This is a genomic window from Caballeronia arationis (assembly GCF_001544975.2).
GTDB classification, from domain to species: domain Bacteria; phylum Pseudomonadota; class Gammaproteobacteria; order Burkholderiales; family Burkholderiaceae; genus Caballeronia; species Caballeronia arationis.
Genome location: NZ_FCOG02000022.1, coordinates 56,353 through 113,740 on the forward strand (window position 1 = coordinate 56,353; position 57,388 = coordinate 113,740).

Consider the following 57,388-nt stretch of genomic DNA (forward strand, 5'->3'; position numbering starts at 1 on the left):
TGATCAAATTGAGGTTTTGGTTTTTGAAGCGACCGGCGAGTCAGTTTTTATTGACGTTAGTTCGCCGGCCGCGACGAGGTTTAGGACGATTCAGCGTCCGGGTGGAAATTCACCGGACGGGCAGGCACGACCGTGGAAATGGCGTGCTTGTAGACCATCTGGGTGACCGTATTGCGGAGCAACACGACGTACTGGTCGAACGATTCGATGTTCCCTTGAAGCTTGATGCCGTTGACCAAATAGATCGACACCGGCACGTGCTCTTTACGCAGTGCGTTCAAAAACGGGTCTTGTAACAATTGCCCTTTGTTGCTCATAGCAAACTCCGTGTTTTTTTGCAGGTTGAACGTAATTGTGTGCGAAGAAAAAGAGATCCGCCAACAATCGCTACACTATAGCCGATTTTCTTTTCCGCACCAGCGCCGCCAGGAGCGGCCAAACGCATGGTGCGCGCGGGACTCAGCCCTTGTCCGCGTAAGGGTTTCGGCTTGAACGAAACTCTATGCGCAATGGAGTCCCGGCCAGCCCGAAAGTTTCGCGGAAGCGCCCTTCGAGGTAGCGCTTATACGTATCCGTGATCGCGTCGAGCGCGTTGCCGTGCACGACGATGATCGGCGGATTCTGTCCGCCCTGGTGCGCATAGCGCAGTTTCGGACGCACCGGCCCGCGACGCCGCGGCTGCTGGAATTCCACCGCGTCGATCAGCGCGCGCGTCAACTTCGGCGTCGGCAGTTTTGCCATCGCGGCGGCGTACGCATCGTCGACCGACTTCATCAACTGGCTAATGCCCGTCTTCTCCAGCGCCGAGACGTAGTGGAACTTCGCGAAGTCCAGAAACTTGAGCTTGCGCGTGAGATCCGCTTTGGTCCGCTCGCGCACGTGCGAATCGAGCCCGTCCCACTTGTTCACGCCGACCACCAGCGCCCGGCCCTGCTCGACCACGAAGCCCGCGATATGCGCGTCCTGCTCGGAAATATCCTGCTGGGCGTCGAGCAGGAGGATCACGACATTCGCGTCCGAAATCGACTGCAAGGTCTTCACGACCGAAAACTTCTCGATCGCCTCGAAGACCTTGCCGCGACGTCGCAGGCCCGCCGTATCGATCAGGGTGTATTTGCGGCCTTGTCGCTCGAAATCAACATAGATCGAATCGCGCGTCGTGCCCGGCATGTCGAACGCGATCACGCGCTCCTCGCCGATCAGCGCATTCACGAGTGTCGACTTGCCGACGTTCGGCCGCCCGACGATCGCGATCTTCACGCCGTGCTGCGCCTTTTCGTCGTCGTCCTCTTCCGGCTGGCCGGCGTAGGCAATTTCGAGCGCGTCGCCGATCATTTCGGTGACGCCGTCGCCGTGCGCCGCCGAGATCGCGCGCGGGTCGCCGAGGCCGAGTTCGTAGAAGTCCGCGGCGACCGCGCTGTACTTCATGCCCTCCGCCTTGTTGACGACCAGAAAGAGCGGCCGCCCCGTCTTGCGCAGATAATCCGCGATCGCCTTGTCCTGCGGCGCAAGCCCGTTGCGCCCGTCGACGATGAACACGACGACATCCGCCTCTTCCACCGCCTGGCGCGTCTGCCGCGCCATCTCGTGCAGGATGCCGTCCTTCGCGACGGGCTCGAAGCCGCCCGTGTCGACGACCAGATACGGACGATCGCCCACGCGGCCTTCACCGTAGTGGCGATCGCGCGTGAGTCCGGGCAGGTCGGCGACGAGCGCGTCGCGCGAGCGCGTCAGCCGGTTGAAAAGGGTCGACTTCCCCACATTGGGGCGCCCCACGAGGGCAATTACGGGTTTCATCAGATCGTGTTCACAGTTGAACGCAAGGCGGGCGAGACCGGCGCGTGAAACGCCAAGGCCACGGAAACGCCGCGGAAAAGCCTGCGTTTGTCGAAAATTAGCATGGATTCGGCATGCGGCGCCCTTGGGCGCGTCGGATGCGCGGAGTTGGCTCGAAGCCTGGCGCCGGTTGGCGCTCTTTTGCGGCTGCCGCGTCGCCGTTTCGACGCTCGCCGCGTGCTGACGCCGCGCGTTGTTCGTACGAGTGTGCGCTCATGCCTGGCGCCTCGCTTCTACTTCTGTTTCTATCGAACGCGCTACGTACGCGGCGCGTGGGCGACTTCTTTGCCGCGCGACGCGCCATCATGCGAACGACACGCCGATAAAGAAGCACGCAAGCCGGCAGCGCCGGCTCGCAGGTTATTTCACTACGAAAACTCAGCGCGGGCGGAAGCCGAAGAGACCGCCGTCCTTTGTCTGAACGACGAGCGTGTCGCCCGCGAGCACGGGCGCGGCGGAGATCCCGCTGCCGTCCGTCTTCGCGCGTCCGACCAGTTCGCCCTTCGACGTTTCGAGGAAATGCACATAGCCTTCGAAATCGCCGACGACGACCGCCCGGCCCAGGATATAAGGCACGCTGACCTGACGGTTCTTCAGCTTGTCGCTCTTCCAGAGCAGCGCACCGTCATTTGCGCGGTACGCGTTGACGACCGACCAGTCGTCCCCGGCGGCAACGACCTGATCGTCCGCTGCAAGACCGCTATCGCTCGAAAATGCCTTTTCCCAGACGGGACGGCCCGAATTCGCATCGAAGCAGCCGATGCGGCCCTGGAACGTCACCGCGCAGGTTTGCGCGCCGACGAGCGACGGCGCGCCGGTCACGTCGTTGATGCGCTCGACTTCGGTGACGCCCTTCGGGAACGACACCGGCGTTTGCCAGAAGGCGTCGCCCGTCTGCAGGTTGATCGCGGCGAACGTGCCACCCGGGAAACCCGCGAGCGCCGCCTGATTGCCGGCGAACGTCATGCCTGCCGCGACGCGCAGGTTCAACGGCACCGCGCGGACCTGGAACACCCACTTCTGCTCGCCGGTCTGTGCATTGAACGCGACGACCTTGCCGTCGATCGTGCGCACGATCACGAGATCATTGCCGACGAGCGGCGGCGACACGATCTCGCCCGGTGCCAAAGCCGTCCACAGTTGCTTGCCGTCCGGTCCGAGCACGTAGACGGAACCCTTGAGGCCGCCTACCGCCGTCAGGTTGCCGTCGCTGCCGACGCCCGCGGACAGATCGTCCTTGAGCTTCGTGCGCCACACGTCCTGACCGGTCTTCGCATCGATCTTGGCGACCGTGCCGTTCGCGCCCGCGGCGAACACCATGTCGCCGAACGCTACCGGCGTGAACAGATAGCGGCCGGCCTTGCCGACGCTCGACTTCCACGCCTGTTCGACGGTCAGGACCGGCTTGATTTCCACGAGCGGCGTCGGCACGCGGCGTTCGTCCTTGGTGGCTGAGCAGGCCGCGAGCAAGGCGGTCATCACACAGGCGAGCGGGAGAGCGTAGCGTTTCAGAAAAGTCATCGGTGGACGCAACATTGATATAGGAGATTCGATTGATCGGCGTGTGCCGCGAGCGCCGCCGGCGTGCTTCCCGGCGCTTGCCCGTCGGCTTACGGAGCGGCGATGGTTCGGGTGCGGTGGATGTCGGCCGCCCGCCTCAGCCGCCGAGCGCATCCAGCTTGAACTGGACCAGCTGGCGCGCGGACGTGTCGCTCGACGGGAGCGCGTCGAGCGCCAGCTTGTAGGCGGCGCGCGCATCGTCGCGCTTGCCCTGTGCCGCGAGCAGGTCGCCGCGTCGATCCGACACGACGCCCTTGAACGCGTCGAGCGGCGCATCGGCCAGCACCTTCAGGCCGGCGTCGTAGGCTTTTTCGTCGAGGAGCACGAGCGAAAGACGCAGCTTCGCGATCTGCTTGTACTCGTCGTCCTTGGCGTGATCGATGGCCCATTGCAACTGGGCCTTCGCGGCGGCGGCATCGCCCGCCGTGTAGAGCGCCTTGCCTGCGGCGAGCGCGGTCATCTGCGCATACGCGGTGCGGCCGAACTTGTCTTCCATGTCGGAGGCGACGCGCACGATCTTCGCCTTGTCGTTCGCGTTGACCGCCTGCTGCACCTGGTCGTACAGTACGGCGGCCTCGGCCGCCTGGCGACGCTGCCAGAAATTCCAGCCGTTGTAGCCCGCGGCCACGATCAGCACGGCAAGGACGATCCACGTAGTCGCATTGCCCCACTTGATCCACCAGTGCTTCAGATTTTCCAGCGATTCTTGTTCGTCGTGATAGCTCATTGCCCAACTATTCCTTCTGCGCCTTGGTTTTGGCGCGCACCACGCGCGATCCTCTCGATCGCGCACTGCGCGCACGGTCGCTGCCTAAAAATTAATCAGCGCCGTCGTCGGCGGATGCAACCATCGCATTGATTAGAAATTCGGTCAAGTTTTCCAGCGGAACGTTCGACTGCTCGTTCTTCTGACCGTCGCCCTCGACCGCGCGCAGCGGCTTGATGCCGACCGTGCCCTGAGCGAGCTCGTCCTCGCCGAGAATCACGGCGAACGCCGCACCGCTCGCGTCGGCTTTCTTCATCTGCGACTTGAAGCTCGCCGATGCGCCTTCCGGGCTGCAATGCAGGATCACGTCGAGACCCGTGTCGCGCAGCCGCTCGGCGATGATGAACGCCTGCTCGGCCGCCGCCTCGCCCTGGTGAACGACGTACACATCGGTGCCTTCGGCTTCCGGCACGAGTTGCTCTTCCTTCAGCAGTTCGAGAATCCGCTCGACGCCCAATGCCCAGCCACACGCCTTGGTCGGCTTGCCGCCAAGCTGCTCGATCAGCGGGTCATAACGCCCGCCGCCCGCCACCGTGCCCTGCGCGCCGAGCTTGTCGGTGACCCATTCGAACACGGTGAGGTTGTAGTAATCGAGGCCGCGCACGAGCCGCGGATTGATCTTGAACGGAATGTTGTTCGCCTTCAAAAGACGCTGAACGCCTTCGAAATGAGCACGCGATTCCTCACCGAGGAAATCGACCAGCTTCGGCGCGTTCTGCGCGATTTCCTGCATCGCCGGATTCTTCGTGTCGAGCACGCGCAACGGGTTCGTGTAGAGACGCCGCTTCGCTTCCTCGTCGAGCAGGTCGGCGTGCTTTTCGAGATACGCGATCAGTTCCTTGCGGTGCGCGGCGCGCTCATCGGCCTGGCCGAGCGAATTGAGCTCGAGGCGAATGCCGGTGAGACCTAGGTCGTCCCAGAGACGCTGGCACATCATGATGATTTCGGCGTCGGTATCGGGGCCTGCGAAGCCGAGCGCTTCCACGCCGACCTGATGAAACTGACGATACCGCCCGCGCTGCGGACGCTCATGACGGAACATCGGGCCGATGTACCACAGGCGCTTCGGGCCGTCGTAGAGCAGGTTGTGCTCGATCGTCGCGCGCACAACAGCCGCCGTGTTCTCGGGACGCATCGTCAGATGCTCGCCGTTGAGCGAGTCGACGAAGCTGTACATTTCCTTCTCGACGATATCCGTCACTTCGCCGATCCCGCGCGTGAAAAGCTGCGTATGTTCGATGATCGGCGTGCGAATGTTCTGATAGCCGTAGGCGCGCAGCATCGACTTGACCGTCGATTCGAAGAAATCCCACAACGCGGCATCCTGCGGGAGGATGTCGTTCATGCCCTTCACGCCGCTCAGTTTTTCGAGCCGTTTCTTCTGTTCTGTCATCTGTCTTTAGAGTGATGCCGCGGCCGTTTCTTCGCGCTTGCCGTAGGTGCGCGCGACGTAGTCGCTCACGATTTGCTGGAATTCCTGGGCGATGTGCTCGCCGCGCAGCGTCTTGACCTTCAAGCCGTCGATGAACACGGGCGCCGCCGGATTCTCGCCCGAACCCGGCAGGCTGATGCCGATATTCGCGTGCTTCGATTCGCCCGGCCCGTTGACGATGCAGCCCATCACTGCGACGTGCATCTTCTCGACGCCCGGGTATTGGTCACGCCAGACCGGCATTTCGTTGCGCAGATAAGTCTGAATCTGCGAGGCGAGTTCCTGGAACAGCGTGCTTGTCGTGCGCCCACAGCCCGGGCACGCGATCACCATCGGGGTGAAGGAACGCAGGCCCATGGTCTGCAAAATTTCCTGGCCCACGACCACTTCGCCCGTGCGCGCGCCGCCCGGCTCGGGCGTGAGCGAGATGCGGATCGTGTCGCCGATGCCTTCCTGCAGCAGCACTGAAAGCGCCGCCGTCGACGCGACGATGCCCTTCGAGCCCATGCCCGCCTCGGTCAGGCCGAGGTGCAGAGCGAAGCTGCATCGCTTCGCGAGTTCGCGGTACACCGCGATCAAGTCCTGCACACCGCTCACCTTGCACGACAGGATGATGCGGTCACGTCCGAGCCCGAGTTCGACGGCGCGTTCCGCCGAGCCGACCGCCGACTGGATCAGCGCTTCGTACATCACGCTTTGTGCGTCCCACGGCGTGGCCCGCGTTGCGTTCTCGTCCATCATGCGCGCGAGCAGGTCCTGATCCAGGCTGCCCCAGTTCACGCCGATGCGCACCACCTTGTCATAACGCGCGGCTGCTTCGATCATCTGCGCGAACTGCGTGTCACGCTTCGCGCCCTGCCCGACGTTGCCCGGATTGATCCGGTACTTCGACAGCGCCTCGGCGCACGCCGGATAGTCGCGCAGCAGCAGATGGCCGTTGTAGTGAAAATCGCCGACGAGCGGCACCATCACGCCCATGCGGTCCAACTGGTCGCGCACGTGAGGCACGGCGGCCGCCGCTTCCGGCGTGTTGACCGTGATGCGCACGAGTTCGGAGCCGGCCTGCGCCAGTTCCTTGATCTGGATTGCCGTGCCGATCGCGTCCGCCGTGTCCGTGTTGGTCATCGACTGGACGCGCACCGGCGCATCGCCGCCGATCGTCACGAGCTGACCGCCCCAGCGGACGTCGACCGCGTGCGACGCGCGGCGCCTGAGCGGACCGCCGAACACCGGTTCGACCGAACAAATTGTGCTGCTGATCAGGGATTGAGCTTCGGATTGCATCGAAAAACCCTCTTGCGTCGCCGGCTGCCATGCGGCGGCGTATGTGGAACCCTCAAACCGACGCCGCCGGCGGGGCCGGCGGCGCTCTCGATACGTTGCTTGCGTGCGTCGCGGTACGCGCCGGACGGCGCGCCTCAGGGCACCGAAAAGCGCGCGACGTTGCCTTTTGCCGCGGCGTATTTGGCGGGATCGACTGGTTCGTCGTCGAACATGAGCGACTCCATGCCCGCGCGATTGCCGATCGTCACCTTGAACGGCGCCTCGCCTTCCACGCGCTGGACGTTGCCGCCGTGCACGAGACCAGAGAATACTTCCTTGCCGTCTTTCTGGCGCACGCTGAGCCAGCTGTCCTGCTTCACTTTCAGTTCCAGCGCATTCGACCCCGTGCCCGCGACGGCCGATGCCGAAGCCAGGGCGTCCGTTGCCGCCGGCGCCGGCGGTGCGACTGCAGGCGCTGCGGGTGTCGCGACGGCACCGCTTGCGCCCTGCACCGCCGCGATCGTCGACGACGAATTCGGCAGCGCGTTGGTGCCGAGCGGATGCGGCATCGGCTGCGTTCCGGCCGCGCCAGCTTCCGCCGACGACGCTTCGCCGGTATTGGCGGCGGCCAGTTCGTCGGGCGTCGCGACGGCCGAAGCCGCGCCCGTTCCGCTGTTTCCGTTCGAACCGGCGAGCGACGAGGTGCCGTTCGCACTCACCTTCAGGCGGGCGAGCCACGCGGCGGAGTCACCGCCGGTGTGCCACATCGCGAGCGCGATCACCGCGACGATCACCGCAGCGACGCCCCACAACCACGAGCGACGCCGCCCCGTGCTATTGAGAGGCACGGACACGCGTGCACGCGGCAAACCGCCGCCCGCCGCGGCCGGCAGCGACAGATTCTGCTCGACCGGACCATTCACACGGCGTAGCACCTGCGTAAACGGCGCCGGATCGGCACCCAGCATCTTCGCGTAGCTGCGCACGATTCCCGCCGCGAAGGTGCGATCTGGCAGATGACTCAGGTCGCCCGCTTCGAGCGAACGCACCTTTTGCGGCGACACCTTCAGCCGCGCCGAAACATCGTCGATCGACCAGCCCTTGGCCGTGCGAAGCTGCGCGAGGCGCGCTCCGACCGCCGCGATCGATTCCAAGCTCCCCGCCTGATTCCCGCTCGACGCCGCCTGGCCGGCCAAAGCCTCGCCATCCGGCTCGTGGCCGGAGGGATTGCCGGTTCGACTGCCGAAAGGCGTCGGGTGCTGCGGTTCACTCATGCCAAATTCCTCGCATCGATTCTTTTGTTTGACGCTTCAAAGCGTTGGGGTGCCAGCGCCATGCGCACAATACAACCCGCTGCTTCTTGCAGACCGCTTTATAACAAAATGTGCGGATTTTTGTACCGCATCCGATCGCTTGCTTCGTTTTTCTTTCTTTTTTGCGCTGAAAACGCGCCTGTTCGGTTCGCGCACCCGTGGGATCGGTCGCGAACAAGGGGTCACACGGCCCGGACTTCGATCACCTTCGACTGCCGGCCCATGCGCTCGGCGAGCCGTGTTCGGTCCTGCACCGCGCCCGCGAGTTGCCCACAGGCGGCGTCGATGTCGTCGCCGCGGGTCTTGCGCACGGTCGTCACGATGCCGGCGTCGATCAGCACCTGCGCGAAACGCTTGATCTGCTCATTGCGCGAGCGCACGAGGCCGGACTCCGGGAACGGATTGAACGGAATCAGGTTGAATTTGCACGGCACGTCGCGCGTCACGGCCAGCAATTCCCGCGCGTGCGCTTCGGTGTCGTTCACCCCGTCGAGCATGCAGTATTCGAACGTGATGAAATCGCGCGGCGCGACCTTCAGATAGCGCTGGCAGGCCGCCATCAGCTCGCGCAACGGGTACTTCTTGTTCAGCGGCACCAGCATGTCGCGCAGCGGATCGTTCGGCGCGTGCAGCGACACCGCGAGCGCCACCGGCAGATCGGCGGCGAGACGGTCCATCATCGGCACGACGCCCGAGGTGGAGAGCGTTACGCGCCGGCGCGACAGGCCGTAGGCGTTATCGTCGAGCATCAGGCGCATGGCGGGGACCACTGCGTCGTAATTCAGCATCGGTTCGCCCATGCCCATCATCACGACGTTAGTCACGACGCGCTCGCCCTTGCCCGGTCCGCCGACTTCGCGTCCAAGCGACTTGCGCAGCGCGAATTCGGCCATGCGCAATTGACCGATGATTTCACCGGTCGTCAGGTTGCGCGAAAAACCCTGTTTGCCCGTCGAGCAAAAGCGGCAATTCACGGCGCAGCCCGCCTGCGACGAAACGCACAGCGTGCCGCGATTTTCTTCGGGGATGAAAACGGTCTCGACCGCGTTGCTGTTGCCGACGTCGATCAGCCACTTGCGTGTGCCGTCGGTGGATACGTGATCGCTGACGATTCCGGGCATCGCCATGTTGGCGCGGCCCTTCAATTTTTCGCGCAGGGATTTTGCCAGGTCGGTCATGCCGTCGAAGTCGTCGACGCCGTACTGGTGGATCCAGCGCTGCAACTGCTTGGCGCGAAACGGCTTTTCCCCCAGGCTGTCGCAGTAGGCCACGAGCCCGGCGGCGTCGAGATCGAGAAGGTTGACGGTTGAGCTGCTCGTCATGTCGAATTCTGCCATTTCTGTCTTGAGCGAGGCCCGGGCTAGCCGCCCGGGCCGTTCGCGCCAAACGAGAGGCGCCGCCGCGAGGCAGCAGCGCCATCATCTGTAGATTAGCGCGAGTAGACGTTCACTTCCGGGAAAAAGAACGCGATTTCCTGACGTGCGGTTTCCGCCGCGTCCGAACCGTGCACTGCGTTCGCGTCGATGCTGTCGGCGAAATCCGCGCGGATCGTGCCCTTGTCGGCCTTCTTCGGGTCGGTCGCGCCCATCAGGTCGCGGTTCTTGGCGATTGCGTTCTCACCTTCGAGCGCCTGGATCATCACCGGGCCCGAAATCATGAATTCGACGAGGTCCTTGAAGAACGGACGCGCAGCGTGGACAGCGTAGAACTTCTCTGCGTCGGCGCGCGACAGATGGACCATGCGCGACGCAATGATCTTGAGGCCAGCATTTTCGAAACGGCTGTAGATTTGGCCGATAACGTTCTTTGCCACTGCGTCCGGCTTGATAATCGACAGGGTGCGCTCGATCGCCATGAAAAACTCCAAAAAATGAACGGGTTACGAATTTAAATGAATCGACAATTGTAGCACGAAGACATGTATGATTGCGATTGAAACCTTACGGTACCGTAAGGATCAAACAAAGCGTCACAGATGGCTCCGGAGGGCGCGCGCTTCGGTGCAGCGCTATTGAATTCGGTGCAAGATAGACCCATATGTGCGGCGTGCGACCGGCGGACGCGGCGCCGATGCGTCAAAACCACCGCTTTACGGATGTCTTGTTCGACACACTCAAGGCAAAGGCAAGGAGAAACCATGAACGAATCACCCTACAGTTTTGGCCGCAACGGCACGGTCACGTCGGTCGAAACGCGCAATCGCGTGCTACGCAACACCTACTGGCTGCTGGCGCTCTCGATGGTGCCGACGGTGCTCGGCGCCTGGGTCGGCGTCGCGACGGGCTTCTCGCTCTTCGCGGCCACCAGCCCGACGATGAGCTTCATCGCGTTCCTCGCCATCGCGTTCGGCTTCATGTTCGCGATCGAGAAGACGAAAGACAGCAGCATCGGCGTTCTCGTGCTGCTCGGCTTCACGTTCTTCATGGGGCTGATGCTCTCGCGCCTCCTGAGCTTCATCCTCGGGTTCTCGAACGGGCCGCAGCTCATCATGATGGCGTTCGGTGGCACGGGTGTGATCTTTGCCGCCATGGCGACCATCGCGACGGTCAGCAAGCGTGATTTCTCGGGCCTCGGCAAATGGCTCTTCATGGGCGTGCTCGTGATCCTGCTCGCGGCGTTCGCGAACATCTTCCTGCAGCTGCCGGCGCTCATGCTGACGGTCTCCGTGCTCGCGATCGTGATCTTCTCGGCGTACATGCTGTTCGACGTGCAGCGCGTCGTGAACGGCGGCGAGACGAACTACATCAGCGCGACGCTCGCGATCTACCTGGATCTGTACAACGTGTTCACGAACCTGCTGGCGCTGCTCGGCATCTTCGGCGGCAACCGCAACTGATCCGGCGCCTGCCCAACGAAAAACCGGCCCTCGGGCCGGTTTTTTTACGTCCGCGCGCCGCGAGCGCGGCTCAATCCCGCTCGAACAGCGCAATCGATTCGACGTGCGACGTGTGCGGAAACATGTTCACGACGCCCGCACCCTTCATCCGGTAGCCGGCTTCGTGCACGAGCAATCCGGCGTCGCGGGCGAGCGTCGCGGGGCTGCACGACACGTAGACGATCCGCTTTGGCAGCGCTCCGTCGCCGCTCTGCGCGATCTCCGCCAGCGCCTTTACGATCGCCAGCGCGCCCTCGCGCGGCGGATCGATCAGGAACTTGTCGAAGGCGCCGAACGCGCGCAGGTCGTCGGCGGTGACTTCGAACAGGTTGCGGCACGCGAACGACGTGTGCGCATCGACGCCATTTGCCTTCGCGTTTTCCAGCGCGCGCGTCGTGAGCACCTCGCTGCCCTCGATGCCCACAACCTCGCGCGACACCCGCGCCAGCGGCAGCGTGAAATTGCCAATGCCGCAAAAAAGGTCGAGAACGCGATCGGTCTTCGACGGCGCAAGCAGGCTGAGCGCACGACTGACCAGCACTCGGTTGATCTGGTGATTCACCTGCGTGAAATCGGTCGGCTTGAACGGCATGCGGATAGCGAACTCCGGCAGCGTGTAAGCCAGTTCCTTGTCCAGCGGATAGAACGGATAGACGGTGTCCGGCCCTTTCGGCTGCAGCCAGAACTGCACGCCGTGCTCGTCGGCGAAAGTGCGCAGGAGCGCCTCGTCGGCTTCGGTGAGCGGCTCCAGGATGCGCAGCACGAGCGCCGTCACGTCCGATCCGACCGCGAGTTCGATCTGCGGCATGCGATCGCGGATCGACAGCCCCGCCACCAGATGCCGCAGCGGCACAAGCATCGCGGAAACGTGCGGCGGCAGGACTTCGCAGCTCGTCATGTCGGCGACGTAGCTGCTCTTCCTTTCGTGGAAGCCGACCAGCACACCGCCCTTCTTTTCGACATACCGCACGGTCAGCCTTGCGCGATAACGATAGCCCCACGACGGACCGTGGATCGGCCGGAACATGGTTTCCGCGCGCAGCTTGCTCAGGTGCTGGAGGTTGTCCTCGAGCACGCGCTGTTTCACGGCAATTTGTGCGCGCACGTCGAGATGCTGCATCGAGCAGCCGCCGCACGTGCCGAAAAACGGACACTTCGGCTTGGTGCGGATCACGCTTTCGCGCAGCACGTCGACGACCTGCGCCTGCTCGAAACTCGCTTTCTTGCGATAGCTGGAATACGTGACGCGCTCGCCGGGCAGTGCGCCTTCGACAAAAATCACCTTGCCCGGCTCGCCGTCCTCGTTGACGGTGCGGCCAACGCCGCGCGCGTCCATGTCGAGCGAATCGATTTCGATGGCGGGCGCGACGAACGAAGGATCGGCGACGACGTTTCGGGCCGGCGCGGCGCGGCGGCGATGCGGTTTTCGAGCGGCTTCAGACACCTGCGTACTTCCTGACTGACATGGCAAAGGCGAGATTGTAGACGAACGTCAGAGCGCGGCAGGCGGAAACGCCAGCGCGTCAGGGGCCGAACGCGGCCAGATATTCGGCCCAGTGCGGCGCCGGTTCGAGCGCGAGCGCGTTCTTCACGAAATTGATCTCGTCGCCGTACTCGTCGGGCGAAAAGCCGCCGCGCATCAGCTGGAACCGGCAATACATCAGGTACGTATTGACGACGTCCGTCTCGCAATAGGCGCGGATTTCGTCGATGCGGCCTTCGCGGTACGCGTCCCAGACCTTGCCGCCGTCCATCCCGAGCTTGCCCGGAAAGTCGCAGAGCTTCGCAAGCGCATCGAGCGGGGCATTCGCGCGCGCCTGGTACATCGCGAGGACGTCCATCAGGTCGGTGTGGCGCGTGTGGTAACGGCTCAGATAGTTGTTGAACTTGAACTCGCGGTCGTCCTGACCAGCGTCCCAATAGCGCGAAGCCGTAACGCCGTGCACCAGTGCACGGTAATGGAGCACGGGCAGGTCGAACCCGCCGCCGTTCCACGAGACCAGTTGCGGCGTGTACTTCTCGATCACGCGAAAGAACGACTGGATCAGCGACGCTTCCGGATCCTGCGGCGTGCCGAGCGAGCGCACCCGAAAGCCGGTGTTGTCGCGGAACACGCAGGAAATCGCCGCGATGCGCTGCAGGTGGTGCGGCAGAAAGTCGTTGCCGACGCGCTCGCGGCGCGCGGCAAAGGCAAATTCGGCGACTTCAGCGTCGGTGAGGTCGGCGGGCAGATCTTCGAGACGGCGAATACCGTCGACATCGGGAATCGTCTCGATGTCGAAAACGAGGATTGGAGTCATCGAATGCTAGAGCACGGCGTCCTTGCGCACGCCGTTGGAAGCGAAAAAGCGCTTGAGCCGCACGAGCGCCTCTTGCTGAATCTGGCGCACACGCTCGCGCGTGAGACCCATTTCGTCGGCGAGCTCTTCGAGCGTCGCAGGCTCGATATGGTTCAGGCCGAAACGGCGCTCGATCACATGCCGGTGCTTGTCCGACAGACGCGACAGCCACAGCCGCGTGAGCGTCTCCAGTTCGCGATGCTGCACTTCGGCGTCGGGCGACTGGCTCTGGTCGTCGGACAGCAGGTCGAGCAGGCTCGAACCCGGATCGAGATCAAGCGGTGCGTCGAGAGATGCGGTGTGTTCGTTCAGCGCGAGGATGTCGGTGACTTCCTCGGGCGTCTTGCCGGTCAGATAGGCGATGTCATCAATGCTCGCGTCGCGGCGGTCCGGCGCAATCGCCGTGTTCGAATTCGCGGAATTTTTTTCCAGATGACGCTTCGCGCGCAGCACCTGGTTCAGCTCACGGATCACATGCACCGGCAGCCGCACCGTGCGCGCCTGATTCATGATCGCGCGCTCGATGCTCTGGCGAATCCACCAGGTGGCGTAGGTCGAAAAGCGGAAACCGCGCGTCGGATCGAATTTCTCGATCGCGTGCATGAGGCCGAGATTGCCCTCCTCGATCAAATCGAGCAGCGGCACGCCGCGATTCAAATACCCCTTCGCGATACTCACGACGAGCCGCAGGTTGCGTTCGATCATCACCTGGCGCGCCTCGAATTCGCCCGCCTTCGCGAGCCGCGAATAACGCTGCTCTTCCTCGACCGTCAAAAGCGGCTTGACGCTGATCCGATTCAGATAATGCTGGATGGTGTCGGCCGTGAGTTCCGCCTGCAAAATCGAGCGGAAATCGTCGGCGTCGGGCGCGGAATCGTTTGCGGCGTCGCCCGTGTCGTCGATTGTGTCCTTGGTGCGTATTCCGGATTCGTCGTCGGCGGAATCGATTTCGACGTCGACGGTTTCGGTGTCTTCGTCGTCATGGCTCGAAGCACCGTCTTCCACCGACACTTGCATAGGTCGGCTGATCGACTCAGTCTCGGCTTGAGGGACGCGGCGCTTCGTTTTAGGCATGATGGTTTCGCTTTTTATTGCGGCGGCAAATACTTCAGCGGGTCGACAGGTTTGCCCTGCCGGCGGACTTCGAAATGCAACATCACGCGATCCGAATCGCTGTTACCCATCTCAGCGATTTTCTGCCCTTTTGTCACCGCGTCACCCTCTTTTACCATCAAAGCGCGGTTATGTGCATATGCCGTGAGAAAAGTCGCGTCGTGCTTGATGATAATGAGATTGCCGTAGCCGCGCAGCCCATTTCCGGAGTAAACCACGCGTCCATCTGCCGACGCATTGACCGGCTCGCCCGGCGCGCCGCCAATGTTCAAGCCTTTGTTCCTTGCATCGTCGAACGTGCCGATAATCGGGCCTCGCACCGGCCAGATGAACGCCGGCTGCGCCGCCGGCGCGGTCGCCGCACCATTGTCGACACCGGCCATGCCCGCCGCGGCTCCCGCGCCGACGCCCGGTGCCATGCCCGGCGCAGTTCCCGGCGCCGTCCCCATCCCCGAGGCCGAACCATACACCGGCGGCGCCGCGGTTGTTCCGGTCGTCACGCCCGGCTGCGGCGTGCCGTACATCGAATTGCTGAGCGGCTGCGCCTGCACGCCGCCGCCCGCGATCGGCGCCGTCGACACGCCCGGCGTCGTCGCGGCGAGATTCGCACCCGGCGGCGCCACCCGAACCAGCTGACCGACTTCGATCTGGTTCGGATTCGTCATGTTGTTCCATGCCGCGATGTCACGATAATTCTGACCGTTTTCCAGTGCGATCCGATATAGGGTGTCGCCCGGTTTCACACGAACATAACCGGGCGGCGGCGGCCCGTTCTGCGCCGCCTGGGCCGCTTCGGTGGAAAGCGGCGCGCCGGTCCGGTCGACGACCGGCGCCTGATCCATCCGCGTCGCACAGGCTGCCAGCATGGACAGCGCGAGGATGCACACACCGCGCTCGACCGCCGTCCGACGGACCTTCACGCTCCTTTCTCGCACAACACGCAACATACTCATCGGTGTCAAATCACTCCGGATTTTAAGGGTACAAAGAAAACACGATCGAGTTGCGACTTCCGCCACTGCGTCGGCGATACGCGCTCGACGAGCGTCAGCACCTGCGACTGCGCGTCCTGCGAGCCGACTGGCGCGACGAGCCTGCCGCCGACCGCCAGTTGCTCGAGCAACGCCTGCGGCACGTCGAGCCCCGCGCACGCGATGACGATCGCATCGAATGGCGCCGCCGCCGGGAGGCCGAGGCGGCCGTCGCCGTAATGCAGGCGGATGTTCGGCACGCGCAGCGGGCGCAGATTGAGCTTCGCGCGCTCCGACAGCGGGCGCACCCGCTCGATCGAATAAACCTCCGTTGCGACCTGCGACAGCACCGCCGCCTGATAGCCGCAGCCGGTGCCGATCTCGAGCACCTTCGCGAGCGTGCGGCCCGCCGCGACGAGCTCGATCATGCGCGCGACCACCGATGGCTTCGAGATGGTCTGATGATGGCCGATTGGCAGCGCCGCGTCTTCATAGGCCTGCGCGGCTAGTCCGGGATCGACGAACATATGGCGTGGGACGACTGACATCGCGTTGAGCACCCGTGCATCGGCGATGCCGTTCCCGCGCAGCCTTTCGACCATGCGCTCGCGAACCCGTTCCGAGGTCAGCGCGTGCGCCGTGTTCAGCGCGACGTTCGGCGCGCCCCGCTTCACGCTCGTCACGCTCGCGAGCGTTTCGCGATGCTCGTTCTGGCGCGGCGCCGCGCGCAGCACGCCCGGCAACTGGTGCGCGACGGCGCTGGACGCCCTGGGGCTGGACGGCGCCGATGGCGCGACGGTGCGCAGCGTCATTCTGACCGAGGCGGCGGGTGCAGGAGTCGCCGCCCTCGGCACAGCCGGCTTGGCCGGTTTGACCGCGGCCTGAACGGCGACGACCGGCTTGCCGGCCTTGCCTTTTTGAGTCGCGGAATTCGCCGCGCCAACGCCCGGCACCGATCGCAGCGCACCACTCGCGGCCGTAGTGGCCTTTGCGCGCGCATCGTTCGGCCGGGCGCCCGGCTTCTTCGGCTCGCGGACGAGATCGGCGAGCGCGAGCGGAAAGCGCTTCGCGCGCTCGTCGGTCATGAGCGATGGCTCCCGGCGCGCGCCCATTCGCGCGTGTCCGAGAGCAGCTTCGTATGTGTGAGGTCGAGCTGCAGCGGTGTGATCGAGACATGGCCGTTGGCGACGGCGTGAAAATCTGTGCCTTCGCTGGCATCGAGCGCGTCGCCCGACGGGCCGATCCAGTAGATCGGATTGCCGCGCGGATCCGTCTGGCGGATTACCGGCTGTGACGGATGGCGCTTGCCGAGCCGAGTCACCTGCCATTCGCCCAACTGCTCGTAAGGCAGGCTCGGGATGTTCACGTTCAGGAGCGGATGGCCGGGCATCGGATGCTCGAGAAAATGCGCGACGATTTCCGCTGCGACGCGCGCGGCGGCATCGAGATGCAGCCAGTCGCGCCCGACGAGCGAAAACGCGATCGCCGGAATGCCGAACATGAAGCCTTCAGTGGCTGCGGCGACGGTACCCGAATAAAGCGTGTCCTCGCCGACGTTCTGACCGTTGTTGATTCCCGACACGACGAGGTCCGGCTTGTTTTCGAGCATGCCGGTGAGCGCGATGTGAACGGAGTCGGTGGGCGTGCCGTTCACGTAGTAAAAGCCGTTCGTCGCCTGATGGATGCTGAGCGGCCGCGAGAGCGTGAGCGAGTTCGACGCGCCGCTGCAGTTCTGCTCCGGCGCCATCACGGTGACTTCGCCGAGCGGACACAGGACTTCGTGCAGCACGTTGATGCCGCGCGCCAGATAACCGTCGTCGTTGCTGAGTAGGATTCGCATCCGACGATTGTAACCGAGGAAAGATGGCACGCGGACGACGGCCAGGACCATGCTCTACACTGATGCGCGACGCCTTGAACCCCAATCAGGAGACGACATGCGCGCCATTCGCTGCAACCAGTACGGACCGCCCGAAACGCTTTCCCTCGAGACCTTGCCGGACCTGCATCCGGGCGCGGGGGAAGTCGTCATCGACGTGAAAGCCGCGAGCGTGAACTTCCCCGACGTTCTCATCATCGAGAACAAGTACCAGTTCAAGCCGCCGCTGCCGTTCACGCCGGGCGCCGAGCTCGCGGGCATCGTGCGCGAAGTCGGTGCGGGCGTGACGCAGTTCGCGCCCGGCATGCGCGTCGCCGCCTACACCGCGCACGGCGCGTTCGCCGAGCAGGCGCTCGCAAGCGCGTCGTCATGCGTGCCGCTGCCCGACGACGTCGATCTCGCGCAAGCGGCTGCGTTCACCCTCGCCTACGGCACGTCGTATCACGCGGTCGTCGACCGGGCAGCGCTCAAGGCCGGCGAGACCATGCTCGTGCTGGGCGCGGCGGGCGGCGTCGGCCTCGCGGCGGTGCAGATCGGGAAAGCGCTCGGCGCGCGGGTGATCGCGGCGGCATCGAGCGCCGAGAAGCTCGCGCTGTGCACGCAATATGGCGCGGACGCGATCATCGACTATGCGCACGAGGACCTGCGCGAACGCATCAAGGCGCTGACGGACGGCCGCGGCCCCGACGTGATCTTCGATCCGGTCGGCGGCAGCTACGCGGAGCCGGCGTTTCGCAGCATCGCGTGGCGCGGACGCTATCTCGTGATCGGCTTCGCGAATGGCGAAATTCCGAAGCTGCCGTTCAACCTGCCGCTTTTGAAAGGCGCGAGCATCGTCGGCGTGTTCTGGGGCGAGCACATGAAGCGCGAAGCCGATCTCGGCGCGGCGGCGTTCGAGCACATGATCGGCTGGATCAGGGAAGGCAAGCTGCTGCCGCACGTCTCGAAACGCTATTCGCTCGACGAGACACCGCAGGCCCTCGACGACATGGCGAACCGGCGGGTGACCGGGAAAGTGGTCATCGTGCCGTGAGTAGCCCACGCTGACTCGCTGCGTAATCTGCAAGCAGGCTCGACGCAAACGAACCGCGCGACGGCACGCGCGCAAATAAAAAGCGCACCGGGTAATCCGGCGCGCTTTTTTCATCGCAAATGAGAGCGGTTCACAGCTTCTCGGTTTCTCCGGTCTTCGGCTGCCATTTCATCAGCCGACGCTCGACCAGCGCGACGATACCGTCGAGCACCAGCGCGAACGCCGTCAGCACGAGAATCCCGGCGAAGACGGTGTTGATGTCGAAGGTGCCTTCGGCCTGCAGGATCAGATAGCCGACGCCGCGCGCCGAGCCGAGATACTCGCCAACCACCGAGCCGACGAACGCCAGCCCGACCGACGTATGCAGGCTCGAAAACACCCAGCTCGTCGCGCTCGGCAGATAGACGTGCTGCAGCAGTTGCTTGCGGTTAGCGCCGAGCATTCGCGCGTTCGCCAGCACGACCGGGCTCACTTCCTTCACGCCCTGGTAGACGTTGAAGAACACGATGAAGAACACCAGCGTGACGCCCAGCGCGACCTTCGACCAGATGCCGAGCCCGAACCAGACCGCGAAAATCGGCGCGAGGATCACGCGCGGCATCGAGTTGGCGGCCTTGATGTACGGATCGAGAAGCGCGCTCATCATCGGCGCGAGCGCGAGCCACAACCCGACGCCGAGTCCCATCACCGTGCCGATCACGAACGCGAGTACGGTTTCGATCAGCGTCACCCACAGGTGGACGTAGATTTCACCGGTCGTGAACCATTCCCAGATGCGCAGCAGCACCTTCTGCGGCTCACCGAAGAAGAACGCGGCCTTGTTGTTGTCGTCGAAATAGAAAGCGGGGAGCAGCGTCGGGCTCGTGAGCACGTACCAGAGCACGAAGCACAACACGAGCAGGAGCCACTGCCATACCACCAGATTTGCGCGATTCGGGCGCAATTTGTTCCACATGATCTTGATTCGGCCTTCGCGGAGTTTGGTTAGACGGCGGTGAGCTGCTGCTGATAGCCCTTCAACACCTCTTCGCGCAGCACGCCCCAGATTTGCGCATGCAGTTCGACGAAGCGTGGATGCGAGCGGATTTCGGCGACGTCACGCGGACGCGGCAGGTCGATCGCGAATTCACCGATCGGATGCGTGCCCGGCCCCGCCGACAGCACGACGACGCGATCGGACATCGAGATCGCTTCATCCAGGTCGTGCGTGATGAAGAGCACGGCCTTGCGCTTGGCGGCCCAGAGATCGAGCAACTCGTTTTCCATCAGTTGGCGCGTCTGGATGTCGAGGGCGGAGAACGGCTCGTCCATCAGGATGATGTCCGGATCGAGGATCAGCGTCTGCGCCATGCCGACGCGCTTTCGCATGCCGCCCGAGAGCTGGTGCGGATAACGGTCGCCGAAGCCGCCGAGACCCACTCGCTTTAGCCACTCCTCGCCGCGTTCGCGCGCCTCGTTTTTGGTCACGCCACGAAACGACAGGCCGGCTGTCACGTTGTCGAGCGCCGAGCGCCACGGCATCAGCGCTTCGGCCTGGAACATGTAGCCGGCGCGCTTGTTGATGCCGTCGAGCTTTTCGCCGAACACGGTCACCGCGCCCGAAGACGGCTGCAACAACCCCGCGCCGACATTGAGCAGCGTGGACTTGCCGCAGCCCGTCGGCCCGACGACCGACACGAATTCGCCCGGCGCGATGCGCAGCGTCGTGTCCTTCACGGCGGTGTAGCGCGCCGCCTGGTTCTCGCGCGACGCGAACGTGCAGGTGATGTTCTCCAGCGCGAGCGCGTAATCCTTGGGAGAGGCTTGCATCGGCATCACGCCTTGACCGTCGAAAGCGCCTTCTTCACGAAGTCGTTGGTCCACGTCTTCGACAGGTCGATCGGCTTGCCCTTCACTGACTGGTCGAACGCCTGGAGCGTCTTGAGCGACGTCGCGGGACCGTCGGCGGGCATCAGGCCGTCCGGCGACATCGCTTCCTTCACGTGCTGCCAGGCATCGAGGTAGAGCGCGCGGTCGCCGAGCAGGAAGCCTTCGGGCACCGTGGCGATGAGTTCCGAGCCGGAGGCCGTCTGCAGCCACTTCAGGGCGCGGACCATCGCGTTGGTGAGCGCCTGCGTGGTGTTCGGATTCTTCGTGATGAAGCTTTGCGATGCGTACAGGCATCCCGCCGGCATGTTGCCGCCGAAGACGTTCTTCGTGTCGGCGAGCGTGCGCGTATCGGAGACGATGCGGATGTCGCCCGCGCGTTCGAGCTTGGTCATCACCGGATCGAGGTTCGCGATCGCATCGATCTGGCCCGACTGCAGCGCGGCGATCGCGCCCGCGCCCGCACCGACGCCGATGAACGAGACATCGCTCGCGGTGAGCCCGGCCTTCGCGAGCACGTAGCTCGCCATGATCGACGTCGACGAACCGGGCGCCGTCACGCCGATCTTCTTGCCCTTCAGGTCAGCGACGGTCTTGAAGTTCGGCATCGCCTTCTTCGATACCGCGAGCACGATCTGCGGCGCGCGTCCCTGCAGCACGAATTCGCGGAAATACTGGTTCTTCGCCTGCAAGAGCAGCGTGTGCTCGAACGCGCCGGAGACGACATCGGCGCTGCCGCCGACCGCCGCCTGCAACGCCTTCGCGCCTCCGGCGAAGTCGGCGATCTCGACTTCGAGCCCCTCATCCTTGAAGTAGTTGCGGCGCTCCGCGATGGTGAGCGGCAGGTAATAGAACAGGTTCTTGCCGCCGACCGCGACCGATACCTTCGACTGCTCGGGCTTCGCCTGCGCAAAGGCGAGCGGCGCGCCCGACAATGCCCCACCTGCGAGCACGACACCGCTCGCCACGAACGTTCTGCGTTTCATCGACTTCCATCTCCGGTCTTTGTGTTCTTTTCAGCGGCCGCGTTTTCCAGCAAGGTGCCTAGATCACCTTCGCGGCCCGCAGCCTCGCGATATCGTCAGGATCATACCCGAGCGACTGAAGTACTTCATCCGTGTGTTCACCGAGTTGCGGCCCGAGCCAGCGCGTCTCGCCGGGCGTCTCCGAGAGTTTCGGCGTCACGTTCGGCAGCGTGATCTCGCGGCCGTCCTGCCACGGAAAACGCTGCAGCATCTGGCGCGCGATGTACTGCGGATCGGTGAACATGTCGGCGACGCTGAAGATGCGGCCGGCCGGCACGTCGACGGCGTTGAGCACCGCGAGCGCCTCGTCGATGCTGCGCGTCGCGAGCCACGCGGCGATCGCGTCGTCGATTTCCTGCGTGCGCGGCACGCGGCCGTCGTTCGAGGCGAGTGCGGGATCGTTCGCGAGATCGTCGCGTTCGATGGCGTTCATCAGGCGCTTGAAGATCGGATCGCTGTTGCCGCCGATCACGATGCTGCCGTCGCGGCACGGATAGGTATTCGACGGCACGATGCCCGGCAGCGACGCGCCCGTGCGCTCGCGCACGAGGCCGTACACGCCGTACTCCGGCACGACGCTCTCCATCATGTTGAAGACGGCCTCATACAGTGCGACGTCGACCACCTGTCCCTTGCCGCCGTTCGCCTTCTTGTGGTGCAACGCCATCAGCGCGCCGATCACGCCGTGCAGCGCCGCGATCGAATCGCCGATGGAGATGCCAATGCGCGGCGGCGGCAGATCCGGATAGCCCGTGATGTGCCGCAAGCCGCCCATCGATTCCGCGATCGCGCCGAAGCCTGGCCGGTCGCGATAGGGGCCGGTCTGCCCGTAGCCCGAGAGGCGCACCATCACGAGCCCGGGATTTTCCGCCGATAACACCTCATAGCCGAGCCCGAGCTTTTCGAGCAGGCCGGGCCGGAAGTTCTCGACGACGATATCCGCTTCCTTCGCGAGCCGGCGGACGATTTCCTTGCCCTCCTCGGCCTTGAGGTTCACGGTCACGGACTTTTTGTTGCGCGCCTGGACGGCCCACCAGAGCGACGTCCCGCCGACTTCCGGATAAAGCTTGCGCCACTTGCGCAGCGGATCGCCGCCGTTCGGGTCTTCGATCTTGATGACGTCCGCGCCGAATTCGCCCATGAAGCGCGCGGCAAAGGGGCCTGCGATCAGCGTGCCGAGTTCCAGCACCTTGACGCCGGCGAGCGGCCCGGTTGATGTGGTCATTGTGTCTCCGATGTCGACCAGAGTCGGCGCAGTCGATTAGAGTTGGCGCTTGGCGCTTACTCTAGTCCCATGCGCCTCCCCTGCTCCCATGCAAGATATTTGCTTTTGTTGTCTTGACGGCGGGCTTCTAACGCTACAGCGGAATGTCGAGCGCCTGAAAGCGTGGCGTGCCGTCCGCGAGCGTGCCGTTGAACATCTCCGCCGGCCGCACCCACAGGCCGCGCTCATGTGGCCACAGGTGTTCGTAGACGATCATCCGTTCTTCCGTCTCCGAATGCCGCGCCACGCCGATCACGCGATACAGCCCGCCTTTGTAATGCCGGTGTGTGGCGAGCGCCCTGGCTTCTTCTTCCGTCATATGCACTGTTCCCGCTGTTTCCTATACCGAGCGCCGATCGAGCATCGCGCGTGCGATGGTGCCGGCGTCGACATATTCGAGTTCCCCGCCAACCGGCACGCCGCGAGCCAGGCGCGTCACCTTCAGGCCCTTCGACTTCAACGTCTGCGCGAGATAGTGCGCGGTCGCTTCGCCTTCGTTCGTGAAGTTCGTAGCCAGCACGACTTCCTCGACGACGCCATCATTCGCGCGGCTGATCAAACGGTCGAAATGGATTTCCTTCGGACCGATGCCGTCGAGCGGGCTCAGATGGCCCATCAGCACGAAATAGAGCCCGCGATAGGTGAGCGTCTGTTCGAGCATGACCTGGTCGGCGGGCGTCTCGACGACGCACAGCAGCGCTGGATCGCGCTCGGGATCGCTGCACACCTCGCAGATCGCAGCCTCGGTGAACGTGTTGCACTTCTCGCAGTGCTTCAGATGTTCGGTCGCGAAGACGAGCGAGCGCCCGAGCTTCTCGGCGCCCGCGCGGTCGTGCTGCATCAGGTGGTAAGCCATGCGCTGCGCGGACTTCGGACCGACGCCCGGCAGCGCACGCAGCGCCTCGACGAGCGCCGACAAGGCAGAAGGCTGTTTCATGTTTCCCTGTGTTCGGCGAGCACAGGCAATCAGAACGGCATCTTGAAGCCCGGGGGCATCGGCATGCCGGCCGTCATGCCGCTCATTTTTTCCTGCGTGGTGGCTTCGGCCTTGCGCACGGCATCGTTGAACGCGGCGGCGACGAGGTCTTCGAGCATGTCCTTGTCGTCGGCGAGCAGGCTCGGGTCGATCTGCACGCGGCGCACGTCGTTCTTGCAGGTCATCGTCACCTTGACGAGGCCCGCGCCCGACTGCCCTTCCACTTCGATCAGCGCGAGCTGGTCCTGCATCTTCTTCATGTTTTCCTGCATCTGCTGGGCCTGCTTCATCAGCCCGGCGAGTTGATTCTTCATCATGATGTGGCTCCTTGCTTGGGAATCGGTGTAGTGCGCATCGGTGCGCATTTGGGTGCGGATATCGGCGCACGCGTCTGCTGGTCCGCTGCGTCCTGCCTGTTCGATGCTGCGTGCTGCGTATTCGTGTATCGCGTCGCCGGGGCGGTCATCGCGAGGCCGGCGCTTTCAGGTACTCAATTGCCGGGCGCTGTGCCCGACGATGCCAGCGGCTTGATCGACCCCTGCACGATGCTCGCGCCGAAGTCGCGGATCAGCGACTGCACGAACGGGTCCCGCGCGATCTCTTGCTCGGCTTCCAACTGACGCTTCGCGCGCGCGGCGGCATCGAGCGCGGCTGCCGTGCGGCGCGCCGGCCCCACGGTCACGCTGACTTCGAGCGCACGGCCGAGCTTGTCGGCGAGCGCCGCCTTCAGCTTTGCGACCTGCGACGCTTCGGCGTATTGCGGCACGGGCACGCTGAGCGAAATCGACGTGGTATCGCAGGCGGTCAGTTCGCTGTTGAACGCAAGCTGATAGGAGATGCCTTTCAACGGCAAATCGGCGGCGAGCGCGGGCCAGTCGCCCGCAAAGCCGATCGCGTCGAGCGGTACCGCGGGCGGCAGCGGGCGCGTGTCGGTTTTAGGCGCGGGCGGTTGTGTCGCATTGAAGCGCAGGTCGTCGGGGCCGCTTTCGAACGCGGGCACAAAGCCGTCGTCCGGCGGCATGAAATAGGCGTCTTCCGCCGACGCCGGCTGGAAATCGTCCGGCGGCATGTCTTCCCACGGCGGCAAGGACGCGGCGGCGTTGCGCTTCGGCGCGGCAGCCGGCGTCGATTCGACAGGCTGCGCCGCAGCCGGACGGCGCGGCGTCGGTACCTGGACGGCGGGAGCTGCAGGCTTCGGTGCGACTGGCTTCGGAGTTGCAGGCGCAGCGCGCGCTCCGCGATCGGACGATATCCGCATGCCGGCGCTGCGCAGTACTTCCAACGCAGCACTCGCGCCGGATGCGGCGCGCGACACAACCGTACGGTCGATATTGTCAGCGAGCGGTTCTTCGTCGCGTCCGGCCGCTGTCGCGGCCTGCTGGGCCGCGGCCGCAATCGGCGCGACGGGAGCGTCGGGTGATTCTTCGCCGCCCAATGACGGCTGCGGATCGGTCGAGGCGTCGGCAGGCGTCGAGTCGGCGGAAGCTGCATCGGGCTCTGGCGCCACCGGTTCAGCAGACGCGGCGGCACGTTCGCCGGCCTCAGCGCGTTTCGCATCGGCCGACACAACCGGCATAACCGGGGCTGCCTCGGTTCGCGTCGGTGCCGCTGGCGCCGCGCGTTCGGTCGTTGCGGTTTCGTTCGCGCGAGGCGCCTGCCCGGACGCACGGCCGGCGCTTCCACTCGCAGCCGTCGCGGCCGGCGCCCCCGCCTTGCGAGCCGAACCGCTCGCCGGCGCATTGACCGAGACGCCGCCGTCCGGACCGCCAGCCGGCTCGAATGCGAGCATGCGAAGGAGCGTCATCGTGAAGCCGGCGTATTCGTCGGGAGCCAGGCCCAGTTCGCTGCGTCCGACCGTCGCGATCTGATAGAACAACTGGACCTGTTCGGCGGAGAGCGTATCGGCGAAGCGCCGGATGTCCTCGGCTTCGGGCCACTCGTCGAGCACCGACGCCGGCGCGAACTGCGCCCACGCGACCCGGTGCAACAGACCCGCCAGATCCTGCAACGCGGTGGAGAACGACAGGCTGCGCAACGCCATTTCATCGGCAACCGACAGCACGGTCTCGCCGTCGCCGGCTGAAAGCGCGTCGAGCAGCCGGATCAGATAGCTTTGATCGAGCGCGCCGAGCATGCCGCGCACGGCCTCTTCGGTAACCTGGTTCGCCGAATAGGCGATCGCCTGATCGGTGAGCGAGAGCGCGTCGCGCATGCTGCCGTCGGCCGCGCGCGACAAAAGCCTCAGCGCCTGCGGCTCGAACGGAATCTTTTCTTCGCCGAGAATGTTCTCAAGATGCGAGACGATGTGCCCCGCCGGCATCTGCTTCAGGTTGAACTGCAGGCAGCGCGACAGCACGGTCACCGGAATCTTCTGCGGATCGGTCGTGGCGAGGATGAACTTGACGTGCGGCGGCGGCTCTTCCAGCGTCTTCAGCATCGCATTGAACGCGTGGTTCGTGAGCATGTGCACTTCGTCGATCATATAGACCTTGAAGCGCGCATCGACCGGCGCGTACACGGCGCGTTCGAGCAGCGCCGCCATCTCGTCGACACCGCGATTGCTCGCCGCGTCCATCTCGACGTAATCGACGAAACGCCCCTCGTCGATTTCCCGGCACGCGCGGCACACGCCGCACGGCGCGGAGGTCACGCCCGTTTCACAGTTGAGTGCCTTCGCGAAGATACGCGAGAGCGTCGTCTTGCCGACGCCGCGCGTGCCCGTGAACAGATAGGCGTGGTGCAGGCGGCCGCCGTCGAGTGCGTGCGTGAGCGCACGAACGACATGCTCCTGGCCGACGAGCGACGCGAACGATTTCGGCCGCCATTTGCGTGCGAGAACTTGATAGGTCATGCATGAAATTGTATCAGCAACCTCATGCGACAAAGGCGGCCGCAATGGTGCTTCGGGCATGCGCTGAAAGCGTGCCGACACGACGTAAAAACAGGGGAAAACAACGAGGAGAAAAGCAGAAAAAAGCGGAAGGTGACGAGCCCGACCCTCGGCACTGGCGGAAAACGGCTGTGGCTGCTTCGTTCCCGACCTGACCAGGTTGACCGCGCCGCCATGCGAGGAGGCCCGTCACGACGAATTGTATCATCGGATGGACAGAAGCGCACCTCCGGCTTTCGACTGCACTGGCGCGAGCGTCCGTCGGGCCTTGTGCCGTGGGCGTTTCGGCGGCCTCTTGCGCTTTCGGCTTGCGCCCGCATTTGGGTCGTATCGATACCCGGTCGACGCCCCTATCAGCATCCGGCAACGGATAGCAAAGTAGGCTAAGATGACATGTGAATCACCCGTAACCGACGTGCTCAGGCACGTCCGCGGCCCGGCCAGCAAGGCTTCCCGCGTGCGGCATGCGAGCGGTTTTCACTCCGCAGCAACGAAGAACTTTTCTTGTTTTGGTGTATCGTGGCGAGCATTCAAACGCGGGCCTCGAATCCATAGAGGTATTCAGATAATGAGCGAATCAATCAAGCATATCAGCGACGCATCGTTCGAACAGGATGTCGTCAAGTCGGATAAACCTGTCCTGCTCGACTTCTGGGCCGAGTGGTGCGGTCCGTGCAAGATGATTGCCCCGATCCTCGACGAAGTCGCGAAGGATTACGGCGATCGCCTGCAGATCGCGAAGATCAACGTCGACGAGCATCAGTCGACGCCGGTCAAGTTCGGCGTGCGCGGCATCCCTACGCTGATCCTGTTCAAGAACGGTGCAGTGGCTGCGCAGAAGGTCGGCGCATTGTCGAAATCGCAACTCACCGCGTTCCTCGACAGCAATCTGTGACACCCGGTCTTAAGTGCAAATCAGGGCGCTGCAAAGGCGCCCTGATTTGCTTCTGCGTCATCGGGCGAAAGCCGGCCCATGTTGTGAAGCGACAACATGCGCGCCAAAGCCGCGTCGCAGCGCCACCCGGGGCTCGCCCGGCGTGTGCTATGCTAGAATCACAAGACTTCAAAGACGTATAAGTCCTAGAGCGGTTCCGCTCACCTCATCTCCCAAATCTTTCTGTCGCACCTCTTCTCCCTGGCGGGAAATCTGTATGCATTTATCCGAGCTCAAGTCTCAGCACGTGTCAGCACTGATCGAGATGGCCAATGGCCTCGAGATCGAAAACGCAAACCGCCTGCGCAAGCAGGAATTGATGTTTGCGATTCTCAAGAAGCGCGCCAAGACGGGCGACACGATCTTCGGCGACGGCACGCTGGAAGTCCTTCCCGACGGCTTCGGCTTTCTGCGCTCGCCCGAGACCTCGTATCTCGCGAGTACGGACGACATCTATATCAGCCCGTCGCAGATTCGCCGCTTCAATCTGCATACCGGCGACACGATCGAAGGCGAAGTGCGCACGCCGAAAGACGGCGAACGCTATTTCGCGCTGGTCAAGGTGGACAAGGTCAACGGGCAGCCGCCCGAGGCCTCGAAGCACAAGATCATGTTCGAGAACCTGACGCCGCTGCATCCGAACAAGCCGCTGCCGCTCGAGCGGGAAATGCGCGGCGAGGAGAACGTGACGGGCCGGATCATCGACATGATCTCGCCGATCGGCAAGGGCCAGCGCGGCCTGCTCGTAGCGTCGCCGAAGTCGGGCAAGACCGTGATGCTCCAGCACATCGCGCATGCCATCAAGTCGAACCATCCGGACATCGTGCTCTTCGTGCTCTTGATCGACGAGCGTCCTGAAGAAGTGACGGAAATGCAGCGTTCGGTGGCGGGCGAAGTGATCGCCTCCACCTTCGACGAACCCGCCGCGCGCCACGTGCAGGTCGCCGAAATGGTGATCGAGAAGGCAAAGCGTCTCGTCGAAATGAAACACGACGTCGTGATCCTGCTCGACTCCATCACACGTCTCGCGCGCGCCTACAACACGGTCGTGCCGGCGTCGGGCAAGGTGCTGACGGGCGGTGTCGATGCAAATGCGCTGCAGCGTCCGAAGCGCTTCTTTGGTGCCGCGCGCAATATTGAGGAAGGCGGGTCGCTCACGATCATCGGCACCGCGCTGATCGAAACCGGCAGCCGTATGGACGACGTGATCTACGAAGAGTTCAAGGGCACTGGCAACATGGAAGTGCACCTGGAGCGCCGTCTCGCGGAAAAGCGCGTCTATCCGTCGATCAACCTGAACAAGTCCGGCACGCGCCGCGAAGAACTGCTCATCAAGCCGGACCTGCTGCAGAAGGTCTGGGTGCTGCGCAAGTTCATCCACGACATGGACGAAGTCGAAGCGATGGAATTCCTGCTCGACAAGATCCGCCAGACGAAGAGCAATTCCGAGTTCTTCGACCTGATGCGCCGCGGCGGAGGCTGATTCTCCGCGCCGCCGTTGAGGCTGCACCGCACGAAAAACCGCTCGCTTCGCCGAGCGGTTTTTTTTCGCCCGGACGCCGCCAGAGTCAAACCTGTACGTTCACGTTCATGTTGAACTATAATCGCGTCCATGTCCGACGAATCGACTCCGCTTCTCACCGTGCGCGACGCCGCCGAGCGACTCGGCGTGACGCCGCGCACGCTGAAGTATTACGAGGAACGCGGCCTCGTTACGCCGAGCCGCAGTGAGGGTCGTTATCGCCTGTACGACGAAAGCGATCTCGAACGTTTCGGGCGCATTTTGCGTCTGCGCTCGCTGGGCTTTTCGCTGCATGGCATCGTCGAGATGCTCAAGCGCCCGCTCGAATCGACCGACGCCGGCGGCCGACGCTACTCGGCGGAATCGCTCGACGAGATCCGCGGCGGCCTGCAGCAGCAACTCGATGCACTCGACGCGCGCATCGATGCGGTGCGCCGCGAACTGAAAGAAGCGCAGACCGTGCGTGCGGAACTGCGGCGCGATCTCGACTACGTAGAGGCTCGCATTGCCGGCACGCCCGCCGACCAGTTGCTGGACGCGCGGCGCAACGCGCGCGCGGCATCGAAGGCGAAGCGCGCGAAGAGCGGCGGCGCATGACTTCGCAGGCCGGCACCTCCGCTCGCCTGCGCGGCGACTTCTTCCCATGGGTACTCGCGCTCGCAACCGGTCTCGACTATTTCGACAACGCGATCTTTTCCTTCTTCGCGAGCTATATCGCGGGCGGCGTGAATGCATCGCCGGACGAACTCGTGTGGTCGTCGAGCGCTTACGCGGTGGCCGCCGTGCTCGGCATACTCCAGCAGCAATGGTGGGTCGAGCGGCTCGGCCATCGGCGCTATATCGCCGGATGTCTCCTGCTCTACTCGGCGGGCGCGGCGATGTCGGCGCTTTGCGACACCTCGCTGCAACTCATGTTCACGCGCGGTCTCCAGGGCTATTTCATCGGTCCGATGATGGGCGCCTGCCGCATCCTGATCCAGATCAGCTTCGCGCCGCAACCGCGCGCGAACGCGCTGCGCTCCTTTCTCGCGCTGATCGTGCTGTCGAGCGCGCTCGCGCCGCTCGCGGGCGGCCTGCTGATTGCGCATTTCGACTGGCGCGCGATCTTCTTCTGCACGGCGCCCGCCGGCGTCGCGATCGCGGTGTTCGCATTCTTCGTGCTGCCCGATTCCGGCAACGTGCAACCCGAAGCGCGCGGCGAGTCGCATTTCTGGCCTTACCTGCTGTTCGCATTCGCTCAGGGCGCGCTGCAGATCGTGATGCAGCAGGTTCGCTTCCAGCTTTTCACCGCCTCGCCGATGCTGATTCTACTGACCGTTTCCGGCATCGGCGCACTCGCCTGGTTCGTCTGGCACCAGTGGCATCATCCGTCGCCGCTCGTGCGGCTGCACGCTCTGCGCGAACGCACGTTCCAGGTCGGCCTGCTGCTTTACATGTTCTATTACTACGAGACGACGGGCTTCAGCTATCTGGTCTCGCGCTTTCTCGAACAGGGGCTAGGCTACCCGGTGGAGAACGCGGGGCGGCTCGTCGGTGTGACCTCGCTGATCTCCGGCACCGCGCTCTTCGCCTACTTCCGTTACGCGAAGCTGCTCCCGCGCAAGAAATGGATGATCGTGCCTGGGTTCGCAATCGCGGCCCTCGTCGCGCGGCTGATGACGCGCATGTCGCCCGCGGTCGCCCAGTCGGCGCTCATCCTGCCGATGCTGCTGCGCGGCCTTCTGCTGCTTTTCATCGTGCTGCCGGTCGCGAATCTCACGTTCCGCATCTTCGCGATCGAGGAATTCACGCACGGCTACCGGCTGAAGAACATCGTGCGCCAACTGACGATTTCGTTCGGCACGGCGTCGGTGATCATCGTCGAGCAGCATCGGCAGGCAGTGCATCAGACGCGCCTCGTCGAGTGGGCAAATCCGTACAATCCGGTGTTCCAGCAGACCGTCGAGACGCTCACGCACAGTTTCGCCGCCGCCGGACGCAGCGTCGCCGAAGCGCATGCGCTCGCGATCGCGAACGTGAGCCGGATGGTGGCGCAGCAGGCGAGCTTTCTCGCGTCGCTCGACGGTTTCTATTTCCTGATGGGCGTCGCGCTCGTCGCCGGCGCGTTCGCGTGCTGGCAAAAACAGATCGACTGAAACGATGCCCAATCTCTTCTCACGCTGGTTCGGCGCGCAACGGCGGGAACGCGCGCTGCGCAAATACGCCATCGACGACGCGCTCTGGCGGCGCACGCTCGACGCGCTGCCGTTCTTCGGCCATCTCGATGCCGCCGATCGCGCCCGCCTGCGCGAAAGCGCGAGCCTCTTCATCGCGCAAAAGGAGTTTTCGACCGCGCACGAACTCGAACTCACCGACGCGATGATCGTCTCGATCGCGGCGCAGGCTTGCCTGCCGGTGCTCAACCTGAGCCTCGACCTGTATCGAGGCTGGGTCGGCGTGATCGTGTATCCGGGCGAATTCGTGATCCGGAAGACGGTCGAGGACGAGGACGGCGTCGTCCACGAAGTCGAGCACGACGCAAGCGGCGAGGCGTGGGAAGGCGGGCCGGTCGTGCTTTCGTGGGAAGACGCGCAGATGACGGACGGCGCGGACGCCTACAACGTCGTGATCCACGAGTTCGCGCACAAGATCGACATGGTGAACGGCGAAGCCGACGGCCATCCGCCGCTCTTTCGCCGCTGGCACGCGCCGCTCGACGCGCAAGGCTGGGCCGACGTCTTCGACCACGCCTACGACCACTTTTGCGCGCAGGTCGACGCCGTGCCGGAGCGCCGGTGGAGCCGGTTCGAGCGCGAATCCCTGATCGATCCCTACGCCGCCGACCATCCGTCGGAGTTTTTCGCGGTGTGCAGCGAGGCGCTCTTCGTCACGCCGCAGGCGTTCGAGGCGGCCTATCCGGAGCTGTACCGGCTGCTTGCGCGCTATTACCGGCAGGACCCGGCGGGCATGGGCGTCCTCACGGCGCCGCAGGCGTGAGCGCGGCACCGCAAAATCATGCCAAACGACTGATTTTCTGGCATAATCGCCGTTTTTCGACCTCAGGCAAGTGACTCGCGCTCAAGCGTTGGCGAATCTACCGAATCGTTCGGAGGCGCCCCGCGGGTTGGCTACCGTCAGATATCAGGAAAGACCATGAAAGAAGGCATTCACCCGAATTACCGCGAAGTCCTGTTCATCGACATGTCGAACGACTTCAAGTTCGTGACGCGTTCGACCATCAACACGCGAGAAACCGCCGAGTTCGAAGGCAAGACCTATCCGCTCGCGAAGATCGAAGTGTCGTCGGAATCGCATCCGTTCTACACCGGTCAGCAAAAGATCATGGACACGGCCGGCCGCGTCGAGAAGTTCAACAAGAAGTTCGCAGCGTTCTCGTCGAAGAAGTAAGACGGCAGCGTTTGACGGTCGGCGCGAGACGTCGATACGGGCAAAAAGGGCAGCGAAAGCTGCCCTTTTTTGTCCCTGCTCGATGCTGCGTGCGGCGCGGGTTCGCGGTGCCCTGACACGGGTTGCGCTTCGCGACATCGGCGGCGCGCGGGTTCTGCCGACCGGCACGGCTCGCGACTACAATGCCGGATGCTTCGATTCATGCACCGTCGGGCAGCGCGCGCCGGCTGAACGACCCGCGCCGCTCGCGGCCTCGAAGTCACTGTTTTTCCATCCACTGCTCCTTCTCGCATGCGCTCTGTCGTCCGCCTGACCGCTTCCGCCACCAGCGCCCTGCCGCGCTGGCTTCTGCTCGCCATCTGTATCATCTATGCGTCGTTCGGGCTGTTCGGCCGCGATCCGTGGAAGAACGAAGACGCAGCGGGCTTCGGCGTGATGTGGACGATGGCCAACGGCGACGCCAAGGACTGGCTGCTGCCGAATCTCGTCGGCAAGGCGCTGACTGCCGACGGCCCGCTGATGTACTGGCTCGGCGCCATCTTCATCCGCGTGCTGAGTCCGTGGGTCGATGCGAGCAACGCGTCGCGCGTCGCGACGGGCCTCCTCTTCTGCCTTGCCTGCGCGTTCGTCTGGTACACGGCTTATCTGCTCGGCCGGCGCGACGAAGCCCAGCCATTCAAATATGCGTTCGGCGGCGAACCGGAGCCGCGCGACTACGGCCGCACGCTCGCCGACGGCGCCCTGCTCATCCTGCTCGCGTGCTTCGGGCTCGCCGAGCGCGGCCACGAAACCTCGCCGCTGCTCGCGCAGTTCACGGGCAGCGCGATGCTCGTCTACGGCCTCGTGCGCAGCATCGACAAGCCCGTGCAGGGCGCGCTGATCTGGGGCGCGGCGATCGGCGTGGTCGGTTTGTCGAGCAGTCCGGTGCTCGTGTTCGCGCTTTTGCTCTGCACGCTCGCGATGACAATCGTCGTGCGGCCGGTGCGGGCACTGCCGCTCGTCATCATGGGGCTGCCGCTCGCGGTCGTGATGATCGCCGCGTGGGTGCTGCCGACCCTGCACTTCTATCCCGACGACGGCGAATGGTGGCTTCGGCAGTGGTGGCGCAGCAGCTTTCACACGTTTACCGGGCCACCGTCCGAAGTGCTCGGCTACGCGATGAAGAACCTGCCGCTCTTCACGTGGCCCGCGTGGCCGCTCGCGATCTGGACCTTCGTCAGCTGGGGCGGACAGCGCCGCTCGCCGCATGTCGCCGTGCCGCTTTCGGTGATCGGACCGCTGCTCGTGCTCGTCGTGCTGCAAAGCCACGAGACGAACCGTCTGTTCATGCTCCTCCTGCCGCCGCTTTCGGTGCTCGCGACCTTCGCGCTTCCGACGTTGAAGCGCGGCGCGATCAACGCGATCGACTGGTTTGCGATGCTGAGCTTCACGATCCTCGGCACGTTCGTGTGGCTCGTCTGGACGGCCGGCATCTTCGGCTTTCCGCCGCCGCTCGCGCGCAATCTCGCGCGGCTCGCGCCCGGGTTTCATCCCGAGTTCAAGATCCTGTCGTTCGTGTGCGCGGTGGCCGTGACGCTCTGCTGGGTCTTGCTCGCCCGCTGGCGGCTCGCGCGCCATCCGAAGGTGCTGTGGCGCAGCGTCGTGCTCTCGAGCGCGGGAACCACGCTCATGTGGGTGCTCCTGATGACGCTGTGGCTGCCGGTCGTGAACTACAGCCGGACCTATCGCGACGTCGCCGAGCAGATCGCCGACCACCTGCCGCCCGATTACAGCTGCATCTCGCCCGTGCGCCTCGGCGACGCGCAGATCGCGACCTTCGCCTATTTCGGCGGCATGCACTTCTCGTTCGACGAAGACTGCGACGTAATCCTGCGCCAGGACCGCGCGGATTTCGGCGAGCCGTCGTCGATGTCGGCGTTCGCGTGGAAGCTCGTCTGGGAAGGCCGGCGCGTCGCCGACCGCGACGAGCGCTTCCGCCTGTACGTGCGCATCGAACGCCCGACGCCGCCGGGCAAGCGCGAGCGCCCGAAGACGCTGCGGCGGCCGTAATCCGATGCGTCCGGCAATGGAAGGCACCGCACGCCCGATGCTCGCCGATGTCCGCCGGATCGCGTCGCTCGCGTGGCCGGTGCTGATCGGCCAGCTCGCGATCATCGCGTTCGGCGTGATCGACACGGCGATGGTCGGCCGCTTCTCCGCTACCGATCTCGCCGCGCTCGGGCTCGGCTCGTCGGTCTACATTTCCATCTATATCGGCCTGACGGGCATTCTGGTCGCGCTCCAGCCAATCGCCGGGCAGTTGTTCGGCGCGGCGCGCGAAAAGGAAATCGGCGAGGAAGTGCGGCAGGCACTGTGGCTCGCAGCGGTGCTCGCTGTCATCGGTTTCGTGCTGCTGTATTTTCCCGAGCCCCTGCTCGGTCTCGCCGACGCCCCGCCCGCGCTGCACGAGCGCACAGTGCAGTATCTGCGGATCGTGTCGTTCGGGCTGCCTGCGAGCCTCGTGTTTCGCGTCTACAGCTCGCTCACGAACGCGGTCGGCAAGCCGCGCCTCGTGATGTTCCTGCAAGTGGGCGCGCTCATCGTCAAGTTTCCGCTCAATACCTGGTTCATCTTCGGCGGGTTCGGCGTGCCGGCGCTCGGCGGTCCGGGTTGCGCGCTCGCGAGCACGCTGATCAACTGGCTGCTCGCCGCCGTCGGCATGACGGTGCTCGTGAAATTCGAGTTCTTCCGCCCGTTCGACATCTTTTCGCATTTCTGCTGGCCGGTGTGGAGGCGTCAGGCCGCGCTTCTGAAGCTCGGCATTCCGATGGGGCTCTCCTATCTGATCGAGGTGACGTCCTACACGTTCATGGCGCTCTTCATCTCGCGCTTCGGCACGACGTCGCTCGCCGGCCACCAGATCGCCGGCAACCTCGGCGCGGTGCTCTACATGACGCCGCTGTCGATCGGCATCGCCTCGTCGACGCTCGTCTCGCAGGCGCTCGGCGCAGGACGTTTCGACGCGGCCGCGTCGATCTCGCGGCACGGCATCGCGCTCGCGAGCGGGCTTGCGTGTCTGTATGGCGCGATCGTGCTGGCGCTGCGGCTGCAGATCATCTCGGCCTACACGCCGAACGAAGCGGTGATCGCGGCGGCGATGCCGCTCGTGCTGATCGTCGTCTTCTATCACCTCTTCGATGCACTGCAGATTTCGACCGCGTTCATCCTGCGCGCCTACAAGGTGACGCTCGTGCCGACCGTCATCTACGCGCTCGCGCTCTGGGGCATCGGACTTGGCGGCGGCTATCTGCTCGGCTTCGACGCCGGCGGCATGGTGCCGCAGTGGCTGCAGGGCGCGCGCGGCTTCTGGGTGGCGAACACGCTGAGCCTGGGCGTCGCGGGCGTCGGACTCTTTCTCTACTGGCGCCGTGTCAGCACGCGGCATGTGTCCGTCGCGACGCAAGCGCGCAGCGTCCGGAACTGATCTGGTCACTGCGTCGAACTGTCACGAAACGCAAACTTTGACGCGCAAACATCGCTTTCCATGCACGGTAGTTGAAAGATACGCGTAGGGCTCCGGTAGAATCGGCGGCGTCTGCCGATTCCGGAGCGAGCGCGAATGACCCGCGTCACAACAAGAAAACAATGGATTCTGGCCGCGACGGCCCTTTTCACGGCCGCCGTCTTCGGCACCGCGATGCATCGCGCCGACGCCGCCCGCGCCGTGAGCGTATCGCCGCAAGGCAAGGTCGCGCAGGTGCGCCAGGTCGTCATCAAGTTCGACGAAGCGATGATCGCTTTCGGCGGTCCCGGCGCCGCCGCGCCGGCGAAGGTCGCGTGCAGCGGCGCAAGCGTCGGTGGCACGGCGCGCTGGATCGACGCGAAAACCTGGGCCTACGATTTCGAGAACGACCTGCCGCCGGGCATGCGGTGCGCGGTCGATTTCAACAACGGCCTGAAGTCCGTCGCGGGCAATGGGGTCACGGGCAAACGCAGTTTCGCGTTCGAAACCGGCGGCCCGTTCGTCACCCGCGTGATGCCCGGTAGCGGCGAGATCGAGGAAGACCAGGCGTTCGTGCTGCGACTGAACGGACCGGCGACAGAAGGATCGGTGCTCGCGAACGTCTGGTGCGAATCGAATGCGCTTGGCAACCGCATCCCCGTCAGGTCGCTCGACGTGAACACGCGCGCCACCCTCCTCAAGCATTTCCGGCTCGACAAGGAAAGCGATCGCGTGCTCACGCTCGCCTGCCAGCAGACCCTGCCGTCCGCGACCAAGATGCAGCTCGTCTATGGCGCGGGCGTCGCGGGCCCGAGCGGCATCGCGAACGATGTCGAAAAACGTTTCGACTTCACCGTGCGCGATCCCTTCACCGCGAGCTTTTCATGCGAGCGCGAGAACGCGAAGGCGCCCTGCACGCCGCTGCGCCCGTTGCGGCTGCGCTTTTCCGCGCCGATCACCCGCGCCGACGCGCAGAAGATCGTCCTGCACGGCCCGGGCGGTAACGTCGCGCCCCGTTTCGATGCCAGCGACAAGAGCGCCGAAGTCGACAGCATCGAGTTCGCGGCGCCGTTGCCGGAGCGCGCGGAACTGTCGATCGAATTGCCCGCGAACCTGAACGACACGAGCGGCCGCAAGCTCGCGAACGCCGACCTCTTCCCGCTGAAAACCTCCACGGCGCCGATGCCGCCGCTCGCGAAGTTTTCGTCGTCGACGTTCGGGATCGTCGAGCGCTTCGCCGAGCCGAACATGCCGGCGATGCTGCCTGTCACGCTGCGTCACGTCGAGGCCGACCTGCACGTGCAGGGACTGAATGCCGGCAACTCGCGCGTGACGAAGCTGAAGGTCGACGCGGACGAGGACATCCGCCGCTGGATGCGCATCGTCGATCGCTTCGACGGCACGTCGATGGCGCGTTCGGAGATCCGTCAACTGATGCCGCAGGCGCTCGCAAACGGAGCCACGCCAGTCTACACCCCCAATCCCGACAACAGCAACAACGCCAAGTCGAAAGATCCGCAGATCGACGTGCGTTCGCTGTCGCTGCTGAACCGGCAGCCCGGCGTGGAGGCGCTGAACCTGCCCGCCGCCGACCCGAAGGCGCTCCGGCCATTCGAAGTGTTCGGCATTCCGCTTGCGAAACCGGGCTTCTATGTCGTCGAGCTGGCGTCGCCGGCGCTTGGCGGCTCGCTCCTCGGCAAGGCACAGCCGATGTACGTGCGCACTTCGGTGCTCGTCACGAATCTCGGCGTGCACTTCAAGCAGGGTCGGGAGAACAGCGTCGTATGGGTGACGGCGCTCGACAACGGCAAGCCCGTGCCCAACGCGCAAGTACGCGTGACCGACTGCAACGGTGAGCAACTCGCGCTCGGGAAGACCGACGTGAACGGCCTCGCGACGATCAGCAAGCCGCTCGCGCCCTTGCGCCAGTGCGATGAAAACAGCTTCGGCTACGACGGCTTTTTCGTGTCGGCTCGCGTGGACGATCCGGCGACCGGCCCCGACATGGCGTTCGTGCGCTCGGACTGGAATCGCGGCATCGAGTCGTGGCGCTTCAACGTGCCGACCGACATGGGCCTCGAGCGCACGACACGCGCGCATACCGTCTTCGACCGGACGCTCGTGCGCGCGGGCGAAACGGTGTCGATGAAACACCTAATGCGCGTCGAAACGCTCAAGGGTTTCGCGTTTCCCGAGCACTATCCGTCGCGCGTGACGATCCGTCACGAAGGCAGCGGGCAGACGTATCGCATGCCGCTGACGTGGTCCGCCGATCACAGCGCCGACTCCTCGTTCGCGGTGCCCGCGGCGGCGAAGCTCGGCGAATACAGCGTGTCGCTCGACGACGGTTCCGCGAGCGACGACGACGGCGAAGGCTCGGCAAATGCTTCGTTCTATGCCGGCAGCTTCCGGGTCGAGGAATTCCGGCTGCCGGTGTTCAAGGGGTCGGTGGCCGTGCGCGACCAGAAGACGGGAGCGCTCGTCGCGGCGAAGGAAGCGCCGGTCGCAGTGCAGATCGACTACGTGTCGGGCGGTCCGGCTTCGAACCTGCCGGTGCGCGTGTCGGCGCTCTTGCGCGACACGTCGCCCGCGTTCGCCTCGCAATTCGACGGCTTCAGTTTCGCACCTTACCGCAAGCCCGCCGACGATGGCGCGAGCGCAGGCGCAGCAGCGGAGGACGAAGAAGGCGCGCAGGAACAGAACGCGACGGCGAAGCTCGTTGCCGACAAGCTGCCGGTCACGCTCGATCGCAACGGCGCGGGCACGGTCACGCTGAAATCGCTCCCGGCCGTCGAGGCGCCCAAGCGGCTCGCGATGGAAGCCACCTTCGCGGACCCGAACGGCGAAATCCAGACGATTCGCGGCGACGCCACGCTCTGGCCCGCCGCGGTCGCAGCCGGCATCAAGGCAGGCCAATGGGTATCGGTCGGCAACGCGGTGCCGGTGCAGGCGCTCGCCGTCGACCTGCAGGGCAAGCCGCGCGCGGGCGTCGCGCTGGAAATTCGCGGCGTTGCGCGGCTGATGTCGAGTTCGCGCAAGCGCATGGTCGGGGGCTTCTACGCCTACGACAACCACACCGAAACGAAGGACCTCGGCACGCTCTGCAGCGGCAAGAGCGACGACCACGGGCTCTTCTCCTGCGAAGCAAAACTGGCGGACGCCGGCAACGTCGATCTGATCGCGCTCGCGAAAGACGGCGACGGCCGCGCGGCCAACGCGACCACGTCGGTATGGGTCACGCGCGAGAACGACCTGTGGTTCGGCGGCGAAAACACCGACCGCATCGACGTGCTGCCCGAAAAGGCCAGCTACGAGCCGGGCGAAACCGCGCGCTTTCAGGTGCGCATGCCGTTTCGTTTCGCGACCGCGCTCGTCGCGGTGGAACGCGAAGGCGTGGTCGAGACGCGCGTCGTCGAACTGAACGGAAAGGACCCGACCATCGACCTGAAAGTGCAGGAATCCTGGGGGCCGAACGTGTACGTGTCGGTGCTCGCACTGCGCGGGCGGATTCACGAAGTGCCGTGGTACTCGTTCTTCACCTGGGGCTGGAAGGCGCCGGTCGAATGGGCGCGCGCCTTCTGGTACGAAGGCCGACAGTACGAAGCGCCGACGCCGCTCGTCGATCTCTCCAAGCCTGCGTTCCGCTACGGTCTCGCCGAGATCAAGGTCGGCACGGCGGCGCACCGGCTCGCCGTCACGGTGACACCAGATGCGAAGTCCTATGCGGTGCGCTCGAAGGCACACGTGAAGGTGCGCGTCGCGCTGCCGGGTGGCACGAGCGCGCCGGCGGGCACGCAGATCGCGCTCGCCGCCGTCGACGAGGCGCTTCTCGAACTCATGCCGAACCGAAGTTGGGACGTGCTCGACGCGATGCTGCAGCGGCGCGCGTACGGCGTCGAAACCGCGACGGCGCAGATGGAAATCGTCGGACGCCGGCATTTCGGGCGCAAGGCGGTGCCGGCGGGCGGCGGCGGCGGGCACAGCGCGACGCGCGAACTGTTCGACACGCTGCTGTTGTGGAACCCGCGCGTGACGCTCGATGCGAACGGCGAAGCGCTCGTCGACGTGCCTTTGAACGACGCGCTGACGAGCTTTCGCATCGTCGCGATTGCGACCGTGGGCGCGGCGCAGTTCGGCAGCGGCAGCGCATCGATTCGCAGCACGCAGGATTTGCAACTGATTTCGGGACTGTCGCCGCTCGTGCGCGTCGGCGATGCGTTCCGCGCGCAGTTCGCGCTGCGCAATACGACTTCGCGCAAGATGCAGGTCGTCGTGACGCCGGGCGTTCCGGCGCTCACGCTGGAAGCGCGGACGATCGAGCTCGCACCGGATTCGTCGCAGGAAGTCGCGTGGGACGTGACCGCGCCCGACGCGCTCGGCGCCACTGCCTCGTCGGCTGCGCTCGCGTGGGACGTCAGCGCCGTGGAACAAGGCGGAGCGAAAGCGAGCGATGCCATCAAACTCACGCAGCGCGTAACGGCAGCAATTCCCGTGACGGTCCAGCAGGCGACCATCGCACAAGTGGACGGCACGCTCACGCTGCCCGTCGCGCCGCCCGCCGACGCCACCGCGTCGAGTGACGGCACGATTCGCGGCGGCATCGCGGTATCGCTGCAACCGAAGCTCGCCGACGGCCTGCCCGGCGTGCGCCGCTGGTTCGAGCGCTATCCGTACAGTTGTCTCGAACAGCAGACTTCGCGCGCGCTCGGTCTCGCGGATGCTGCGCAGTGGCAGACGGTAATCGCGCGCATGCCGTCGTACCTCGATCGCGACGGCCTCGCGAACTACTTTCCGCCCGCCGACGACGAACGGCCAACCGGCAGCCTGACGCTTTCCGCGTATCTGCTCGCCGTGTCGGACGAAGCGGCGAAGGCGGACCGCCGCTTCGCCCTCCCCGACGACCTTCGCGGCAAGCTCGCGGCGGGTCTCGTCAATTTCGTCGAAGGGAAGCTACAGCGCGACTTTTGGGCGCCGCGCCAGGATCTCGACCTGCGCAAACTCGCAGCCATCGAGGCGCTGTCACGCTATGGGATGGCACAGCCGCGCATGCTCGGCTCGATTACGATCGCGCCGAACCAGTGGCCCACGTCCGCGCTGCTCGACTACTACGCGATCCTTGCGCGCGTCGAAGGCATCGCCGGGCGCGACGACAAGCGCGCGCAGGTCGAGCAGATCCTGCGCGCGCGGCTAACGTATCAGGGCACGCGCCTGACGTTCTCGACCGAGCGCGATGACGATCTCTACTGGCTCATGACCGGCACCGAATCGAACGCGGCGCGCACCGCGCTCCTCTTCGCCGATGCGCCCGGCTGGAAGGACGAGATGCCGCGGCTCGTCGGCGGCCTGCTCGCGATGCAGAAGAACGGCGCCTGGCAGACGACGACCGCAAACCTCTGGGGCACGCTCGCCGTCGAGCGCTTCTCGCGCGTGTTCGAGAGCGCGCCGGTCAGCGGGCAGACGAAGATCCTGCTCGGCTCGACCGAGAAGACAGTGACTTGGCCCGCGCCGCCGCGCGCCGCCAGCGCCACGCTGCCGTGGTGGAGCGGCGCGCTCACGCTCACGCAGGAAGGCAGCGGCAAGCCGTGGGCGACTGTCGAAAGTCTCGCGGCGGTCGCGCTGAAGGCACCGTTCGCGGCGGGCTATCGCATCACGAAGACCGTCACCCCGGTCGATCCCGCGGTAAAGGGCGTATTCTCGCGCGGCGACATCGTGCGCGTGCATCTCGACATCGATGCGCAAAGCGACATGACCTGGGTCGTCGTCAACGATCCGGTTCCGGCTGGCGCGGCGATCCTCGGCTCGGGACTCGGCCGCGATTCGGAGGTCGCGACCGAAGGCGAGAAGCGTGAGCTAGGCGCGTGGCCGGCCTTCGTGGAGCGTGGCTTCGACGGCTATCGCGCGTATTACGACTATCTGCCGAAGGGCAAGCTGCAGGTCGAATACACGATGCGGCTGAACAACGTGGGCACATTCGGATTGCCGCCGACACGCGTCGAAGCGCTCTATGCGCCCTCGGCATTCGGCGCGCTGCCGAATGCGCCGATGGTCGTGAAACCGGTCGCGGCGAAGTAACGCCATGAAACGCCCCGCGCGCTTCGTCATCGGCAGCATCGCGTGCGTGTTCGCGATCGAGGCGCACGCGTGGCCGACCTTCGACGAAGTGCGCGGCAGCTGGCGCAGTTCCGACTGGGTGCTGCTCGACCGCGAAGGCGTTCCGCTGCAGCGCGTTCGCATCGACAAGTCGGCGCGGCGCGGCGACTGGGTCGCGCTCGCGGACATCTCGCCGGCGTTGCGCGAGGCGATCGTGGTGTCGGAGGACAAGCGCTTCTACGAGCATGGCGGCGTCGACTGGCGCGGCGCCGCTGCGGCCGCGTGGACGAACCTCTGGAACACGAGGACGCGCGGCGCATCGACGGTGACGATGCAGCTCACCACCCTCATCGACGACGAAGGCCGCCGGCCGGGCCGCCGCTCCGTCGGTGAAAAGGCGCAGCAGACGGTCGGTGCACTGTGGCTCGATCACGCGTGGCGCAAGGATCAGATTCTTGAAGCGTATCTGAATCTCGTGCCGTTTCGCGGTGAGATCGTCGGCTTGTCGGCGCTTTCGCAGACCTTGTTCGGCAAGGCGCCTTCCGGCTTGAACGAACGCGAGGCGGCGCTCGCCGCGGCGCTCGTGCGCGCGCCGAATGCGCCGTACGCGAAGGTCGCGGTGCGCGCCTGCGCGATCCTGCGCGACATGCACGCGCCTGATGGCTGCACGAATCTCGAGAGCTACGTGCAGTTGACACTCACGCGCACGGCCTCCGCGCCCGCGCTGTCTTCCGACTACGACGCGCTCGCGCCGCATTTCGCGCGGCGCGTGGCGGGCGAAGTGCATCCGGCGGCGGGCGCTCGCGTACGATCCACGCTCGATGCACGGCTGCAGCGCTACGCACGCGACACGCTGTCGCGCACGCTGACCGAACTGAACGCGCGCGCCGCTCCGCGCAATGTCCACGATGGCGCGGCGATCGTCATCGACAATGGCAGCGGCGACGTGCTGGCGTGGGTCGGATCGGCGGGCGGTTTCTCGAATGCGCCTGAAGTCGATGCCGTGCTCGCCGCGCGGCAGGCCGGCTCGACGCTCAAGCCCTTTCTGTACGCGCAGGCCATCGACGAGAAGCGGCTGACAGCGGCCACGCTGCTCAACGACGCCCCGCTCGATCTCGCCACCGGCGGCGGTCTCTACATTCCGCAGAACTACGACCACGACTTCAAGGGCTGGGTGAGCGTGCGCTCGGCGCTCGGCTCGTCGCTGAACGTGCCGGCCGTGCGCACGCTCGTGATGGTCACGCCGCATCGCTTCGCGAAGACGCTCGTGGCGCTCGCCCTGCCGCTTTCCGAAACCGGCGACTACTACGGATTCAGCCTCGCGCTCGGCAGCGCGGACGTAACGCTGCTTTCCTTGACCAACGCTTATCGCGCGCTCGCTAACGGCGGCATCGCCGGATCGACGCGCAACGTTGCGAGCAATGCGACGCCAGCGCCCGGCATGCGCGTATTCACCCCGCAGGCGAGCTTCATCGTCACCGACATCCTCGCCGACAACAACGCCCGCACCCGCACCTTCGGCTTCGACAGCGTGCTCGCGACCCGCTTCTTCAGCGCCGTGAAGACCGGCACCAGCAAGGACATGCGCGACAACTGGGCGATCGGCTATTCGTCGCGCTACACGGTGGGCGTGTGGGTCGGCAACGCGGACGGCGCGCCGATGTGGGACGTTTCCGGCGTCACGGGCGCCGCGCCCGTCTGGGCGGCGCTCATCAACTACCTGCATCGAAGGACGGCGAGCCGCGAACCCACTGCGCCCGAAGGGGTCGTGAAAACTCACATCGCGTATCAGGACGGCGTCGAGCCCTCGCGCGACGACTGGTTCTTGCGCGGCACGCAGATGACGACCATCGCACTTTCCGCCGCTGCGGGTTCATCGGGCACGGTGGCATCGAATCGCGGTGCGCCGAAGATCGGCTCGCCAACCGACGGCACCATCTTCGCGCTCGATCCGGACATTCCCGCGACCGCGCAGCGCGTCTGGTTCGAAAGCGCGGGCGGCGCGCGCGATGCGATGGCCTGGCAACTCGACGGCAAGCGGTTCGCCCGCACGTCTCGCGTGGCGTGGCTGCCGTGGCCGGGACGACACACGCTCGAACTCGTCGATGCCAACGGCGCGGTGCTCGATAAAGTCGGTTTCGAAGTGCGGGGCGCGTTCGCGAAAACCCCGCAAGCTTCGAAAAAGCCTTTGCGCGATCCGTCACGATCCGCCAGTTCTTCGGCAAATCCGGCGCAATGACGGCGAAAAGAACATCGGGAGCACGAAGTTTCGGTGTCGTCGTCGTGGACACGTCATCCCGTCGTGCCACGGTAACGTTAAATATTGTGCGGCCGCACGGCGCCGGCCCGATGGTCGTGCAAAATGCGGCCGGTTATCGTCCGGGACGGTTTTTATCCTATGCTTAACGGCACCGATCGACTTCGCCCGCCCGACTTTCAATCTAGCTCTCTCTTTCTGGAGTGCCTGTCATGCTGAAAAAGCTTCTGATGCTGTGGGTTGCAATCATGCTGTCGATCGGCGCCGCGTTCGCGGCCGTCGATGTCAACACCGCTGATCAGGCGGCGCTCGAGTCCGTCAAGGGCCTCGGTCCCGTGAAGTCGAAGGCAATCATCGACGAACGCACGAAAAACGGCCCGTACAAGGACGCCGACGACCTCGCGACCCGCGTCAAGGGGCTGGGTACGAAGTCCGTGGCGAACCTGGAGGCGGCGGGCCTGACCATCGGCGGATCGTCCGCGGCGCCGACCGGCAAGACCGCGACGCGTCCTTCGTCCACGACGGGCGCGGCACCTTCGAATTCGACGGTCAAATCATCGACAGCGGCGAGCACGGCGAACTCGCCCGCCGCCACGACTGCGACTACGCCGGCGACGGCGCCGGCCGCATCGGGCACGAAGGCGACCAAGGCATCGAAGAAAGAGAAGGCTGCCTCGGCGGCCGCCGCTTCGGGCGCAAGCGACGCGAAGCCAACCAAGTCGAGCAAGAAAAAGGACAAGGCCGCGAGTGCCGCAGCAGCGAGCCAGTAACGCGACTGCATCGACGGATCCATAACAGCGAACTGCAAGCGCTTCAAACCGGATCGAACCGAACCGAACCGAATCGAACCAATCAGCGGGCCGGCACTCGATACCCAGGTGCGCGGTTCGCGAAGCCGGATCGTTCAATCGGCGAGCAGCGACCGCGCAGCAGCATCATCTTCGTCGTCCGCGCGCGGACGGCGCCTCCCGCCGCGACGTCGCGTGCGCAACCTGCGCGCGGCGTCGCGGCGGCATCCAACCCGCGTCACCTCGTAGTGAGACAGCCATGAGCCTACTCGATTCCCTCGCATCTTCCCTCGGCAAATCGTCGCCTGAAGGCGGCGGCGGTTCCTCCAATCTGATCGCCACGGCAATGGAATTCATCAACAATCAGCCGGGCGGCCTCTCCGGCCTGATCCAGCGCTTTCACGAACATGGCGCGGGCGACATCATCTCGTCGTGGATCGGCACCGGCGAGAACAAGCCGATCAGCCCCGATACGGTGACCAACGTGCTCGGCAACGAGCAGGTAGGCGCGCTCGCGGAGAAGGCCGGCGTCTCGGGCGAGCAGTTGTCGGGCATGCTGGCGGCCGTGCTGCCGAACCTCGTCGATCGCGCGACGCCCAACGGCGAAGTGCCCCCGGAAGGCAAGCTTGACCTGACGAGCGTGCTGGGCTCCCTCGGCGGCCTCGCGGGCCTCTTCGGCAAGAGCGAAGGCGACAAGAACGCCTGAGCGCGCGTTCGTTATCGATGTCCGGATGACGCCGCCCGCGCGAAAGCGCCGGCGGCGTTTCTATTTGGCGAGCTTCTTCACCATGTCCGCGATGATCGTATGACGGATCACGCGCAGGCAGGTCAGCTCGCCGCCGAGCGGCGCGGCGAGCGACGGATTGCCGCCGAGCAGCACGGCATTCTCCTCTTCGACTTGCGCGTACAGGTCCGCGGCAGCCTTCGCGATACTGTCGACGAGTGCATCGAGCAGCCGTTCGGCCGTCTTGCGCGCGATGCCGAGCACGTCGGCGGACCGCAGCATCAGCGCGCGTTCGAAGTCGGCGTAATGGCGCGCGTCGAGCACGTCCCACGCGAACGACGCCCGCGCGGGCCAGTCGCCCTTCTGATACGACGGCGTGCCGTATGCGGCGACGCTCAGCAGGTCGTAGAACGGCGCGAGCTGAATGCCGTCGTGCGAGACGAGAAAGCTCAGATTCTTCAGATGCGCGTCCGAATTGCCGACCAGCACGTTGAACACGAGCCACGAAAAGAGCCGCGTGCGCGCGGACGCCTGATTGCGGCAGCGCGCGGCAATCGCCGCAAGCTGTTCGACGCTGCCCTGCTCGTACTTGAACGTGCGCGCGAGATCGAGCAACTGGCAGGCATCGATCAAATGACGGCGGCGCCAGGCGCCCTCGCTCTTCTCGCGATCGAAACGGTCGACGAGATACACCGGCGACGGCACATAGCGCCGATGCACCGGCGGCACGTCGAGCCGCAGCTTCGCCGCGAGCTTCATCACGAACCATTCGTTGATGACGGAGTGCGGATAGTCGTCGGTGTCCTGATGGTTCGGCTTCAGGATGTGCGTCGACGGCGTGTGGCCGGCCGGCTCGAACAGTTCGTTGCCGCGCAGGACGACGGCGAGCTTGTGCTGCGCGCCCGCGAGCGACATGCGCTTTAACGCGTCGTGCGTGAGCGGCACGCGCGGCAGCGCCTGGATGCGCGCCTGCAAGGCTTCGTCGGTGAGACGGCGCTCGGCGATCGCGCTCTCCGGCGGCGCGCCCGGTGGATAAAGCGTGACCGATCCCGCCGACTCCGCGCCGTAGTGCGCGAGGAGCGCGAAGGCGTCGGCTTCGTTGCGGATCGCGGCGTCGCGGGCGAGCAGCGTGCGCTGGCCTTCTTCGGGCAGCAGGTTGTCGAAATACCACTGGACCGAGCGGCGCGTACTGCCGTCGCGGCAGGTTTCGTCGGCGAGCGGCAGCGCCGGGCTCAGCGCGTAGTTGTCCGCGCGCTCGCGCCATGCCGGGAGATAGGTGAAGGACCAGATGTCGTCGTCGGCGGTGAGCGTGCCGACTTCGATGTCGTTGATGCTCGCGATCAGACTGCGTCCGGCATGACTTGCGGCCGTGCCTTCGGCGCGCGGCTTGTCGGCCTGCCGATGTTCAGCCATCCGTTTGCTCCCGCGCCGCCTTGCGCTTTTCCGCGCGCTCGACGCGGGCGTAGCGCTTTTGCTCTTCACTTGCGAAGAGTTCGGCGGCGGCGTCCGGAATATCGACGCTCACGCGCACGCCGAGTCCTTCCAGCACCTGGAACAGCTTGCCCCAGTGCACGCTTTCCGCGCCTTTTTCGACTTTGCCGAGAAAGCTCTCGCTCACGCCGATGCTGCCCGCGGCATCGTCCTGGCGCAGACGCTGGGCCTTGCGCGCGGCGCGCACCGCGACGCCGATGTCGTGCGATTCGATGAGGTCGATTTTCATGGATTTAATCCGTGTGATCGCAGGGATCATAGCAGCCGTTCACGACGATATGCAATTTATCCATTTGATCAACGAGATTTTTCGATTGAGCACTCGTTGTCCCACCGATTCCGTACAACTGCACGGATTATTGCAATCAACCGCAATCACCTAAAATAATCCTTCCGTGCACACGGATTTTTGAACGAAAAAAAGGCGGTGAATTTCTCCACCGCCCTCCAGATTTCAGACCGCCCGCGCTTAATGCACGACGCGATCGAACACGAACTGCCCTTCCCGCACATCGACCGGGATCACGTCCTTCGGACCGAACTTGCCGGCCAGAATCAGCTTGGCGACCGGATTTTCGATCTCCTGCTGAATCGCGCGCTTCAGCGGCCGTGCGCCGAAATGCGGGTCGTATCCGACCTTGCCGATCTGCTCCAGCGCCGAATCGGACACGTCGAGTTGCATGTCGAGCTTCGCCAGCCGGTCATGCAGACGCTCCAGCTGAATCTTCGCAATGGACTGGATGTTGCTGCGGTCGAGCGAATGGAACACGACCACATCGTCGATCCGGTTCAGGAACTCGGGCCGGAAATGCAGCTTCACCTCTTCCCAGACCGCGTCCTTCACGGCTTCGTGCGGCTCGTCGACCATCGCCTGGATCACCTGCGAGCCGAGGTTCGACGTCATCACGATCACCGTGTTCTTGAAGTCGACCGTGCGCCCCTGGCCGTCCGTCATGCGGCCGTCGTCGAGGACTTGCAGCAGCACGTTGAACACGTCCGGATGCGCCTTCTCGATTTCGTCGAGCAGGATCACGCTATACGGCTTGCGTCGCACCGCTTCGGTCAGGTAACCGCCTTCCTCGTAGCCGACATAGCCCGGCGGCGCGCCGATCAGCCGCGCGACGCTGTGCTTCTCCATGAACTCGCTCATGTCGATGCGGATCAGATGGTCTTCCGAGTCGAACAGGAACGCGGCGAGCGCCTTGCACAACTCGGTCTTGCCGACGCCCGTCGGCCCGAGGAACAGGAACGAGCCATACGGCCGGTTCGGGTCCGAGAGACCGGCGCGCGAACGCCGGATCGCATCGGCGACGGCGCCGATCGCTTCGTCCTGGCCGATCACGCGCTCATGCAGCTTGCTTTCGATCTGCAAGAGCTTTTCGCGCTCGCCCTGCATCATCCGCGACACGGGAATGCCCGTGGAACGCGACACGACTTCCGCGATTTCCTCCGCGCCGACCTGCGTGCGCAAGAGACGCGGGCGCGTCGGATTATTCTGCTCGGTGGCCTCGGCCTGCGTGACTTGCTTCAGACGCGTCTCAAGTTCGGGCAGCTTGCCGTACTGCAACTCGGCGACTTTTTCGAGCTTGCCTTCGCGCTGCAGACGCGTGATGTCCGCGCGAACCTTCTCGATCTCTTCTTTCAGGAGCGCGCTACCCTGCACCGTTGCTTTCTCGGCGGTCCAGATTTCCTCGAGGTCGGAGTATTCGCGGTTGAGCCGCTCGATTTCCTCCTCGATCAGTTGCAGACGCTTCTGCGACGCTTCGTCCTTTTCCTTCTTGACGGCCTCGCGCTCGATCTTCAGCTGGATCAGCCGGCGGTCGAGACGGTCCATCTCTTCCGGCTTCGAATCGATTTCCATCTTGATCTTCGAGGCCGCTTCGTCGATCAGGTCGATCGCCTTGTCGGGCAGGAAGCGGTCCGTGATGTAGCGATGCGACAGTTCGGCCGCCGCGACGATCGCCGGGTCGGTGATATCGACGCCATGGTGCAACTCGTACTTTTCCTGCAAGCCACGCAGGATCGCGATGGTCGCCTCCACCGTCGGTTCGTCGACCAGCACCTTCTGGAAGCGCCGTTCGAGCGCCGCGTCCTTCTCGATGTACTTGCGATATTCGTCGAGCGTGGTCGCGCCGACGCAATGCAGTTCGCCGCGCGAAAGCGCTGGCTTCAGCATGTTGCCCGCGTCCATCGCGCCTTCGGCTTTGCCCGCGCCGACCATCGTGTGGATTTCGTCGATGAAGACGATGGTCTGCCCTTCGTCCTTCGCGATGTCGTTGAGCACGGCCTTCAGCCGCTCCTCGAACTCACCGCGATACTTCGCGCCAGCGAGCAGCGCCGCCATGTCGAGCGAGAGCACGCGCTTGTTCTTGAGCGTCTCCGGCACCTCGCCATTGACGATGCGCTGCGCAAGCCCTTCGACGATCGCCGTCTTGCCGACACCCGGCTCGCCGATCAGCACCGGGTTGTTCTTCGTGCGACGCTGCAGGATCTGGATCGAACGGCGGATTTCGTCGTCGCGGCCGATCACGGGGTCGAGCTTGCCCGAGCGCGCGCGTTCCGTCAGGTCGACGGTGTACTTCTTGAGCGCTTCACGCTGGCTCTCGGCGTCCTGGCTGTTGACCTGCGCGCCGCCCCGAACCGCGTTGATCGCAGCTTCGAGTGCCTTGCGCGTGAGGCCGTGCTGCTTCGCGATGCGGCCGGTGTCGCCCTTGTCGTCCGCGACCGCGAGCAGGAACATCTCGCTCGCAATGTAGGTGTCGTTGAGCTTTTGCGCTTCCTTGTCGGCACTGTTGAGCAGGCCGGCGAGATCGCGGCTGACCTGCACGTTGCCGTCCGTGCCCCGCACTTGCGGCAGGCGCGTGATGGCGTCGTTCAGCGCCGTTTGCAGCGCCTGCACCTGCACGCCCGCGTGCGAAAGCAGCGAACGCGCCGAGCCGTCCTGCTGCGCGATCAGCGCGGCAAGCAGATGCGCCGGCTCGATGTACTGGTTGTCATGCCCGACGGCGAGACTCTGCGCGTCGGACAGCGCTTCCTGGAACTTCGTGGTTAGTTTGTCGATTCTCATTATTGAGACCTCCAATTCGGAATGTGTTCAAAATGAGGCGTTTTTCGGCGCTTTCAAGCGTCTAAATGCGTGACTCGCGCATTTTTCTCGGCTTTCGACAAAAACCGGGGCGGCGCCGGGCCTCGCCCGTAACGCGCCGCCTAGCCATGCGCCGCGGCCAGCGCGCTGCCGCCGGACGGCATGAGACGCACGATGCCGAGCAGCCCCGCCAGTTCGTTCGCGGGTTGCGCCAGTTCGCCGATCGTGTGGCGGTCAAGCTCTGCGAGGAACGCATCGCGAGCGGCGGCGAAAACGCCCTTGAGCCGGCAATGCGACTGAATCACGCAACGGCGATGCGCCTCGTCGTCGGAAAAGCAGCCGACGAGCGCAAAGTCGTTTTCCGTCTTGCGCACGACTTCGCCGATCGTGAGCGCGCCCGAGCGCTCGTTCAGTTTGAGTCCGCCGTTGCGCCCGCGCACGGTCTCGATCCAGCCCAGTTCACCGAGACGCTGGACGACTTTCATCAGATGGTTCTTGGAAATGCCGTAGGCGTCGGAAATTTCCTGGATCGTCGTGAGCCCTTCCGTGCGCACGGCGAGGTAGAGCATGACGCGCAACGAGTAATCGGTGTAATCGGTGAGTCGCATGGTTCGATGCACGCGCGACGGCGCGATGAGGCAAAACGACGATTGAAAGCGGGCGCAGGCGGCGAGAAACGCTCCGGCGGGCGCAAGAGGACGTACAAATCCGCCGGAAGCCGCGTTGCGCACGAGGGATAATGGCATGGCCGGCTGCGTCGGCGGCTAGAATTCGTTGCCGCGGACCGGATCGCGCGGCCGCCATTGGTCAGGCGACATTGTGCGTCAGATCGCGCCCGGCCGTCACGCTCCGCGCGACGCGGCCCGCGGTGCCCCGCCTGCGCGAGTCCCCGAACACCGTCTAAATCATGAACCAGCGAAACGACACCGCCGACACGTCCCCGCGTCACGCCGAAGCCGACGAAGCCAACATCCGCGCGCTCGTGGAGAAGTTTTACCGGCGTGTCGACGACGATCCGCTCCTCGGGCCCATTTTTTCGCGCGAGCTCACCGGCCGCTGGGACGAGCACCTCGCGAAAATGACGACTTTCTGGTCGAGTCTCGTGCTCGGTTCGAAGCAGTATCGCGGGAACGTGCAGGAGGCGCACCGGCCGCTCGGCGATATCGAGCCGCAACACTTCGCCCGCTGGCTGTCGCTGTTCCTCAATACGGTCGAATCGCGCTACGAGCCGGCCGCGGCCGTGCTCTTCATGGAGCCGGCGCTGCGCATCGCGCAGAGCCTGCAACTGAGCAAGTTTGGCTGGGACTACCGGATTCCGGACGAGCAGGTCAAGTTGCTCGCGGCGCTGAAGCGGCTGCGCACGGGCGACGCCGCGCCCGATCTGCCCGCGCGCGGCGACGGCGAACCGTTTCCGGCGACGTTCGTCGGGCGGGGGAAGAACGAGGACTGAATTATTCAGTCCCGGCGCGCGTCGTCCGCCGTGGCGTTCCAGCGCTTCAGGGCCGAATCGTCGGATTCGCGCGCGTCGACCCAGCGCTCGCCGGCTTCGGTTTTTTCCTTCTTCCAGAACGGCGCCTGCGTCTTCAGGTAATCCATCACGAACGTGCACGACTCGAACGCCTCGGCGCGATGGATCGCGGTCGTCGCCACCAGCACGATCTGATCAAGCGGCTTCAGCAGGCCGACACGATGCACGATCAGCACGTCCGACCCCGGCCAGCGTTCGCGGGCCTGCCGCGCGATCGCCTCGAGCGACTTCTCGGTCATGCCGGGGTAATGCTCCAGTTCCATCGTTTCGACCGCGCTGCCTTCGTTCAGATCGCGCACGGTCCCGACAAAGCACGCCACCGCGCCCACCTTCGGATTCTGCGCGCGCAACGCGGCGACTTCCGTGCTGATGTCGAAATCGGCTTCCTGCACTCGGACGGCAGTCATCTCAGCCTCCCGTGACCGGCGGGAAGAACGCGACTTCGCAGCCTTCGGTGATGCGCTGCGACGGGTCCGTCATCACGTGATTGCAGGCCATGCGCAGCGCGCGCCCTTCCGCGAGCGTTTCCGCCCACGCGCCGCCGCGCGTGCGCAGCCAGGCGCGCACGTCGCCGACGTTCACGATGCCGTCCGGCACCTCGACGCTCTCGTTCGCGACGCCGAGCGCTTCGCGCACGCTCGCGAAAAACCTCAATTCCACTTTCATGTTTGCTCTGGTTCTCTGATTCCTTCTAGCGCATCAGTTCCGAGAACGGAATGAAACGCACGATCTCGCCCGCGCTGATCGCGTGATTCGGCGGATTGTCGATAAGGCCGTCGCCCCAGACCGTCGAGGTCAGCACGGCCGAGCTTTGATTCTCGAAGACGTCGAGCCCGCCTGCGTCGTTCACCCGCGCGCGGAGGAATTCGTTGCGGCGGTCGCCCTTTTTCTGCGTGAAGTCGGCGCGCATCGAATAGACGCGCGGCGCGACTGCGTCGACGCCCGCGAGCCGCAGGATGAACGGCCGCACGAACAGCAGGAACGTGCAAAAGCTCGACACCGGATTGCCCGGCAGTCCGATGAAGAACGCCTCGCCGGCCGCCTCTTTTTGTTCGCCTTCGCCGCGCCGCACCGCGCCGAACGCGAGCGGCTTGCCGGGTTTCATCGCGATCTGCCACATCGAGATGCGTCCCTCCGCCTCGACCGCCGGCTTCACGTGATCCTCCTCGCCGACGGACACGCCGCCGCACGTCAGGATCAGGTCGTGATCGCGGGCGGCCCCGCGCAGCGTTTCGCGCGTCGCGTCGAGGCGGTCGGGCACGATGCCGAGATCGGTCACGTCGCAATCGAGTTTCGCGAGCAGCGTGCGCAGCGTGAAGCGGTTCGAGTTGTAGATCGCGCCTTCCTTCAGCGGCTCGCCGGGCATCGTGAGCTCGTCGCCGGTGAAGAATACCGCGACACGCGTCCTGCGCACGACGTCGAGCCGGGCGCAGCCGACCGACGCCGCGAGCCCGAGCGCCTGCGGCGTGAGACGCGTGCCGGCGGGCAGGATCACCGAGCCCTTCCTGATGTCCGCGCCCTGCCGCGTGATCCACTCGCCCGCCGCGGGAGGCGCTTCGAAGGCGACCCGTCCGTCTTCGGTCACGCTCGCCATTTCCTGCATCACGATGGCGTCGGCGCCGGGCGGCACGGTCGCGCCGGTGAAGACGCGCGCCGCCGTGCCTGCCGCGAGCGGCCCGGCGACATGCCCGGCGGGCACGCGCTGCGAGACCGCGAGCGCGACAGGCCGCGCGGCCGACGCATCCGCGAGGTCGGCGCTGCGCACGGCGTAGCCGTCCATCGAACTGGTGTGCATGGGCGGGACATCGAGCGACGAGACGACATCGGCGGCGAGGACGCGGCCGAGCGCATCGAGGGTATCGATGGACTCGATGTCATCGACCCGGCGCGCGGCGGCGAGCAGGATGCCGAGCGCTTCGGCGGTGGCGAGCATCGGCGGACGTGAGGCGGGCGTGGACATGGACTCGGATGCGCGGCGCGTGCGGCGCGTGATGATCGATGCGTTCATTGTAGCGACAAGCGCGCGCATCGCGCCGCCGGGGCACAGCGCGGATGGATCGTGAAATCGCGGTGACGCGAAGGGAGCGAATGCAAACCGGACTGCCGCGCCAACGCGTTGACAAACCGCGGCGATACAGATGGCTTTCGGACCCGGGTCAGGGGCCGCGCGGAGGCGACACTACCTTGCCGCGTCGGTCCGGGGTGTGGACGAATTGGGGCGTGAAGCGAAGACAAGCTGCTTACCTTGTTTGCAGCAGCAAAGAAAGCGAGTCCCGCCCCGGACGGGGCAACACAAGCGGAACAAAGCCATTGAACTTCAGCGGAAACGCGAAACTCGACTCCAAGCCGAAGCCCAAGCGAAGGCCCCCGCGGTGATACACTCCCACCACACTTTCCTCCTCTTTTTTCCATGAAATTCTGTTCCGTCTGCGGCCACGAGGTCAGCCTGAGCATTCCGCCCGGCGACAACCGCGAACGCTTCGTGTGCGGGAGTTGCAACACCGTCCACTATCAGAATCCGCGCAACGTCGTCGGCACGGTGCCGGTCTGGGACGACAAGGTGCTGCTCTGCCGCCGCGCGATCGAGCCGCGCTACGGCTACTGGACACTGCCCGCGGGCTTCATGGAAATGGACGAGACGACGAGCGAAGGCGCCGCGCGCGAAACGCTCGAGGAAGCGGGCGCGCGCGTCGAGATCCAGAGCCTTTTCACGCTGCTGAACGTGCCGCACGTGCATCAGGTTCATCTGTTCTATCTCGCGCGGCTGCTCGACATCGATCTCGACCCCGGCGAGGAAAGCCTGGAAGTGCAGCTCTTCGACGAAAGCGACATCCCCTGGGACGAGATCGCGTTCCCGACGGTCGGCCAGACGCTGCGCTTTTTCTTCGCCGACCGCGCTGCCGGCACCTATACGCTCCACACCGGCGACATCTTCCGCACCCTGCGCGACGGCTGACGGAGCCGAACATGGTCCCGTGGCTCGCCTCCGACGATCCGTTTCCGCCGGTCGAGCGCGCGCTCGGCGCGTCGAGTGGCGCGCCGGGCCTTCTCGCCGCGAGCGCGGACCTCCTGCCCTCGCGTCTCATCGACGCCTATCGGCGCGGCATCTTCCCGTGGTACTCCGACGGCCAGCCGGTGCTCTGGTGGAGCCCCGACCCGCGCATGGTCCTGTATCCGCGCGAGTTCAAGGTTTCGGATTCGCTGAAGAAGACGATCAAGCGCGTACTGCGCGAGCCGCAATGGGAAGTGCGCGTCGACCACGATTTCGCCGCCGTGATGCGCGCCTGCGCCGACACGCCGCGCGAAGGCCAGCGCGGCACCTGGATCACCGCCGATATCGTCGAGGCGTATTCGACGCTGCATCGCGCCGGCGACGCCCACAGCATCGAAACCTGGTTCGACGGCGAGCGTGTGGGCGGCCTGTACGGCGTGTCGTTCGGGAAGATGTTCTTCGGCGAATCGATGTTCGCGCACAGGAGCGATGCGTCGAAAATCGCGCTCGCGGCGCTCGTTTCGCACTTGCGCCGCCATGAAATTGAGATGATAGACTGTCAGCAGAACACGTCGCATCTGGCGTCGCTGGGCGGCCGCGAGATCCCGCGCAAGCGCTTCGTCGCGCATCTGCAGGGCGCAGTCGTCAAGCCGCCGATCCCCTGGCACTTCGACAAAGCCGTCCTCGACGACCTGCTGGCGCGTTAGGATCGTCGGACGGCTGCATCGGACGAGAGCGCCCGATGCGACGATGCAAACTCGATGACCGCCGCGTGACAAGGACTGTCGCGCGACGTGTCCGTGACCGAGAGTAGACGCCTCTGAGAGCCGCCAACGTGACTCACCCCAACGAGCTGCCGCTTTCACCGCTTTCCGCGCTGCAATTCTATGCAACGGCGCCCTATCCTTGCAGCTATCTGGAAGGGCATGTCGCACGCTCGCAAGTCGCCACGCCGAGCCATCTGATCAACTCCGACGTCTATACCGAACTCGTCAAGGCCGGCTTCCGGCGCTCTGGCGTGTTCACCTATCGTCCGTATTGCGACGGCTGCCGCGCGTGCGTACCCGTGCGCGTGCCCGTCGAGCGCTTCGCGCCGAACCGCACGCAGCGGCGCGTCTGGAAGCAGCACGGCGATCTGATCGCGAGCGTCGCGCCGCTTCACTACGACGAAGAGCATTACGCGCTGTATATGCGCTATCAGTCGGCGCGGCACGCGGGCGGCGGCATGGACCGCGACAGCCGCGACCAGTACGAGCAGTTCCTGCTGCAGAGCCGGATCAATTCGCGGCTCGTCGAGTTCCGCGAGCCGGCGCATCCGGGCCACCCGGACGAACCCGGTGAGCTGCGCATGATCAGCATGATCGACATCCTGGGCGACGGGCTCTCGTCGGTGTACACGTTTTTCGAACCGGGACTCGCACACACGAGCTTCGGCACCTACAACATCCTCTGGCAGATCGAGCAGGCAAGAAGCCTCGACCTGCCGCACGTCTATCTCGGCTACTGGATCCGCGAAAGCGAAAAGATGGCGTACAAGGCCAATTTCCGCCCGCTGGAAGGGCTCGTCGACGGCCAGTGGTCGCTGCTCGATCCCGCGACGACGCATTCCGCCGGCACCCCGCCGATGCCGGGAAAGATGTCGCGCACCGAGCGCACCGGGCGGTAGGACGCTCGGCATCTCTCGTCCCGCCCCACCCCGCAATCGGACAATTCCGGTTCCCCGCAAGACGCGTCGCCCAAAGGGGCTAAAATAGCGGGTTTCAAATTTCGCCGTCGCCGGCTCCCCCCTCGTGTTCAGTTCTCTCTATCCGCTTGCGCGCGCGCAGCTCTTTCGCATGGACGCCGAAGACGCCCACCATCTGACGCTGCGCATGCTCGGCGCCGCCGGGCGCACCGGCCTCGCGGGCATGCTCGCGAAGCAGCTGCCGGACTCGCCGCGCACCGTGATGGGCCTCACGTTCCGCAATCCGGTCGGCCTCGCGGCGGGCCTGGACAAGGACGGCGCGTGCATCGACGGGCTCGCCGCGCTCGGTTTCGGCTTTATCGAGGTGGGAACGGTCACGCCGCGCGCGCAACCCGGCAACCCGCGCCCGCGCATCTTCCGGCTGCCGGAGGCGAACGCGCTCATCAACCGGATGGGCTTCAACAACGGCGGCGTCGACGAGTTCGTCGCGAACGTGCAGGCGGCGCGCTATAGCGGCACGCTCGGGCTGAACATCGGCAAGAACGCCGACACGCCGATCGAGCGCGCCGCCGACGACTATCTCTACTGCCTCGAGCGCGTCTATCCGTTTGCGAGCTATGTGACGATCAACATCTCGTCGCCGAACACGAAGAACCTGCGCCAGCTGCAGGGCGCCGACGAACTCGATTCGCTGCTCGGCGCGCTGAAGGACAAGCAGCAGCGTCTCGCCGACATGCACGGCAAGCTCGTGCCGCTCGCGCTGAAGATCGCGCCCGATCTCGACGACGAACAGATCAAGGCGATCGCCGGCACGCTCTTGCGTCACCGGATCGACGGCGTGATCGCGACCAACACGACCCTCTCGCGCACCGCCGTGACCGGCATGCCGCACGGCGACGAGGCCGGCGGCCTGTCTGGACGGCCAGTCTTCGATGCGTCGAACAACGTGATCCGCAAGCTGCGCGCGGAAGTCGGGGCCGACGTGCCGATCATCGGCGTCGGCGGGATTTTCTCAGGCGCCGAC

At 65.0% G+C, this 57,388-nt stretch carries 50 protein-coding genes and 1 other RNA gene (2 of these 51 running past the window's edge); 19 read left to right on the forward strand and 32 right to left on the reverse strand.

The window, feature by feature from the left end; translation table 11 throughout:
- From hflX to ndk, 10 genes are all read right to left on the reverse strand, one after another.
- Positions 1–7, reverse strand: the 5' portion of a protein-coding gene (gene hflX / locus AWB81_RS15770) for a GTPase HflX (RefSeq protein ID WP_062636918.1). It extends 1,280 nt beyond the left edge of the window; the window shows 7 of its 1,287 coding nt (coding positions 1–7); the start codon lies at positions 5–7; its stop codon lies beyond the left edge, outside the window.
- Between the two features lie 73 nt (positions 8–80).
- Positions 81–317, reverse strand: a complete 237-nt coding sequence (gene hfq / locus AWB81_RS15775) for an RNA chaperone Hfq (protein ID WP_006999489.1) — start codon at positions 315–317, stop codon at positions 81–83.
- A 142-nt stretch (positions 318–459) separates the two neighbouring features.
- A complete protein-coding gene (gene der, locus AWB81_RS15780) occupies positions 460–1,797 on the reverse strand; it encodes a ribosome biogenesis GTPase Der (RefSeq protein WP_062636919.1) in 1,338 nt (445 codons plus the stop codon).
- 417 nt (positions 1,798–2,214) lie between these two features.
- Positions 2,215–3,357 carry an outer membrane protein assembly factor BamB gene (bamB, locus tag AWB81_RS15785; protein WP_062636921.1) on the reverse strand — a complete coding sequence of 381 codons (1,143 nt, stop codon included), beginning with the start codon at positions 3,355–3,357 and terminating at the stop codon, positions 2,215–2,217.
- 136 nt (positions 3,358–3,493) lie between these two features.
- On the reverse strand, positions 3,494–4,123 hold the full coding sequence (locus tag AWB81_RS15790) for a YfgM family protein (RefSeq protein WP_062636924.1): 630 nt from the start codon (positions 4,121–4,123) through the stop codon (positions 3,494–3,496).
- Between the two features lie 91 nt (positions 4,124–4,214).
- Positions 4,215–5,555, reverse strand: coding sequence for a histidine--tRNA ligase (gene hisS, locus AWB81_RS15795; protein ID WP_062636925.1), 1,341 nt, complete (start codon positions 5,553–5,555; stop codon positions 4,215–4,217).
- 6 nt (positions 5,556–5,561) lie between these two features.
- Positions 5,562–6,878 (reverse strand): flavodoxin-dependent (E)-4-hydroxy-3-methylbut-2-enyl-diphosphate synthase, encoded by a 1,317-nt coding sequence (gene ispG / locus AWB81_RS15800; protein ID WP_062636928.1) that lies wholly within the window; start codon positions 6,876–6,878, stop codon positions 5,562–5,564.
- A 134-nt stretch (positions 6,879–7,012) separates the two neighbouring features.
- Entirely contained in the window at positions 7,013–8,131 is a 1,119-nt protein-coding gene (locus tag AWB81_RS15805; RefSeq protein ID WP_062636930.1) for a helix-turn-helix domain-containing protein, read from the reverse strand.
- A gap of 221 nt (positions 8,132–8,352) precedes the next feature.
- Positions 8,353–9,492 carry a dual-specificity RNA methyltransferase RlmN gene (rlmN, locus tag AWB81_RS15810; protein WP_062637017.1) on the reverse strand — a complete coding sequence of 380 codons (1,140 nt, stop codon included), beginning with the start codon at positions 9,490–9,492 and terminating at the stop codon, positions 8,353–8,355.
- A gap of 107 nt (positions 9,493–9,599) precedes the next feature.
- Complete coding sequence (ndk, locus tag AWB81_RS15815; RefSeq protein ID WP_062636932.1) at positions 9,600–10,025, reverse strand: nucleoside-diphosphate kinase; 426 nt, start codon at positions 10,023–10,025, stop codon at positions 9,600–9,602.
- A gap of 282 nt (positions 10,026–10,307) precedes the next feature.
- On the opposite strand from ndk, the gene AWB81_RS15820 reads away from it, so the two are divergent.
- Positions 10,308–11,006 (forward strand): Bax inhibitor-1/YccA family protein, encoded by a 699-nt coding sequence (locus AWB81_RS15820; RefSeq protein WP_062636934.1) that lies wholly within the window; start codon positions 10,308–10,310, stop codon positions 11,004–11,006.
- Between the two features lie 70 nt (positions 11,007–11,076).
- On the opposite strand, the gene rlmD is transcribed toward AWB81_RS15820, so the two are convergent.
- The 6 genes from rlmD to surE all read right to left on the reverse strand — a co-directional run bounded on the left by rlmD (position 11,077) and on the right by surE (position 17,308).
- On the reverse strand, positions 11,077–12,489 hold the full coding sequence (rlmD, locus tag AWB81_RS15825; RefSeq protein ID WP_062636936.1) for a 23S rRNA (uracil(1939)-C(5))-methyltransferase RlmD: 1,413 nt from the start codon (positions 12,487–12,489) through the stop codon (positions 11,077–11,079).
- Between the two features lie 79 nt (positions 12,490–12,568).
- Positions 12,569–13,345 (reverse strand): 3'-5' exonuclease, encoded by a 777-nt coding sequence (locus AWB81_RS15830; RefSeq protein ID WP_062636938.1) that lies wholly within the window; start codon positions 13,343–13,345, stop codon positions 12,569–12,571.
- A gap of 6 nt (positions 13,346–13,351) precedes the next feature.
- Positions 13,352–14,458, reverse strand: a complete 1,107-nt coding sequence (gene rpoS, locus AWB81_RS15835) for an RNA polymerase sigma factor RpoS (protein WP_062636940.1) — start codon at positions 14,456–14,458, stop codon at positions 13,352–13,354.
- A 14-nt stretch (positions 14,459–14,472) separates the two neighbouring features.
- Entirely contained in the window at positions 14,473–15,450 is a 978-nt protein-coding gene (locus AWB81_RS15840) for a peptidoglycan DD-metalloendopeptidase family protein (protein WP_062636941.1), read from the reverse strand.
- A 5-nt stretch (positions 15,451–15,455) separates the two neighbouring features.
- Positions 15,456–16,553, reverse strand: coding sequence for a protein-L-isoaspartate(D-aspartate) O-methyltransferase (locus AWB81_RS15845; RefSeq protein ID WP_062637021.1), 1,098 nt, complete (start codon positions 16,551–16,553; stop codon positions 15,456–15,458).
- Positions 16,550–17,308: a 5'/3'-nucleotidase SurE gene (gene surE, locus AWB81_RS15850; RefSeq protein WP_062637019.1), complete on the reverse strand. Its 759-nt coding sequence runs from the start codon at positions 17,306–17,308 to the stop codon at positions 16,550–16,552. Before surE ends, AWB81_RS15845 begins: the two co-directional genes overlap by 4 nt.
- 97 nt (positions 17,309–17,405) lie before the next feature.
- On the opposite strand from surE, the gene AWB81_RS15855 reads away from it, so the two are divergent.
- The gene (locus tag AWB81_RS15855) at positions 17,406–18,380 is read left to right on the forward strand and encodes an NADPH:quinone oxidoreductase family protein (protein WP_062636943.1); all 975 of its coding nucleotides are present in this window, start codon (positions 17,406–17,408) and stop codon (positions 18,378–18,380) included.
- 130 nt (positions 18,381–18,510) lie between these two features.
- Here AWB81_RS15855 and AWB81_RS15860 read toward each other — a convergent pair whose 3' ends face one another.
- From AWB81_RS15860 to ffs, 9 genes are all read right to left on the reverse strand, one after another.
- Entirely contained in the window at positions 18,511–19,335 is an 825-nt protein-coding gene (locus AWB81_RS15860; RefSeq protein ID WP_062636945.1) for an ABC transporter permease, read from the reverse strand.
- Between the two features lie 29 nt (positions 19,336–19,364).
- Entirely contained in the window at positions 19,365–20,189 is an 825-nt protein-coding gene (locus AWB81_RS15865; RefSeq protein WP_062637023.1) for an ABC transporter ATP-binding protein, read from the reverse strand.
- A 5-nt stretch (positions 20,190–20,194) separates the two neighbouring features.
- Positions 20,195–21,232 (reverse strand): ABC transporter substrate-binding protein, encoded by a 1,038-nt coding sequence (locus tag AWB81_RS15870; RefSeq protein WP_062636947.1) that lies wholly within the window; start codon positions 21,230–21,232, stop codon positions 20,195–20,197.
- A gap of 58 nt (positions 21,233–21,290) precedes the next feature.
- Entirely contained in the window at positions 21,291–22,496 is a 1,206-nt protein-coding gene (locus AWB81_RS15875; RefSeq protein ID WP_062636950.1) for a CaiB/BaiF CoA transferase family protein, read from the reverse strand.
- 133 nt (positions 22,497–22,629) lie between these two features.
- Positions 22,630–22,854, reverse strand: a complete 225-nt coding sequence (locus tag AWB81_RS15880; RefSeq protein WP_062636952.1) for a DUF1653 domain-containing protein — start codon at positions 22,852–22,854, stop codon at positions 22,630–22,632.
- A 21-nt stretch (positions 22,855–22,875) separates the two neighbouring features.
- A complete protein-coding gene (gene recR / locus AWB81_RS15885) occupies positions 22,876–23,472 on the reverse strand; it encodes a recombination mediator RecR (RefSeq protein WP_062636955.1) in 597 nt (198 codons plus the stop codon).
- A 29-nt stretch (positions 23,473–23,501) separates the two neighbouring features.
- Entirely contained in the window at positions 23,502–23,828 is a 327-nt protein-coding gene (locus tag AWB81_RS15890) for a YbaB/EbfC family nucleoid-associated protein (protein ID WP_062636957.1), read from the reverse strand.
- Positions 23,829–24,001: 173 nt separating this feature from the next.
- On the reverse strand, positions 24,002–26,362 hold the full coding sequence (locus AWB81_RS15895) for a DNA polymerase III subunit gamma/tau (protein WP_062636959.1): 2,361 nt from the start codon (positions 26,360–26,362) through the stop codon (positions 24,002–24,004).
- A 131-nt stretch (positions 26,363–26,493) separates the two neighbouring features.
- Positions 26,494–26,592, reverse strand: an RNA gene (gene ffs, locus AWB81_RS15900) — signal recognition particle sRNA small type.
- A gap of 377 nt (positions 26,593–26,969) precedes the next feature.
- Between ffs and trxA the strand changes: the two genes are divergently transcribed.
- The 12 genes from trxA to AWB81_RS15965 all read left to right on the forward strand — a co-directional run bounded on the left by trxA (position 26,970) and on the right by AWB81_RS15965 (position 45,566).
- Positions 26,970–27,296 (forward strand): thioredoxin TrxA, encoded by a 327-nt coding sequence (gene trxA, locus AWB81_RS15905; RefSeq protein WP_008349330.1) that lies wholly within the window; start codon positions 26,970–26,972, stop codon positions 27,294–27,296.
- A gap of 256 nt (positions 27,297–27,552) precedes the next feature.
- Complete coding sequence (rho, locus tag AWB81_RS15910; RefSeq protein ID WP_062636961.1) at positions 27,553–28,818, forward strand: transcription termination factor Rho; 1,266 nt, start codon at positions 27,553–27,555, stop codon at positions 28,816–28,818.
- Positions 28,819–28,947: 129 nt separating this feature from the next.
- Positions 28,948–29,454 (forward strand): MerR family transcriptional regulator, encoded by a 507-nt coding sequence (locus AWB81_RS15915; RefSeq protein ID WP_062636962.1) that lies wholly within the window; start codon positions 28,948–28,950, stop codon positions 29,452–29,454.
- Positions 29,451–30,992 (forward strand): MFS transporter, encoded by a 1,542-nt coding sequence (locus tag AWB81_RS15920; protein ID WP_062636964.1) that lies wholly within the window; start codon positions 29,451–29,453, stop codon positions 30,990–30,992. The genes AWB81_RS15915 and AWB81_RS15920 overlap by 4 nt, the downstream gene beginning before the upstream one ends.
- A 4-nt stretch (positions 30,993–30,996) precedes the next feature.
- Entirely contained in the window at positions 30,997–31,833 is an 837-nt protein-coding gene (locus AWB81_RS15925) for a M90 family metallopeptidase (protein ID WP_062636966.1), read from the forward strand.
- Between the two features lie 156 nt (positions 31,834–31,989).
- Positions 31,990–32,244: a type B 50S ribosomal protein L31 gene (locus AWB81_RS15930; RefSeq protein WP_062636969.1), complete on the forward strand. Its 255-nt coding sequence runs from the start codon at positions 31,990–31,992 to the stop codon at positions 32,242–32,244.
- Between the two features lie 291 nt (positions 32,245–32,535).
- Positions 32,536–34,293 (forward strand): ArnT family glycosyltransferase, encoded by a 1,758-nt coding sequence (locus tag AWB81_RS15940; protein WP_062636972.1) that lies wholly within the window; start codon positions 32,536–32,538, stop codon positions 34,291–34,293.
- Between the two features lie 37 nt (positions 34,294–34,330).
- Positions 34,331–35,707: an MATE family efflux transporter gene (locus AWB81_RS15945; protein ID WP_062637026.1), complete on the forward strand. Its 1,377-nt coding sequence runs from the start codon at positions 34,331–34,333 to the stop codon at positions 35,705–35,707.
- A gap of 135 nt (positions 35,708–35,842) precedes the next feature.
- Positions 35,843–41,797 carry an alpha-2-macroglobulin family protein gene (locus AWB81_RS15950; RefSeq protein WP_062636974.1) on the forward strand — a complete coding sequence of 1,985 codons (5,955 nt, stop codon included), beginning with the start codon at positions 35,843–35,845 and terminating at the stop codon, positions 41,795–41,797.
- Between the two features lie 4 nt (positions 41,798–41,801).
- The gene (gene pbpC / locus AWB81_RS15955; protein WP_062636976.1) at positions 41,802–44,054 is read left to right on the forward strand and encodes a penicillin-binding protein 1C; all 2,253 of its coding nucleotides are present in this window, start codon (positions 41,802–41,804) and stop codon (positions 44,052–44,054) included.
- A gap of 230 nt (positions 44,055–44,284) precedes the next feature.
- Positions 44,285–44,842, forward strand: a complete 558-nt coding sequence (locus tag AWB81_RS15960; protein ID WP_062636977.1) for a ComEA family DNA-binding protein — start codon at positions 44,285–44,287, stop codon at positions 44,840–44,842.
- Between the two features lie 244 nt (positions 44,843–45,086).
- Positions 45,087–45,566: a YidB family protein gene (locus tag AWB81_RS15965; protein ID WP_374730493.1), complete on the forward strand. Its 480-nt coding sequence runs from the start codon at positions 45,087–45,089 to the stop codon at positions 45,564–45,566.
- Positions 45,567–45,626: 60 nt separating this feature from the next.
- On the opposite strand, the gene AWB81_RS15970 is transcribed toward AWB81_RS15965, so the two are convergent.
- The 4 genes from AWB81_RS15970 to AWB81_RS15985 form a co-directional block, all read right to left on the reverse strand.
- Positions 45,627–46,997 carry a HipA domain-containing protein gene (locus AWB81_RS15970; protein WP_087135009.1) on the reverse strand — a complete coding sequence of 457 codons (1,371 nt, stop codon included), beginning with the start codon at positions 46,995–46,997 and terminating at the stop codon, positions 45,627–45,629.
- Positions 46,990–47,304: a helix-turn-helix domain-containing protein gene (locus AWB81_RS15975; RefSeq protein WP_062636982.1), complete on the reverse strand. Its 315-nt coding sequence runs from the start codon at positions 47,302–47,304 to the stop codon at positions 46,990–46,992. The genes AWB81_RS15970 and AWB81_RS15975 overlap by 8 nt, the downstream gene beginning before the upstream one ends.
- A 240-nt stretch (positions 47,305–47,544) precedes the next feature.
- Positions 47,545–50,142 carry an ATP-dependent chaperone ClpB gene (gene clpB, locus AWB81_RS15980; protein ID WP_062636983.1) on the reverse strand — a complete coding sequence of 866 codons (2,598 nt, stop codon included), beginning with the start codon at positions 50,140–50,142 and terminating at the stop codon, positions 47,545–47,547.
- A 140-nt stretch (positions 50,143–50,282) separates the two neighbouring features.
- Positions 50,283–50,768 carry an Rrf2 family transcriptional regulator gene (locus AWB81_RS15985; RefSeq protein ID WP_062637029.1) on the reverse strand — a complete coding sequence of 162 codons (486 nt, stop codon included), beginning with the start codon at positions 50,766–50,768 and terminating at the stop codon, positions 50,283–50,285.
- Between the two features lie 299 nt (positions 50,769–51,067).
- On the opposite strand from AWB81_RS15985, the gene AWB81_RS15990 reads away from it, so the two are divergent.
- Complete coding sequence (locus AWB81_RS15990) at positions 51,068–51,610, forward strand: group III truncated hemoglobin (protein WP_062636985.1); 543 nt, start codon at positions 51,068–51,070, stop codon at positions 51,608–51,610.
- 5 nt (positions 51,611–51,615) lie between these two features.
- On the opposite strand, the gene moaE is transcribed toward AWB81_RS15990, so the two are convergent.
- From moaE to AWB81_RS16005, 3 genes are read right to left on the reverse strand one after another with little or no spacing between them, the layout of a single operon-like run.
- Positions 51,616–52,095 carry a molybdopterin synthase catalytic subunit MoaE gene (gene moaE, locus AWB81_RS15995; protein WP_062636987.1) on the reverse strand — a complete coding sequence of 160 codons (480 nt, stop codon included), beginning with the start codon at positions 52,093–52,095 and terminating at the stop codon, positions 51,616–51,618.
- 1 nt (position 52,096) lies between these two features.
- Complete coding sequence (gene moaD, locus AWB81_RS16000; protein WP_062636988.1) at positions 52,097–52,354, reverse strand: molybdopterin converting factor subunit 1; 258 nt, start codon at positions 52,352–52,354, stop codon at positions 52,097–52,099.
- 25 nt (positions 52,355–52,379) lie between these two features.
- On the reverse strand, positions 52,380–53,621 hold the full coding sequence (locus tag AWB81_RS16005; protein WP_062636990.1) for a molybdopterin molybdotransferase MoeA: 1,242 nt from the start codon (positions 53,619–53,621) through the stop codon (positions 52,380–52,382).
- 477 nt (positions 53,622–54,098) lie between these two features.
- Between AWB81_RS16005 and AWB81_RS16010 the strand changes: the two genes are divergently transcribed.
- The 4 genes from AWB81_RS16010 to AWB81_RS16025 all read left to right on the forward strand — a co-directional run.
- Positions 54,099–54,644 carry an NUDIX hydrolase gene (locus tag AWB81_RS16010; RefSeq protein WP_062636991.1) on the forward strand — a complete coding sequence of 182 codons (546 nt, stop codon included), beginning with the start codon at positions 54,099–54,101 and terminating at the stop codon, positions 54,642–54,644.
- Between the two features lie 11 nt (positions 54,645–54,655).
- Positions 54,656–55,387 carry a leucyl/phenylalanyl-tRNA--protein transferase gene (gene aat / locus AWB81_RS16015; RefSeq protein WP_062636993.1) on the forward strand — a complete coding sequence of 244 codons (732 nt, stop codon included), beginning with the start codon at positions 54,656–54,658 and terminating at the stop codon, positions 55,385–55,387.
- 128 nt (positions 55,388–55,515) lie between these two features.
- Positions 55,516–56,346 (forward strand): arginyltransferase, encoded by an 831-nt coding sequence (locus AWB81_RS16020; protein ID WP_062636995.1) that lies wholly within the window; start codon positions 55,516–55,518, stop codon positions 56,344–56,346.
- A gap of 124 nt (positions 56,347–56,470) precedes the next feature.
- Positions 56,471–57,388 carry the 5' portion of a quinone-dependent dihydroorotate dehydrogenase gene (locus AWB81_RS16025; RefSeq protein WP_062636997.1) on the forward strand. Its footprint extends 105 nt past the window's final position, so the window shows 918 of its 1,023 coding nt (coding positions 1–918); it begins with the start codon at positions 56,471–56,473; the stop codon falls past the right edge of the window.

Excerpts from the sequence above, each read along its gene's own strand:
- hfq (WP_006999489.1), bottom strand. The coding sequence starts at position 317 with ATGAGCAACAAAGGGCAATTGTTACAAGACCCGTTTTTGAACGCACTG.
- der (WP_062636919.1), bottom strand. The coding sequence starts at position 1,797 with ATGAAACCCGTAATTGCCCTCGTGGGGCGCCCCAATGTGGGGAAGTCG.
- bamB (WP_062636921.1), bottom strand. The coding sequence starts at position 3,357 with ATGACTTTTCTGAAACGCTACGCTCTCCCGCTCGCCTGTGTGATGACC.
- AWB81_RS15790 (WP_062636924.1), bottom strand. The coding sequence starts at position 4,123 with ATGAGCTATCACGACGAACAAGAATCGCTGGAAAATCTGAAGCACTGG.
- hisS (WP_062636925.1), bottom strand. The coding sequence starts at position 5,555 with ATGACAGAACAGAAGAAACGGCTCGAAAAACTGAGCGGCGTGAAGGGC.
- ispG (WP_062636928.1), bottom strand. The coding sequence starts at position 6,878 with ATGCAATCCGAAGCTCAATCCCTGATCAGCAGCACAATTTGTTCGGTC.
- AWB81_RS15805 (WP_062636930.1), bottom strand. The coding sequence starts at position 8,131 with ATGAGTGAACCGCAGCACCCGACGCCTTTCGGCAGTCGAACCGGCAAT.
- rlmN (WP_062637017.1), bottom strand. The coding sequence starts at position 9,492 with ATGACGAGCAGCTCAACCGTCAACCTTCTCGATCTCGACGCCGCCGGG.
- ndk (WP_062636932.1), bottom strand. The coding sequence starts at position 10,025 with ATGGCGATCGAGCGCACCCTGTCGATTATCAAGCCGGACGCAGTGGCA.
- AWB81_RS15820 (WP_062636934.1), top strand. The coding sequence starts at position 10,308 with ATGAACGAATCACCCTACAGTTTTGGCCGCAACGGCACGGTCACGTCG.
- AWB81_RS15830 (WP_062636938.1), bottom strand. The coding sequence starts at position 13,345 with ATGACTCCAATCCTCGTTTTCGACATCGAGACGATTCCCGATGTCGAC.
- rpoS (WP_062636940.1), bottom strand. The coding sequence starts at position 14,458 with ATGCCTAAAACGAAGCGCCGCGTCCCTCAAGCCGAGACTGAGTCGATC.
- AWB81_RS15840 (WP_062636941.1), bottom strand. The coding sequence starts at position 15,450 with ATGAGTATGTTGCGTGTTGTGCGAGAAAGGAGCGTGAAGGTCCGTCGG.
- AWB81_RS15845 (WP_062637021.1), bottom strand. The coding sequence starts at position 16,553 with ATGACCGACGAGCGCGCGAAGCGCTTTCCGCTCGCGCTCGCCGATCTC.
- surE (WP_062637019.1), bottom strand. The coding sequence starts at position 17,308 with ATGCGAATCCTACTCAGCAACGACGACGGTTATCTGGCGCGCGGCATC.
- AWB81_RS15855 (WP_062636943.1), top strand. The coding sequence starts at position 17,406 with ATGCGCGCCATTCGCTGCAACCAGTACGGACCGCCCGAAACGCTTTCC.
- AWB81_RS15860 (WP_062636945.1), bottom strand. The coding sequence starts at position 19,335 with ATGTGGAACAAATTGCGCCCGAATCGCGCAAATCTGGTGGTATGGCAG.
- AWB81_RS15865 (WP_062637023.1), bottom strand. The coding sequence starts at position 20,189 with ATGCAAGCCTCTCCCAAGGATTACGCGCTCGCGCTGGAGAACATCACC.
- AWB81_RS15870 (WP_062636947.1), bottom strand. The coding sequence starts at position 21,232 with ATGAAACGCAGAACGTTCGTGGCGAGCGGTGTCGTGCTCGCAGGTGGG.
- AWB81_RS15875 (WP_062636950.1), bottom strand. The coding sequence starts at position 22,496 with ATGACCACATCAACCGGGCCGCTCGCCGGCGTCAAGGTGCTGGAACTC.
- AWB81_RS15880 (WP_062636952.1), bottom strand. The coding sequence starts at position 22,854 with ATGACGGAAGAAGAAGCCAGGGCGCTCGCCACACACCGGCATTACAAA.
- recR (WP_062636955.1), bottom strand. The coding sequence starts at position 23,472 with ATGAAACAGCCTTCTGCCTTGTCGGCGCTCGTCGAGGCGCTGCGTGCG.
- AWB81_RS15890 (WP_062636957.1), bottom strand. The coding sequence starts at position 23,828 with ATGATGAAGAATCAACTCGCCGGGCTGATGAAGCAGGCCCAGCAGATG.
- AWB81_RS15895 (WP_062636959.1), bottom strand. The coding sequence starts at position 26,362 with ATGACCTATCAAGTTCTCGCACGCAAATGGCGGCCGAAATCGTTCGCG.
- trxA (WP_008349330.1), top strand. The coding sequence starts at position 26,970 with ATGAGCGAATCAATCAAGCATATCAGCGACGCATCGTTCGAACAGGAT.
- rho (WP_062636961.1), top strand. The coding sequence starts at position 27,553 with ATGCATTTATCCGAGCTCAAGTCTCAGCACGTGTCAGCACTGATCGAG.
- AWB81_RS15915 (WP_062636962.1), top strand. The coding sequence starts at position 28,948 with ATGTCCGACGAATCGACTCCGCTTCTCACCGTGCGCGACGCCGCCGAG.
- AWB81_RS15920 (WP_062636964.1), top strand. The coding sequence starts at position 29,451 with ATGACTTCGCAGGCCGGCACCTCCGCTCGCCTGCGCGGCGACTTCTTC.
- AWB81_RS15925 (WP_062636966.1), top strand. The coding sequence starts at position 30,997 with ATGCCCAATCTCTTCTCACGCTGGTTCGGCGCGCAACGGCGGGAACGC.
- AWB81_RS15930 (WP_062636969.1), top strand. The coding sequence starts at position 31,990 with ATGAAAGAAGGCATTCACCCGAATTACCGCGAAGTCCTGTTCATCGAC.
- AWB81_RS15940 (WP_062636972.1), top strand. The coding sequence starts at position 32,536 with ATGCGCTCTGTCGTCCGCCTGACCGCTTCCGCCACCAGCGCCCTGCCG.
- AWB81_RS15945 (WP_062637026.1), top strand. The coding sequence starts at position 34,331 with ATGCTCGCCGATGTCCGCCGGATCGCGTCGCTCGCGTGGCCGGTGCTG.
- AWB81_RS15950 (WP_062636974.1), top strand. The coding sequence starts at position 35,843 with ATGACCCGCGTCACAACAAGAAAACAATGGATTCTGGCCGCGACGGCC.
- pbpC (WP_062636976.1), top strand. The coding sequence starts at position 41,802 with ATGAAACGCCCCGCGCGCTTCGTCATCGGCAGCATCGCGTGCGTGTTC.
- AWB81_RS15960 (WP_062636977.1), top strand. The coding sequence starts at position 44,285 with ATGCTGAAAAAGCTTCTGATGCTGTGGGTTGCAATCATGCTGTCGATC.
- AWB81_RS15970 (WP_087135009.1), bottom strand. The coding sequence starts at position 46,997 with ATGGCTGAACATCGGCAGGCCGACAAGCCGCGCGCCGAAGGCACGGCC.
- AWB81_RS15975 (WP_062636982.1), bottom strand. The coding sequence starts at position 47,304 with ATGAAAATCGACCTCATCGAATCGCACGACATCGGCGTCGCGGTGCGC.
- clpB (WP_062636983.1), bottom strand. The coding sequence starts at position 50,142 with ATGAGAATCGACAAACTAACCACGAAGTTCCAGGAAGCGCTGTCCGAC.
- AWB81_RS15985 (WP_062637029.1), bottom strand. The coding sequence starts at position 50,768 with ATGCGACTCACCGATTACACCGATTACTCGTTGCGCGTCATGCTCTAC.
- AWB81_RS15990 (WP_062636985.1), top strand. The coding sequence starts at position 51,068 with ATGAACCAGCGAAACGACACCGCCGACACGTCCCCGCGTCACGCCGAA.
- moaE (WP_062636987.1), bottom strand. The coding sequence starts at position 52,095 with ATGACTGCCGTCCGAGTGCAGGAAGCCGATTTCGACATCAGCACGGAA.
- moaD (WP_062636988.1), bottom strand. The coding sequence starts at position 52,354 with ATGAAAGTGGAATTGAGGTTTTTCGCGAGCGTGCGCGAAGCGCTCGGC.
- AWB81_RS16005 (WP_062636990.1), bottom strand. The coding sequence starts at position 53,621 with ATGCTCGCCACCGCCGAAGCGCTCGGCATCCTGCTCGCCGCCGCGCGC.
- AWB81_RS16010 (WP_062636991.1), top strand. The coding sequence starts at position 54,099 with ATGAAATTCTGTTCCGTCTGCGGCCACGAGGTCAGCCTGAGCATTCCG.
- aat (WP_062636993.1), top strand. The coding sequence starts at position 54,656 with ATGGTCCCGTGGCTCGCCTCCGACGATCCGTTTCCGCCGGTCGAGCGC.